This is a genomic window from Epilithonimonas sp. KH_059 (assembly GCF_057838485.1).
Genome location: NZ_CM174468.1, coordinates 1,900,108 through 1,957,778, shown reverse-complemented (window position 1 = coordinate 1,957,778; position 57,671 = coordinate 1,900,108). Strand labels below are relative to the sequence as shown.

Annotated in this window: 55 protein-coding genes, 1 tRNA gene and 2 pseudogenes (1 of these 58 running past the window's edge); 13 read left to right on the top strand and 45 right to left on the bottom strand. The window is 41.1% G+C overall.

Annotated features, from left to right (window positions below):
- Positions 1-256: 256 nt before the first annotated feature.
- From AC3IRX_RS09255 to lpdA, 8 genes are all read right to left on the bottom strand, one after another.
- Positions 257-838 carry an APC family permease gene (locus tag AC3IRX_RS09255; protein ID WP_489209908.1) on the bottom strand — a complete coding sequence of 194 codons (582 nt, stop codon included), beginning with the start codon at positions 836-838 and terminating at the stop codon, positions 257-259.
- Between the two features lie 118 nt (positions 839-956).
- Entirely contained in the window at positions 957-1,286 is a 330-nt protein-coding gene (locus tag AC3IRX_RS09250; protein WP_489209905.1) for an amino acid permease, read from the bottom strand.
- A gap of 260 nt (positions 1,287-1,546) precedes the next feature.
- Positions 1,547-2,227 carry a lipoprotein signal peptidase gene (locus AC3IRX_RS09245; RefSeq protein ID WP_489209904.1) on the bottom strand — a complete coding sequence of 227 codons (681 nt, stop codon included), beginning with the start codon at positions 2,225-2,227 and terminating at the stop codon, positions 1,547-1,549.
- Between the two features lie 157 nt (positions 2,228-2,384).
- Complete coding sequence (locus tag AC3IRX_RS09240; protein ID WP_489209902.1) at positions 2,385-3,176, bottom strand: cation efflux transmembrane domain-containing protein; 792 nt, start codon at positions 3,174-3,176, stop codon at positions 2,385-2,387.
- 316 nt (positions 3,177-3,492) lie between these two features.
- Positions 3,493-3,642, bottom strand: a complete 150-nt coding sequence (locus AC3IRX_RS09235) for a hypothetical protein (RefSeq protein ID WP_489209901.1) — start codon at positions 3,640-3,642, stop codon at positions 3,493-3,495.
- 50 nt (positions 3,643-3,692) lie between these two features.
- Positions 3,693-4,319, bottom strand: coding sequence for a cation efflux transmembrane domain-containing protein (locus AC3IRX_RS09230; protein WP_489209899.1), 627 nt, complete (start codon positions 4,317-4,319; stop codon positions 3,693-3,695).
- Between the two features lie 277 nt (positions 4,320-4,596).
- A complete protein-coding gene (locus tag AC3IRX_RS09225) occupies positions 4,597-5,712 on the bottom strand; it encodes a cytochrome P450 (protein WP_489209898.1) in 1,116 nt (371 codons plus the stop codon).
- Between the two features lie 118 nt (positions 5,713-5,830).
- On the bottom strand, positions 5,831-7,234 hold the full coding sequence (lpdA, locus tag AC3IRX_RS09220) for a dihydrolipoyl dehydrogenase (RefSeq protein WP_115169386.1): 1,404 nt from the start codon (positions 7,232-7,234) through the stop codon (positions 5,831-5,833).
- Between the two features lie 170 nt (positions 7,235-7,404).
- On the opposite strand from lpdA, the pseudogene AC3IRX_RS09215 reads away from it, so the two are divergent.
- Together AC3IRX_RS09215 and AC3IRX_RS09210 are read left to right on the top strand one after the other, a co-directional pair.
- Positions 7,405-8,780, top strand: a pseudogene (locus AC3IRX_RS09215) (IS3 family transposase).
- An 86-nt stretch (positions 8,781-8,866) separates the two neighbouring features.
- Positions 8,867-10,636 (top strand): annotated as a pseudogene (locus AC3IRX_RS09210) (helicase-related protein); the annotation flags it as partial.
- 69 nt (positions 10,637-10,705) lie between these two features.
- Here the strand turns inward: AC3IRX_RS09210 and AC3IRX_RS09205 are convergent.
- The 5 genes from AC3IRX_RS09205 to greA form a co-directional block, all read right to left on the bottom strand.
- A tRNA-Met gene (locus AC3IRX_RS09205) sits at positions 10,706-10,779 on the bottom strand.
- Positions 10,780-10,822: 43 nt separating this feature from the next.
- Positions 10,823-12,106, bottom strand: coding sequence for a peroxiredoxin family protein (locus AC3IRX_RS09200; RefSeq protein ID WP_489209895.1), 1,284 nt, complete (start codon positions 12,104-12,106; stop codon positions 10,823-10,825).
- Positions 12,107-12,187: 81 nt separating this feature from the next.
- Positions 12,188-13,393 carry an ATP-dependent Clp protease ATP-binding subunit ClpX gene (gene clpX / locus AC3IRX_RS09195; protein WP_489209893.1) on the bottom strand — a complete coding sequence of 402 codons (1,206 nt, stop codon included), beginning with the start codon at positions 13,391-13,393 and terminating at the stop codon, positions 12,188-12,190.
- A 204-nt stretch (positions 13,394-13,597) separates the two neighbouring features.
- On the bottom strand, positions 13,598-13,987 hold the full coding sequence (locus tag AC3IRX_RS09190; protein WP_489209891.1) for an HIT family protein: 390 nt from the start codon (positions 13,985-13,987) through the stop codon (positions 13,598-13,600).
- 40 nt (positions 13,988-14,027) lie between these two features.
- Positions 14,028-14,498 carry a transcription elongation factor GreA gene (greA, locus tag AC3IRX_RS09185; RefSeq protein ID WP_459084630.1) on the bottom strand — a complete coding sequence of 157 codons (471 nt, stop codon included), beginning with the start codon at positions 14,496-14,498 and terminating at the stop codon, positions 14,028-14,030.
- A gap of 88 nt (positions 14,499-14,586) precedes the next feature.
- Between greA and AC3IRX_RS09180 the strand changes: the two genes are divergently transcribed.
- Entirely contained in the window at positions 14,587-15,051 is a 465-nt protein-coding gene (locus AC3IRX_RS09180) for a hypothetical protein (protein ID WP_489209889.1), read from the top strand.
- An 8-nt stretch (positions 15,052-15,059) separates the two neighbouring features.
- The gene (gene dtd / locus AC3IRX_RS09175; RefSeq protein WP_489209888.1) at positions 15,060-15,509 is read left to right on the top strand and encodes a D-aminoacyl-tRNA deacylase; all 450 of its coding nucleotides are present in this window, start codon (positions 15,060-15,062) and stop codon (positions 15,507-15,509) included.
- Between the two features lie 63 nt (positions 15,510-15,572).
- On the opposite strand, the gene AC3IRX_RS09170 is transcribed toward dtd, so the two are convergent.
- The 15 genes from AC3IRX_RS09170 to AC3IRX_RS09100 all read right to left on the bottom strand — a co-directional run bounded on the left by AC3IRX_RS09170 (position 15,573) and on the right by AC3IRX_RS09100 (position 28,677).
- On the bottom strand, positions 15,573-16,079 hold the full coding sequence (locus tag AC3IRX_RS09170) for a hypothetical protein (RefSeq protein ID WP_489209887.1): 507 nt from the start codon (positions 16,077-16,079) through the stop codon (positions 15,573-15,575).
- Positions 16,080-16,173: 94 nt separating this feature from the next.
- Positions 16,174-16,719 (bottom strand): hypothetical protein, encoded by a 546-nt coding sequence (locus tag AC3IRX_RS09165; protein WP_489209885.1) that lies wholly within the window; start codon positions 16,717-16,719, stop codon positions 16,174-16,176.
- A gap of 264 nt (positions 16,720-16,983) precedes the next feature.
- Positions 16,984-17,757, bottom strand: a complete 774-nt coding sequence (locus tag AC3IRX_RS09160) for an enoyl-CoA hydratase/isomerase family protein (protein ID WP_489209883.1) — start codon at positions 17,755-17,757, stop codon at positions 16,984-16,986.
- A 4-nt stretch (positions 17,758-17,761) separates the two neighbouring features.
- Positions 17,762-19,012, bottom strand: a complete 1,251-nt coding sequence (locus tag AC3IRX_RS09155; RefSeq protein ID WP_489209881.1) for a glycoside hydrolase family 5 protein — start codon at positions 19,010-19,012, stop codon at positions 17,762-17,764.
- Between the two features lie 49 nt (positions 19,013-19,061).
- Entirely contained in the window at positions 19,062-21,569 is a 2,508-nt protein-coding gene (gene paaZ, locus AC3IRX_RS09150; RefSeq protein WP_489209880.1) for a phenylacetic acid degradation bifunctional protein PaaZ, read from the bottom strand.
- Positions 21,570-21,580: 11 nt separating this feature from the next.
- Complete coding sequence (locus AC3IRX_RS09145) at positions 21,581-21,997, bottom strand: PaaI family thioesterase (RefSeq protein ID WP_489209878.1); 417 nt, start codon at positions 21,995-21,997, stop codon at positions 21,581-21,583.
- Between the two features lie 21 nt (positions 21,998-22,018).
- Entirely contained in the window at positions 22,019-23,173 is a 1,155-nt protein-coding gene (locus tag AC3IRX_RS09140) for a 3-hydroxyacyl-CoA dehydrogenase NAD-binding domain-containing protein (RefSeq protein WP_489209876.1), read from the bottom strand.
- 9 nt (positions 23,174-23,182) lie between these two features.
- On the bottom strand, positions 23,183-23,983 hold the full coding sequence (locus tag AC3IRX_RS09135; protein WP_489209875.1) for an enoyl-CoA hydratase/isomerase family protein: 801 nt from the start codon (positions 23,981-23,983) through the stop codon (positions 23,183-23,185).
- 61 nt (positions 23,984-24,044) lie between these two features.
- Positions 24,045-24,536 carry a 1,2-phenylacetyl-CoA epoxidase subunit PaaD gene (gene paaD / locus AC3IRX_RS09130; RefSeq protein WP_489209873.1) on the bottom strand — a complete coding sequence of 164 codons (492 nt, stop codon included), beginning with the start codon at positions 24,534-24,536 and terminating at the stop codon, positions 24,045-24,047.
- 10 nt (positions 24,537-24,546) lie between these two features.
- The gene (paaC, locus tag AC3IRX_RS09125; protein WP_489209871.1) at positions 24,547-25,287 is read right to left on the bottom strand and encodes a 1,2-phenylacetyl-CoA epoxidase subunit PaaC; all 741 of its coding nucleotides are present in this window, start codon (positions 25,285-25,287) and stop codon (positions 24,547-24,549) included.
- A gap of 54 nt (positions 25,288-25,341) precedes the next feature.
- Positions 25,342-25,623, bottom strand: a complete 282-nt coding sequence (gene paaB / locus AC3IRX_RS09120; RefSeq protein ID WP_459084644.1) for a 1,2-phenylacetyl-CoA epoxidase subunit PaaB — start codon at positions 25,621-25,623, stop codon at positions 25,342-25,344.
- A 25-nt stretch (positions 25,624-25,648) separates the two neighbouring features.
- Positions 25,649-26,581: a 1,2-phenylacetyl-CoA epoxidase subunit PaaA gene (paaA, locus tag AC3IRX_RS09115; protein WP_489209869.1), complete on the bottom strand. Its 933-nt coding sequence runs from the start codon at positions 26,579-26,581 to the stop codon at positions 25,649-25,651.
- A gap of 15 nt (positions 26,582-26,596) precedes the next feature.
- A complete protein-coding gene (locus tag AC3IRX_RS09110; RefSeq protein WP_459084646.1) occupies positions 26,597-26,848 on the bottom strand; it encodes a hypothetical protein in 252 nt (83 codons plus the stop codon).
- A 28-nt stretch (positions 26,849-26,876) separates the two neighbouring features.
- Positions 26,877-27,965 carry a 2Fe-2S iron-sulfur cluster-binding protein gene (locus tag AC3IRX_RS09105; RefSeq protein WP_489209867.1) on the bottom strand — a complete coding sequence of 363 codons (1,089 nt, stop codon included), beginning with the start codon at positions 27,963-27,965 and terminating at the stop codon, positions 26,877-26,879.
- Positions 27,966-28,077: 112 nt separating this feature from the next.
- Complete coding sequence (locus AC3IRX_RS09100; RefSeq protein WP_489209866.1) at positions 28,078-28,677, bottom strand: TetR/AcrR family transcriptional regulator; 600 nt, start codon at positions 28,675-28,677, stop codon at positions 28,078-28,080.
- 180 nt (positions 28,678-28,857) lie between these two features.
- On the opposite strand from AC3IRX_RS09100, the gene clpB reads away from it, so the two are divergent.
- Entirely contained in the window at positions 28,858-31,452 is a 2,595-nt protein-coding gene (gene clpB / locus AC3IRX_RS09095) for an ATP-dependent chaperone ClpB (protein ID WP_489209864.1), read from the top strand.
- 57 nt (positions 31,453-31,509) lie between these two features.
- On the opposite strand, the gene AC3IRX_RS09090 is transcribed toward clpB, so the two are convergent.
- The 3 genes from AC3IRX_RS09090 to AC3IRX_RS09080 all read right to left on the bottom strand — a co-directional run bounded on the left by AC3IRX_RS09090 (position 31,510) and on the right by AC3IRX_RS09080 (position 34,560).
- A complete protein-coding gene (locus AC3IRX_RS09090) occupies positions 31,510-32,346 on the bottom strand; it encodes an endonuclease/exonuclease/phosphatase family protein (RefSeq protein WP_489209862.1) in 837 nt (278 codons plus the stop codon).
- A 53-nt stretch (positions 32,347-32,399) separates the two neighbouring features.
- A complete protein-coding gene (gene fabV / locus AC3IRX_RS09085; protein WP_489209860.1) occupies positions 32,400-33,605 on the bottom strand; it encodes an enoyl-ACP reductase FabV in 1,206 nt (401 codons plus the stop codon).
- A 76-nt stretch (positions 33,606-33,681) separates the two neighbouring features.
- The gene (locus AC3IRX_RS09080; protein ID WP_489209858.1) at positions 33,682-34,560 is read right to left on the bottom strand and encodes an SDR family oxidoreductase; all 879 of its coding nucleotides are present in this window, start codon (positions 34,558-34,560) and stop codon (positions 33,682-33,684) included.
- A 234-nt stretch (positions 34,561-34,794) separates the two neighbouring features.
- Between AC3IRX_RS09080 and AC3IRX_RS09075 the strand changes: the two genes are divergently transcribed.
- Complete coding sequence (locus tag AC3IRX_RS09075) at positions 34,795-36,816, top strand: M3 family metallopeptidase (protein WP_489209856.1); 2,022 nt, start codon at positions 34,795-34,797, stop codon at positions 36,814-36,816.
- Between the two features lie 26 nt (positions 36,817-36,842).
- Here the strand turns inward: AC3IRX_RS09075 and AC3IRX_RS09070 are convergent, their stop codons facing one another.
- Both AC3IRX_RS09070 and panD read right to left on the bottom strand, forming a co-directional pair.
- Positions 36,843-37,883, bottom strand: coding sequence for a lysylphosphatidylglycerol synthase transmembrane domain-containing protein (locus AC3IRX_RS09070; RefSeq protein WP_489209854.1), 1,041 nt, complete (start codon positions 37,881-37,883; stop codon positions 36,843-36,845).
- A gap of 13 nt (positions 37,884-37,896) precedes the next feature.
- A complete protein-coding gene (panD, locus tag AC3IRX_RS09065; RefSeq protein ID WP_489209852.1) occupies positions 37,897-38,247 on the bottom strand; it encodes an aspartate 1-decarboxylase in 351 nt (116 codons plus the stop codon).
- Between the two features lie 404 nt (positions 38,248-38,651).
- Between panD and AC3IRX_RS09060 the strand changes: the two genes are divergently transcribed.
- On the top strand, positions 38,652-38,942 hold the full coding sequence (locus AC3IRX_RS09060) for an HU family DNA-binding protein (RefSeq protein ID WP_459084656.1): 291 nt from the start codon (positions 38,652-38,654) through the stop codon (positions 38,940-38,942).
- A 75-nt stretch (positions 38,943-39,017) separates the two neighbouring features.
- Here AC3IRX_RS09060 and pdxH read toward each other — a convergent pair whose 3' ends face one another.
- Positions 39,018-39,662 (bottom strand): pyridoxamine 5'-phosphate oxidase, encoded by a 645-nt coding sequence (pdxH, locus tag AC3IRX_RS09055; RefSeq protein ID WP_489209850.1) that lies wholly within the window; start codon positions 39,660-39,662, stop codon positions 39,018-39,020.
- Positions 39,663-39,682: 20 nt separating this feature from the next.
- On the opposite strand from pdxH, the gene AC3IRX_RS09050 reads away from it, so the two are divergent.
- Entirely contained in the window at positions 39,683-40,234 is a 552-nt protein-coding gene (locus tag AC3IRX_RS09050) for a YqgE/AlgH family protein (protein WP_489209848.1), read from the top strand.
- Positions 40,235-40,462: 228 nt separating this feature from the next.
- Here AC3IRX_RS09050 and AC3IRX_RS09045 read toward each other — a convergent pair whose 3' ends face one another.
- The 9 genes from AC3IRX_RS09045 to AC3IRX_RS09005 all read right to left on the bottom strand — a co-directional run bounded on the left by AC3IRX_RS09045 (position 40,463) and on the right by AC3IRX_RS09005 (position 50,893).
- Positions 40,463-41,254, bottom strand: coding sequence for an aminotransferase class IV (locus tag AC3IRX_RS09045; protein WP_489211483.1), 792 nt, complete (start codon positions 41,252-41,254; stop codon positions 40,463-40,465).
- A gap of 146 nt (positions 41,255-41,400) precedes the next feature.
- Positions 41,401-41,787, bottom strand: coding sequence for an START-like domain-containing protein (locus tag AC3IRX_RS09040; protein WP_459084661.1), 387 nt, complete (start codon positions 41,785-41,787; stop codon positions 41,401-41,403).
- A 71-nt stretch (positions 41,788-41,858) separates the two neighbouring features.
- Positions 41,859-43,049: an aspartate aminotransferase family protein gene (locus AC3IRX_RS09035; protein WP_489209846.1), complete on the bottom strand. Its 1,191-nt coding sequence runs from the start codon at positions 43,047-43,049 to the stop codon at positions 41,859-41,861.
- 76 nt (positions 43,050-43,125) lie between these two features.
- On the bottom strand, positions 43,126-44,862 hold the full coding sequence (locus AC3IRX_RS09030) for an OstA-like protein (protein WP_489209844.1): 1,737 nt from the start codon (positions 44,860-44,862) through the stop codon (positions 43,126-43,128).
- A complete protein-coding gene (locus AC3IRX_RS09025) occupies positions 44,862-45,335 on the bottom strand; it encodes a Fur family transcriptional regulator (protein ID WP_459084664.1) in 474 nt (157 codons plus the stop codon). The genes AC3IRX_RS09030 and AC3IRX_RS09025 overlap by 1 nt, the downstream gene beginning before the upstream one ends.
- Positions 45,336-45,433: 98 nt before the next feature.
- Positions 45,434-47,419 (bottom strand): KUP/HAK/KT family potassium transporter, encoded by a 1,986-nt coding sequence (locus AC3IRX_RS09020; RefSeq protein WP_489209843.1) that lies wholly within the window; start codon positions 47,417-47,419, stop codon positions 45,434-45,436.
- Between the two features lie 94 nt (positions 47,420-47,513).
- A complete protein-coding gene (locus AC3IRX_RS09015; RefSeq protein ID WP_489209841.1) occupies positions 47,514-48,497 on the bottom strand; it encodes a pyruvate dehydrogenase complex E1 component subunit beta in 984 nt (327 codons plus the stop codon).
- Between the two features lie 208 nt (positions 48,498-48,705).
- Positions 48,706-49,125 carry a DUF2147 domain-containing protein gene (locus tag AC3IRX_RS09010; protein ID WP_489209839.1) on the bottom strand — a complete coding sequence of 140 codons (420 nt, stop codon included), beginning with the start codon at positions 49,123-49,125 and terminating at the stop codon, positions 48,706-48,708.
- A 142-nt stretch (positions 49,126-49,267) separates the two neighbouring features.
- Positions 49,268-50,893, bottom strand: a complete 1,626-nt coding sequence (locus tag AC3IRX_RS09005) for an ArnT family glycosyltransferase (protein ID WP_489209837.1) — start codon at positions 50,891-50,893, stop codon at positions 49,268-49,270.
- Positions 50,894-50,962: 69 nt separating this feature from the next.
- Between AC3IRX_RS09005 and AC3IRX_RS09000 the strand changes: the two genes are divergently transcribed.
- The 5 genes from AC3IRX_RS09000 to AC3IRX_RS08980 are packed head-to-tail and all read left to right on the top strand — an operon-like array spanning position 50,963 to position 54,879.
- Positions 50,963-51,910 (top strand): glycosyltransferase family 2 protein, encoded by a 948-nt coding sequence (locus tag AC3IRX_RS09000; RefSeq protein ID WP_489209836.1) that lies wholly within the window; start codon positions 50,963-50,965, stop codon positions 51,908-51,910.
- Entirely contained in the window at positions 51,897-52,760 is an 864-nt protein-coding gene (locus AC3IRX_RS08995) for a lysylphosphatidylglycerol synthase transmembrane domain-containing protein (protein ID WP_489209834.1), read from the top strand. Before AC3IRX_RS09000 ends, AC3IRX_RS08995 begins: the two co-directional genes overlap by 14 nt.
- Positions 52,757-53,467 carry a CDP-alcohol phosphatidyltransferase family protein gene (locus tag AC3IRX_RS08990; protein ID WP_489209832.1) on the top strand — a complete coding sequence of 237 codons (711 nt, stop codon included), beginning with the start codon at positions 52,757-52,759 and terminating at the stop codon, positions 53,465-53,467. Before AC3IRX_RS08995 ends, AC3IRX_RS08990 begins: the two co-directional genes overlap by 4 nt.
- A 30-nt stretch (positions 53,468-53,497) precedes the next feature.
- Positions 53,498-54,262 (top strand): exonuclease domain-containing protein, encoded by a 765-nt coding sequence (locus AC3IRX_RS08985; RefSeq protein ID WP_489209830.1) that lies wholly within the window; start codon positions 53,498-53,500, stop codon positions 54,260-54,262.
- 11 nt (positions 54,263-54,273) lie between these two features.
- The gene (locus tag AC3IRX_RS08980) at positions 54,274-54,879 is read left to right on the top strand and encodes a fumarylacetoacetate hydrolase family protein (protein WP_489209828.1); all 606 of its coding nucleotides are present in this window, start codon (positions 54,274-54,276) and stop codon (positions 54,877-54,879) included.
- A gap of 92 nt (positions 54,880-54,971) precedes the next feature.
- Here AC3IRX_RS08980 and AC3IRX_RS08975 read toward each other — a convergent pair whose 3' ends face one another.
- Positions 54,972-55,280, bottom strand: a complete 309-nt coding sequence (locus AC3IRX_RS08975; RefSeq protein WP_459084675.1) for a DUF3467 domain-containing protein — start codon at positions 55,278-55,280, stop codon at positions 54,972-54,974.
- Between the two features lie 90 nt (positions 55,281-55,370).
- Positions 55,371-57,671: the 3' portion of a DNA-directed RNA polymerase subunit beta' gene (gene rpoC / locus AC3IRX_RS08970; RefSeq protein WP_489209826.1), read on the bottom strand. It continues 1,965 nt past the right edge of the window; 2,301 of the gene's 4,266 nt are visible here — the last part of the coding sequence; its start codon lies off the right edge, out of view; the stop codon is at positions 55,371-55,373.

Below are 57,671 nucleotides of genomic sequence, written 5' to 3'. Positions count from 1 at the left end.
CCAATATGATTAGATAATCCCTGTTTTAGTCCCTGATTTTTTAAGTAGGGACTAATTTTGATTATTTGTAAAGTCAAAAATCAAATGCTTTAAAATTCCTATTTTGGGGTGATTGGTTACATGAGTATCGCCAAAATTGGCAGTATCGGCACTCTCCAAATAGCTAATGTGACTTTAAAAGGTCTTTCTTTATAGGGTGCTTTGAAACGAAATACGATAAGGGCAATATTCACGGCAACAAAAACAAGCAACGCGCCTAAGATGACATTCCTGCTACTATTTTAATATCTCCCAACAATAAAAATCCAGCAACTGCGGCCACAACCACAAGGGTAGTAACCCACGGAACCTTCTGTGCATTGGTTTTGGTCATAAATTTCGGAAGTTCACTCAGGTCTGCCATTCCAAAAAGTAACCTACTAATTGAAATAATTCCACTAAAGGCAGCATTTGCAGTAGCAAAAAGTGCTGCGATAGCCAAGGCAACAGGTAACCAACTGTTGAGACTGGATGCCGCAAGTGAAAGTGGTGAATCCACTTTGGCCAGTTCGGAAGGGTCAGCAATGTTGAGTACCGTAAAAGATATGAGCAAATAGATAACGGTTGTAAAAACCATTGTCAATAGAAAGGCACGAGGAATTGTCTTGCCAGGTTTTTTTACTTCTGAACCCAAAGCCGCCATATGTTCAAAGCCAGTATAAACAAAAAACAAGGTAGCCGTTGCCGCCAAAGTACCGGAAAAGGATTCAACTTTAAAAAATGCTGCTTTTGGTGGGCCTGTTTCCAAAAGTCCGAACGCTATAAGAAGGAACAATCCCAAGAGCTGAATACTAACCATAATGATATTAGCGATAGATGATTTCTTGATGCCCGTAAATGCTTATCAACGAGAGCATAACCAAAACACCATAACTGACAAGTAGGGAAGGAATACTAAAAAAAGTGTTGAAATAGCCTCAAAATGCCAGTAGCACCGCAGCGATGATGGCCGAACTGTGGAACGCAATCGTCCAGCCCGTGAGAAAAGACGGAATATCAATTTTAGGAAACGCCTTGCGTACAAAAATAAATTCCGCACCTGCATTCGGATAGGTTGAGGATAATTCAGCATAAGACATTGCCGAGACACTTGCCGCAATAGCCGCAAAAATGAAACTCAACCAAAGGTCTGTGCCCGCTTGTCCAGCGGCTGCGCCGCTTACCGTGTATATTCCTGCTCCCACAATAGTACCAACTCCATAAAAGGTAAGTCGAAGCGTTCCCAATGATTTTTTTAGTGCTGCCAAAATAATATAACTTTATAATTCATTTCTTCCCAAATTCCTTTTTTCTATCTTAGCCTTAACGATGCTACGCTCTAAAGTCTTTTCTTTTCAGCATTTGTTGTTCAAAGGGAAGTCCTTGCATATTTCAATGCTATTGCCCAAACACCTTCAAACAATACATCGAACCTCTTTTGGTAATCCTTGAACAATTTGTCTTCACCCCCAATGTGCTGTCCTAGCTGCTTATCCCAATACTACTACCCAAAGCCAAACGTTCATAACTAATCGTTGTTTATAATTGTTCTGTTACCTTCAGTATATTTCGACTTTTTCTTATCCGATATTTTCTGGTCTTTGCTTTGCTTGTTTTGAAAGATCAGGAGTAAAATAACTCCTGTGCTAATCCAAACATCTGCGGTATTGAATACAGGGTCGAAAAAAGTAAATTCATTACCTCCCCATAGTGGCAGCCATTCCGGAAGCCTTGTATCAATAATAGGAAAGAACCACATATCCACCACATTGCCATTTAAAAATCCAGCATAACCAGCGCCTGACGGGAATATTTCTGCAATATTGCGAAGTGCGGGATCACTTTTTTCAAAGATCAGTCCGTAAAATGCACCGTCAATCAAATTACCCAATGCACCTGCGTATATAAATGCTGCACAGATTATAAAGACCTTTGCATACCCCTTACGTATCATCTTTTTGATATAAAACGTCCCCCAAATAACGGCTACTAAGCGAAATAATATTAAAACAAATTTGTCCAGATAACCCTCGCCAAATTTAAAACCCCAGGCCATGCCCGGATTTTCCAAAAAATGTAAGCGAAACCAATCCAGGCCAAATACGTAGTACTCCTCGCCATAATAAAAATGGGTCTTCACATAAATCTTTATGGCCTGGTCTATTGCCAACAAAAGTAAAATCAATAATGCTACACTACTTTTATTCATAATTTCCTTATTGTTGCCAACGTCAGTTTGTCTAAAAACCTAAACCTAACCGCTGAGAATCGAATATACGCCAATTTTGTAAGATAGGTGTCCGTGTATGGAATAGTCATTTTGAGGTTATTAGACAGTTTGACGTTTTGTGCAACATATATTTGCATTATTTAGATAATTTTAAAATTCTTATGGCGCCCCGCATCACAAACGTGAAAACGATTCCGCCAATTACCAAATCGGGCCATTTGCTATTCAGAAAATAGACCAGTACCCCTGCTACTATAACACCACCGTTTACAATAATATCATTGGACGTAAAAATGGCACTTGCCTGCATATGCGCCTCCTTACTTTTGGCCTTGTTAATGAGCCAGAGCGATATCAGATTACCCACCAATGCGAAAATTGAAACGATAATCATCCATTGGAACAAGGGCGTTTCGGTATTGCTGAAAAATCTTCTAAAGACCTCTGCAAACCCAAGTGTCGCCAATGCGATCTGAAAGTATCCGCTGAATTTTGCGACCTTCTTTTTTCTTGAAATGGCACCACCTACCGCGAACAGGCTTAGCGCATAAACGATGGAATCTGCCAGCATATCCAAAGAATCTGCAATAAGGCCCATAGAAGAAGAGATCCACCCCGTGGTCATTTCGATAACGAAAAAGCCAAAATTGATGCCCAAGACCCACCAAAGGATTCTTTTTTGTTTGGATTGGTCTTCCATTACGGGAGGCTCCGCTTCTTCGGTCCCCTCAAAGAAATCCCCAAGTTTTAAGCTGGCTATTGATGTTTGAATATCTTCGATTCCATCCACGTGATATACTTCCAATTTCCTTTTGGGAATATCAAAATCCAAATGTTTGACTTGAGTATAAGACTCCAACTTCATCCGGATCATCTGCTCTTCCGAAGGACAATCCATTTTAGCTATCTTAAATGTTGTTTTCTCCATTATCTCTTTTTTTATTTTTAATCCTCGTTTTAAAAATTGTAATTTTTTTTCCGGCACAATTGCTACAAACTCCTTGTAACTGCAGGTTTACTTCCTCTGCCTGAAACTATTCCGGCAAAGGCACTTCCAGAATTTTATATTTAAGCAAGCATAAGGTTTCTTTGCAAATTTTTTAATAAAAATGCACATGCATATCTTCAGGTGCGCTTATACATCCATCTTCACACAAAGCATACTTTCTGGCTCCTGTTCCGTACTCTATGCTATGAACCAAGCCTTTTCTTTCAAAAGTCTTTAAGGTTCTATATAGGGCAACCTATCTGCTTTTTCGAAAGCTACTTCCAGATCCTGCAGACTTACTGCTGCTATTTACTTTTGCTTTCGCAGTGTTTCCAAAACCAGCAGGCGCATTGCCATTTGGGCTAATATTTTTTATTTTTAGTTTATTTTCAATATTTGAAAGCATAATTAAATCCTTTATAAAAATTGATGTATCCTCTGATAACCCCTTCTTTACTATAATTTTTTAGCTCTCCAACGCGCATCCCGTGCTTCCTTAAGAATTTCCCATCCTCCTTTTAGCACAATTCCCACGGTTATAAGGCTGATGATCAAATCCGGAAGAGGGGAATTAAACAGCATCACTGCGACACCGGATAATACAATCCCTAAATTAACAAGCATATCGTTGCTGGTAAATACCATAGAGGCCTTCATGTGTACGCCTCTTTCACCCTGAGATTTCAGCAAGCGCAAGGCAAGAAGGTTACTCGCCGCATTCACTATCGCCGTAATAATCATTGCCCAGCCAATTGGTTCAGTTTCTATTATGAAACGTCTGATGACTTCGCCAAGCAACACCAAACCTAATACCAACAATAGCACGCCGGAAAGTGTTGCTGCCCGTGATTGGGCAGCAACACCTTTGCCTACGGCATACAAACTGACAATGTAAACGGCTGAGTCAGCAAGATTGTCAAGCGCAGCACCTAACAGGCCAGTGGAACTTGCTATAAAACCAACAGTACCGGCCATTACAACCTGGAACATATTGATCCCCAGGACCTGTTTTAATGTTTTTCTTTCAGCTTTATTGGAGGCATCAAGCTGAATTTCGTCTTTTTCGTTGTTATTATCGCTCATGATTGTCTGTTATCTTAAATTGAATTATTTCACGAAACTGCCGCCGGAAATGTTTACTTTGCCGTCTTTCCATTTCTTTTACGCCTTTCTTAGCCTTCCAGGTACCAAAAGCATCCATAAACGATTCGTGGTTTTTAATTTTCGTATGGCAATGTTTTTATTTTACTTAATATAAAACCACTGCTTGGCAGCGTGGGCATACGGGATAAACTAAATGTCAAATCCTGATCGGGCACCTCATAAGTTATCCGGTTAATCAGAAAATCTACAGCTTGTTTCATCGATTCAATAGTGAGCCATTCACCCGCACACCGATGGCCGTGTAAATGTTCTCCTCACCCTGTGGGATTAAGGTAAAGGGATTACCGTCCCAGTTTATAAATCTCTCAGGATGAAATTCATGGGGGTCTTTCCATAATTCACGATCGTGAAGCATGCCATATATATCCAGCAACACCAACCTGCCACGCTTAAATGTATATTCCTTCCATTCAAATTCTTTTCGCACAATAGCGCCTACCATAGGGGTAAATGGATAAAACATTCGTACTTCCTGTACCAGCATTTCTGTCAGATTGTCTTTCCCTGTCTGTATTTCTTTTTTATATTGTGGATATTGATGTAAAGCAAGAGCAGTAAAAGTAATGTAGGTTGCTATGGCTACGGTGGGCCTTAATACATTTATCAGTTCTACTGCTGCAACCTTTGTGTCCAACAATTTGCCATCAAGCTCACGGTGGAAAGCAATTGTGTGGGCAGCAGTACCCTTTTCTACATGAATTTTACAGTTTCGGATTTCTTTAATAAGGTTACCAATCCACTTTTCAGCTCTTTTCCGAGCCTGCTTTCCCCGCCAATGCCGTGGACCAATGGCTCCAAAGGCATCTACCATAGCCCCAAGGTCCCTGGCCCTTTGTTGCACTTCTTCTTCCCGCAGCGGAACTCCCGACCATGTACAAACTGCACGACAGAGAATTTCCTGTACTTCGTTAAATAATATAATTTGCTCTTCTTTCTCCCATTTACTAATGTATGTTTCCCAGTAGCTTTTTTGAAATTCCAGGAACCTTCGAAGGCTATCCGGTTTCATCAAAGACATAAACATTTCTTTTCTTTGCCTGTGTGCTGAATTATCCAATGTCTGGACGCCCTTCTGGCCGAATAATGTTTTTTGCACCCTTTTAGGAGTAGCTCCTTTGCGTTGAAACTTTTCAGTATCATAGAAAACCTCCGCGGCGTCTTTTCCACTGATGCAAATTGCTTTCTTTAACCTTAAGCGGGTTCTAAAAATATCAGTCCCAAGCTTTTCACGCTTTTTCTGAATAAATTCATAGCCGTCACGAAGTAGTATCAAACTACTATCAAAGTTTTTGTCTTTCGGAATAGCTGTCATGTTCTTTACATCTTTAAAAAATAATCTTTCATTTTTTAGACCAGTAACTGATACTTAATACAATTTAAGTTATGTTGAATTACAGCTACTGCATCATTTAATACAAAGCCCTCCTATATTAAATATGCAATGCCCTGTCTTCGGTAGCTGCCAGACAGGCTTCTTTAAAGGTCTCGGAAAATGTGGGGTGCCCGTGCGACATCCGTGCAACATCTTCGGCAGATGCCCTAAACTCCATTGCCACCACCGCTTCGGTATAACTGTCTGCAATGCGGGGGCCTATCATATGCACGCCCAATATCTCATCGGTCTGTTTATCGGCTATAACCTTGATAAAGCCATCGGTATCCATACTTATTTTTGCCCTTGCATTGGCCTTGAATGGAAAAGATCCTGTTTTTATAGTTTTATTGGCCTTCTTCAATTCTTCCTCTGTCAATCCTACTCCTGCAACCTCTGGCTGGGTATACACGATATTTGGGATAAGCGAATAATTGATATGGGGTTTTTGGCCAACAATCCGTTCGGCTACAAAAACGCCTTCCTCACTGGCTTTATGGGCAAGCATTGCCCCTCGGATTACATCCCCAAGGGCATATACTCCCTTGACGTTGGTTTCGAGGTTTTCATCTACCTTTATCTGTCCATTCTCATTGGTTTCCACTCCTATATTTTCAAGCCCTAAATTGGCGGTATATGGTTTTCGGCCAATGGCCATAAGGCAGTAATCGCCTTCTAAATTCATTTCTTCTTTATTGGAAAGGTTTTCCGCATTTAACGCCACTTTGCCATTAGTTGCCGTTGCATTTGTCACCTTATGTTCCAAATAAAAATCAATTCCCTGTTTCCTTAGGGAACGGTGCAATTGATGTCCCAGTGCGCCATCCATAGTGGCAATAAGGCTATCAAAATATTCTACTATAGAAACCTTTGAACCCAAGCGGGCGAATACGGAACCTATCTCGACCCCGATAACGCCGCCGCCAACGACCATTAAATGCTTGGGGATGTCCCGTAGGGCAAGGGCTTCGGTGGAAGAGATTATCCTTTTTTTATCGATTTCAATATTGGGCAGTGAAGCGGGTTTGGATCCGGTGGCAATGATGATTTTATCGGTTTCTATGGTTTCCGTTTTATCTTCGCCCTTAATTTCAATAGTATTTTTATCCTTGATGATACCGTGGCCTTCATAAACGGTGACCTTGTTCTTTTTCATCAGATAATCAACGCCATTGATGATTTCCTGTACCACATCTTGAACCCTTTGGTTCATTTTCAGGATATCGACATTGGCCTCTTTAACATCAATCCCAAATTTTTCGAATTGATGCTTGAGTTTGTAGTAATGCTCAGAAGCTTCCAACCAAGCTTTTGACGGAATACAGCCCACGTTAAGACAGGTACCGCCCAACGTGCTGTACCTTTCAACAATGGCCACTTTTAATCCCAATTGGGCGCAACGGATGGCACTTACATACCCACCCGGGCCAGACCCTATAATAGTTACATCAAATTTTTCCATATTCGTATTTTTTTAAGTTAGTTAAGGTAGAAAAAACCTGAACCTGACCTTTGGTCACGAGAATTCAGTTTTCTGTAAATCGTCAGCAAAAAGTGTACTGATTTAGTTCAGAACTAAGATAGTGTTTTCATAATAAACAGAACAAAAAAAACCATTAAATTTGATTTATTATGACAGCCAAAAAACCAATCAGTAATCCTGAAAATTATTTAAAAGACATCCGCAGAAAAACCAGAAGGATTTTCACCGCGGAACAAAAGATCCTAATTGTGATGGAAGCCCTTCGGGCTGAAACCTCCATAGCCGAACTCTGTCGCAAGCACGCTATTCAGGAATCTACCTTCTACAAATGGAATAAGGAGTTCATTGAAGCCGGTAAAAAGCAACTCTCAGGAGATACTCTTCGCCAGGCAACCTCCGAAGAAGTCTCTCAGCTTCGGGAAGAGAACCGAAAACTCAAGGAGACGGTCGCCGACCTCGTTATCCGCTACGACATTGTAAAAAAAAGTTTGGAAATTCTGGAATAACCGAAAAATACAGAAAGTATATGAGGTTGTTACCTGAAGAAAAACTGGAAATCATCCAAATGGTTACCCGTAGTGAAATCGGCGTCAACAGGACGCTCAGGGAACTTGGCATTCACAAAAGCACCTTCTACAAGTGGTATAATCTGTACCTTGAGAAAGGTGAAGCGGGATTTCATTCTTCCCCTTCTTCTGGCAGAAGGCAGTGGAACAACATTCCTGAAGAAGAGAAAAATCTGGTGGTAGAAATCGCTTTGAATTATCCTGAACTCTCCAGCAGAGAACTGGCTCATAAAATCACCGATGAGAAGGGTGTATTTATCTCAGAATCCAGTGTTTACCGTATTTTAAAGAAAAGAGGACTGATAACGGCTCCATCGCACATCCTGATTTCTGCCTCGAATGAATTTAAGGATAAAACCAATTTTGTTCACGAAATGTGGCAGACGGATTTTACTTACTTTAAAATTCTGGGTTGGGGCTGGTACTATCTAAGCACGGTGATTGACGATTTTAGCCGCTATATCGTTCATTGGGAATTGTGCCGAAATATGAAGGTGAATGATGTTCAAAGAACCATTGACCGAGCTGTGAAGAAAGCAGGTTTAAGAAAAGGACAAGTTCCGAAACTTCTATCGGACAACGGTTCTTGCTATATTACCGAGGGATTAAAGGAGTATTTACACGATAATCACGGCATGAAGCAAATCCACGGAAAACCCGCTCATCCACAGACACAAGGCAAGATTGAACGCTACCACAGGACGATGAAAAATGTGGTGAAACTGCATCATTATTACAGTCCAGATGAATTGCAAGCCGCTTTGGAAGTGTTTGTAAACCGCTACAACAATGAGCGTTATCACGAATCTTTGAAGAATCTCACTCCAGCGGATGTGTATTTTGGAAGAGCCGACGAAGTCTTGAAGATAAGACAGCAGATAAAATCTGAAACTCTAAAAAGAAGAAAAAAGGAATATTACAAAAGAAAATTAATCGAAACCTATTTTTTTTCTTTTTAAAAGCAAAAAACTAAACTTTAAATTCTATATTTGAAACAGAAAACACTCTCTAAGAAAAAGTACACTTTCTTTTGAAGACATACAATGACGAAGTCCACAACGCGAACCATATCGTAGGAAAAGTAAGAATAGAAGACCGCCGATTTGCTTCAGACTTTAGAAATCAAAACCAGCAGACTTCAAAGTTGGGTATCAATACTTGGATGGCTGCGCAATACATCCAAGAAAAGAACGACGGTAGAAATGTTACCTTGCTTTCTGCAACGCCATTTACCAACAAACCACTGGAATATTATTCTATTCTCTCCTTGATTGCGAACAAGAGATTAGAAGAATCGGGCTACTTCAATGTGAATACCTTCTTTGAAACCTTTATGGAGGCAGACAACGACATGGAGATTGACGCAAAAGGTGATGTGAAATTCAAGGCGAATGTTCGACGTTTTAAAAACAATTCGCTGTTTCAGCAACTTTTATCTGAATTTATTGATATCAAAGGCGAAGAAGACAATCCCGAATTGGTGCGGCCCAACCGAATCAACAAGGAATATAAGATTGAGCAGAACTATTTAACGAGTGAGCAATACGAAATGCTCAATGAAAACTTTACCGAAACCCAAAAAGGGGCAATTCTTACGCATATCCTTAATGCCCGTTTGATTGCGATTTCACCATATCTTTCTCCCTATTATGAAGGAGAAGAACCGTCTTTAGAAGAGTTTATAGAGGATTCTCCGAAACTAAAACAAACGATGGATTTGATTCGGCAGAACAAAAACGACATTCCGGATTCGGGACAGATTATCTACTCTGAATTAGCTGTTTCGGAATTTCCGAAACTAAGGGAATATTTGGTACGGGAGGTCGGCTACAAACCGGAAGAAGTCGGAGTCATCACCGGAGCAACCAGCAAACCAAACCGTTTAAAGATTCAGGACGATTTCAATTCCGGAAAAATAAAGGTGGTCATCGGAAGCGAGGCGATTCAGGAAGGAATGAACCTTCAGGAAAATACGACGGATATTTACATGCTTTCTCTTCCGTACAACTTTACCTCTCTACGGCAAGTGGAAGGTCGTGCTTGGCGACAAGGAAATAGGAACGAAAATGTAAGAATCAACTTTATGTTGACCAATGACAGCATTGATGTCTTTATGCTTCAAAAATTGCAATCCAAACAGGCAAGATACTTGGAGGCAATGAAGAAGGGAGCCGATGTTTTAGATATTTCTGACATCAGCACGCAGGAACTGAAAACCGCCATCATCACGAATCCCGAAACCAGAGCGAATATAGAAATTGAACTGATGAAAAAGCAAATTGAAACCGAAAAAAATAAATTTTTGGCTGATTCTGCTTTTGTGCTTCGAAAATATGACAGTTTTATTAAAATTCAGGAAGAAGTAACTAAAGCGCAACATAACTACAACCGAATCTTAGGCTATTCCAAGGAAGAGGGCGACAATGCCGAATACTGGAAAAACCAGCTTCCATTTTATCAAAAAACGATTGATTTGACAAAGGAGAAAGTCCAAGAGGAAATTGATATTCTTTCTCAAAAAGGCGTGAATGTGACGGAGATTGAACAGCAGACAAAAATTACTGAAGATAAGATTGCTGAATTGGATAAAAGGTTGGAGGATTTGCCTAATGTTCGGGAGGGATTGGTTGAGAAGTATAGGGAGGAGAAGGAAATGCAGTTGAAAATTAATGAGACTGGAAATTATTTAGGGGAGCGAGCAATTGATAATGTGCTCTTATTTAATAAAAATAATTCCGAACGGATTAATATAGCTATAGAAAGACTGGATGTGCAAAAAGAAGCTGAAAAAGAATATTACAAAATAGGGCGATAAAAAACAGGGACTCAAAGTCCCTGTTTTAGTCCCTGTTATACGTAAATCACTGATTTACAGAATTGTTTGTAGCGAAGACGGGAATTGAACCCGTGACCTCAGGGTTATGAATCCTGCGCTCTAACCAACTGAGCTACCTCGCCATTTGAGTGGTGCAAATATAAACATAATTTGAAAAATCACAAACTAATTTAGACCTAAAAATGCAACAACATCCATCGCGTAGTCAGGCTTACCAATTATCTTATTGTTTTCGTCTAATACAAAGTAAGTTGGCGTTGCAGAAACATTGTATTTTTCCGCAAAACTACTGTACCATCCTCTTAATTCTGTATCATTTACCCATGGATATGCAGTGGCTCTTGACTGGTAGGCTTTGTCTTCCGTGTCAAGTGAGAGTCCAATGATTTCAAAATTATTCTCTTGGAACTTCTTATAATAAGGTATGAATTTAGGAAGATCGGTTTCGCAATGCTGGCAACTCGAGGACCAAAAGACAATCACTTTTCTTTTTGCTTTTAAATCGTGAATCGATTTTGCCTGGGTGTGCGTCGGTGAATTAAATTTATAATCTTCCATCACAGACCCAATCGCTGTATTTTGATTGATTTCAAGCGTAGAGGAAAGTCTTTCATTCAAAGTACATTTAAGATTTTTCGCCTTCGCCAAAAACACTTCTTTCATCTCTAGCATATTGTAGGCTCCAAAGATGTCAATCGCTTCGGATAGGACCGTCTGGCCTCTTGGACTTTCAATATCGAGTGCAGCTAATAAATCATCAATTGCTTTCTCTGCACCCTTTGCATCAAACAGATTCAAATAATTGACAAGCACAGGGCGCATTAAAGTGGAAGTTTCGAGCAGTTCATTTGAGTTGACAAAAAACTGAACAATTTGCTGCGCATCCGGTTTTCCTTCTTGAGGCGCATCGTCCACATACCGATCGTAGTTTTCTGAATAGTAATTTACGAATGGAAAATTCGTTACATCCGGTTTTCCTTTCGAAAGGGTAATAATTTCGCTATTAATGGCCTTATAAAAAGGTTCGTTCGAGGTGTAAAACCCTTGCATTTGAAGAAGAGCCGGCAAAATACTTTCGATCTTGCGCTGGTAATTAAGAATTTGACTCATCGCTTGGTTGGGAGCGTCCTCATAAACCACTTGGGGAAGGCGTCCTTTCGCGGGTTGCAAATTCATATTCACGTCCTTATTCTCAGAAATAAAATTCAAGGTGAAATTAATCTCTGGAAAATAGGCCTTCATCATTCCCACATAGTGGTTAGGATACTTCAGCATCCAGGTATTTCCGCTTCGTACAACTTTGGAAACGAGGACATCTTTTGAGCCATTGACCGTGTAAAAATAGGCCTCTTTAGGCGCAAAGTCTCCACTTGCACTTACTTTCACATTAAACTGCCCATAGGCTATCGAAGTCGCAAAAAAAGCAACGAGTAATCCAAATTGTTTCATGGGTTAAAAATACAAAAAAACTTACGGATTCCTCCGTAAGTTTACTAGGTAAGCTAAAAATAAATGGGCTTAGAAATTTCTCTAGGCTTTCTTTCGAGCTGGTTTTTCTTTAAGGATGTTGCTTTTGGTCAATTTGATTGTTTTTTGCTCGCCAATAGAGAACATATAATCTTCCAACACTTTTTCTGTCGTTCCACGAAGGCCTCTTGCTCCGAGTCCCTTCTCCATCGTTTCCTCCACGATGCGCTCGATGGCACCGTCTGTAAAGTCTAAAGCGATACCGTCCATTTTAAACAGTTCGACATATTGATTCACAATGGAACTCTTTGGCTCTTTCATGATTCGAATCATCGTTTCTTTGGTAAGTTTATCCAAATTCGTAATAATTGGGAATCTACCAAGAAGTTCAGGGATGAGGCCGAAACGTCTTAAATCTAGAGCAGTCAATTGACTTAAAATATATTCATCTTCCTCTGATTTGGACAGTTTATCTAGACTAAACCCGATCGCTTGCTTATTGAGTCGCCTTTCAATAATGTCTTTAATTCCGTCAAACGCACCCCCCGCAATAAACAGGATATTTTGAGTATTGATTTGGATGTATTTTTGATCCGGATGCTTTCTACCCCCTTGCGGCGGCACATTCACAATACTACCTTCTAATAACTTTAAAAGTCCCTGCTGTACACCTTCACCAGAAACATCTCGAGTGATGCTTGCATTGTCAGATTTTCTTGCAATTTTATCAATCTCATCGATAAACACAATTCCTTTCTCTGCTTTTTCTACATCGTAATCCGCTACCATTAGCAATCGAGATAGTATACTCTCGATGTCTTCTCCTACATATCCGGCTTCGGTAAGGATGGTGGCATCCACAATACAAAAAGGAACGTTTAGTTCTTTTGCAATGGTTTTTGCCAAAAGGGTCTTTCCAGTCCCTGTTTCGCCAACCATTATAATATTAGACTTCTCGATCTCAACCTCACGGTCCTTTTGCTCGGCATGGAGCAACCTTTTGTAATGGTTGTACACGGCAATGGAAAGCTGCTTTTTCGCTTGGTCTTGCCCAATGACGTATTGATCTAAAAATAGTTTGATTTCTTTTGGTTTCTTTAAGTCCTCGAGACTCGTCGTGGAAAAAGTCTCACCGCCATGAACCGACTCCTTTACAATAGAATGGGCCTGTTCAATACAGCTTTCACATATGTAACCATCTTGTCCTGCAATTAGCACTTGGACTTCACTTCGTTTTCTTCCACAGAATGAACATTGGTTCGGGTTCATTAATTTTATATCTATTTATGATTAGTTGAGTGAACTGCCTACCCCTTAAGTTTTTCAATGAGTGTGGCATCAAGGGTCCTAGACTCACTAAGCAACGCCTCGCCTTGTTTTTGTTTCTAGTCCGACTGCATTCCACAACCAGACTCGGTTCTCAAAACCTAATTTCGCTTGATTTACTAGAAATTAATCGTGAAGCGATTTGTATTAAGCTTCTTGTATTTGCTTTTGAATCTCTTTGTACTGCTCCGCAGACAATTGCAACCTTTCGTTCATGAAATTCAGATCGGACATTTGATTCAAAGGGACTAAATGTATATGCGCGTGGGGAACTTCAAGTCCAACCACGGCTACTCCTACTCGTACGCAGTCAATTGCCTTGCCTACTTTTTTGGCAACCCCTTGAGAAAAACTCCACAGAGCATTGTAACTCTCGCTGTCCAAATCAAAGATCAAATCGACTTCTTTTTTAGGAATGACTAAAGTATGACCTTCTACAAGAGGCATGGCATCTAAAAAAGCAATGTGATGCTCATCTTCTGCCACAATGTAGGCGGGGATTTCGCGGTTGATTATCTTGCTAAAAATGGAACTCATAAAATGATCTTAAGCCTGCAATTCGTTTTGAGGCTACAATTTACAAAGTAATTTCTAAAACTTCAAAAGAAAGTTCGTTGCCATTTGGCAATTGAATCAGTGCGCTTTCACCCACTTTCTTTCCTAAAAGTCCTTTGGCAATCGGAGTACTTACCGAAATACGACCTGTCTTTAGGTCACTTTCGTTATCCGGTACAAAGGTGAATTTTTGTTCTTTCTTCGTCGCTTTATTGAATAAGCGAACCGTCGTTAGAATGGAAACCTTTGAGGTATCTAATTGGGTCTCGTCAATAACTTTTGAACTAACGATAAGGTCTTTTAATTTTGAGATTTTCATCTCGAGCATACCTTGCGCCTCTTTTGCAGCATCGTATTCTGCATTTTCGGACAAATCTCCTTTATCACGCGCTTCCGCTATTTGTTGCGTAACACGTGGTCTTTCAACACTTTCTAACTGTTCCAGCTCTACCTTCATTTTATTCAAGCCTTCTTTTGTAACGTATGTTGCCATAATTTTATATTTTTGAAAATGATAAAAAAAAATTATCCGACCATCGAGCCCGGACAATATTTTTCATTCGTATTAAAGAACAAATATAATGTATTTTTTTCTAATTCCAAGAATCAAAATCAGATTTAAAGGGATCTCATTTCTGATTATCAGTTTATTACTTCTGCAGTCTTGTAGAGATTCGCAAAACGCAATCCCTTGCTTTCCGAGTGCGACCATTCAAGTCACCATTAGCCTAAACCACCCCAATTATCAAACGCTAAGAAATGTGGGAGGATGGGTATACGTTAGTGAACAGCAATCCGGAAGTAGTGGATTAATTGTTGTAAAAACGACCGAAGGATTTCGAGTTTATGACCGGAACCCGCCCCATATTTGTCCGGGGAACAACACCACGCTCGTGGTGGAAGACAATTCCAAATTGCTTTGTCCCGCAGACCGTGCGCAGTGGAATTTATTTTCAGCCGAACCCGTATCGGGAACCAGCGTATATCCTAAATTATACCGCTACCAATACAATTCAGACAACGAATCCTTAACCTTATTTAATTAAATCGAAAAATGAAAATCGTCATACAAAGAGTCTCCCATGCAGAAGTAAAAGTAAACGATCAAATTATTGGCGCCATTAAACAAGGACTTCTACTTTTGGTCGGTATTGATGAGTCTGACAATGAACAGGATGCGGATTATCTGGTCAACAAAATCAAAAATTTGAGGATCTTTTCGGATGACCAAGGCCTAATGAATCTCTCCATTTTACAAATCGAGGGTGAAATCCTGTGTGTGAGCCAATTCACACTCATTGCCGAATACAAAAAAGGCAATCGTCCTTCTTTTATAAATGCGGCGAAACCTCCACTTGCGAAACCCCTCTTTGCCTATTTCCAATCCGAGCTAAAGAAAACGGGACTCAAAATTGAAAGCGGAGAATTTGGTGCAGACATGAAGGTATCTCTGCTCAATGACGGCCCAGTCACGATTGTCATGGATTCGAAAACAAAACAATAATCTTTTAAAACGAAGCAGCCCCCAAAATTTGGGGGCTGCTTCTTTCGATTAACATCTAAAATCTTAGTTCGTTTCCGGAACACTACTAAAGGTAAGTGAGCTTTTCATGCTCAAATCACTTGTAGGACTGCTTTTCAGTACATAAACAATTCTCTGTTGAATAGTTCCTCCCGATTTCATAATCGCATCTAAATTCTTATTGACAATGTCAAGGCTTAAGGTCGTTCCAATATTGTCAGAGATCTGATCTCTTGAAGCTACTAAAACTTCCTTGTTGCCAGAAATTAAGTAAACGGACACGGATTTAAATACTCCCATCCCCTGATCACCTGCGGAGACGGAGACTTTAGCTGTATTGGCCCGAATGTCTCTTACATTCTGACTCACTCCCATGATTTGGTTCAGTCCTGTTCCTGCCCCTACTGCTGTCAACTGAGTTGCCACTGGAGACCCTTTAGAGACTGTGAAAGAAGAATTAAAAGGCAGCGTATTCTGCAGCACCGAGGAAACCGTTGAGCAACTCACCAAAGTTGCGCTGATTACAAATGCGGATATAATAGATGATTTCATAACAAAAAGGTTTTTAATATTAAATACAAAAATAAAGTAAAAAACGGCACGAATCTAAAAAATTAGGGCCACTCCTCTTTATAAATTTGAACTCCTAGGGAGTTTCTTTCTCCACGTGAATTGTAAAATTTCCTTGAGGTGAGCTTGAAGCCATATTGCTTTTTCCCACCATTAACCAAACTTCTCCTTCACTAGGAATTTCGAGCTCCGCTGTCCGTCCGAAAGGACCATCGAGGGTACCGTCGGGATACCGAACTTGATTGACTCGAATGTTCATGTCTTTAACTTTTGTCTGAATTTGAACTTTCAATTTGCCTTTAGGCATATTGGCGAGTTTTAAAACAAACTGTTGGTTGTCATTTTTAATTTCATCCCCTAACGTAAAAGGAAGCATTTTTGCACCCGCAGAACGAACTATTTGACGATCGGTTTCTTCTCTATTGACCCCCGTCGCAAGCACTCTCTGTACATCTTCTGCCTTGTTCACTATCGAATCGGGCAGTTTCAAAAGCGAATCCTCAACCTGAGCTGAGTCCGAAATGGAAACGGAATCTACCTCCATGGCCGACGTGCTTTCAATTTTTGATTCCTTGGTACAGGACCAAAGCAATATGGGAATTAATATCCAAATTTTCTTCATTCTCTCTATCGATTAGTTGACTAATTCTCCGTAAACAGCGCCCTTGAGAGGACACCGCAACAGGTCTTAAGTTAGATACAACTAAAATTGTTCCAATCTGATCCGCACGCATCAAATTCCGGCTTTCCCTTGCAATTTGGTTAGGGATGAAATTTTGATTTATAAAAAAAAGCCCACTTTAATCGCAATTAAAATGGGCTTTAAACTTTAGCGTGTATGCCTTCACTTCTTGTATATACAAGGATTGACCTATAGGATTAACGTCTATTTTCTTAAACGCAACTTAATCGCTTCAATACTTTGTTTGGCGCTGGGCTCAAGGATTAAAGAAGCGCTCATTTGAACGCGCTCAGGCGTTAAGTCTTTGAAATGCTCTGTATTTTCCCAGGAAACTTTCTTGATTAAAGAAAGTGCCTCTGGACTTCGAGAGTCTAGAGTTTCTAAAAACCCTTCTAAATGCGTATCCATTTGTTCGATCGTATCGAAAATCTTGTGGTAAACCCCATGGGAGAGTCCCCACTGCGCATCTCGAAATTCTGCATCAATCGCCATTGCAGCGAACTGGGACTTCCCTATTTTTCTTTCCACATAAGGTCCAATCACAAAAGGTCCAATTCCCAAATTGATTTCAGTCAGAGCAAAGCTTGCCTGCTTCGTGGCAAAACAATAATCCGCTCCACAAGCGATGCCTACGCCTCCACCTGTGGTTTTCCCTTGCACACGAACCACAGTGATTTTCCCGCAACTACGCATCGCATCAAGGACTTTGGCAAAACCTTCGAAGAACCGTTTTGAACTTTCTAAGTCCTCTACGGCAAGTAAGTCTTCAAAACTAGCTCCTGCACAAAATGCTTTCTCTCCCCCCGATTGAATCAATAGTGCTTTTACCTCCTTTTTGGACGCTGCTTCTAAAATTTCATCGGCTAAACGTTGCAGAATCTCTCCGGGTAAGGAGTTGCTTTTCTCAGTCGCAAATGTAATTGTGGCAATTGAATTTTTGATTTCAACCTCAACGGTTCCTCTTGGTTCTTGGTTCATGTTTTTAAGGTTTCATCCCGAGTGCTTTGGTATAGCCCTCAAGTTTTACGTTATTTTTAAATTTCATATTCTCGAGAAGTTCGTTAAGCGCTGCTTTTACCTTTTCTTGGTCAGGCCTTCCCTCACGAATTTTATCAAAGGAACTTTTATCTTTTTTCGTGTACTCTACGATCAAATCCCAATCTTTCGGTTTTGGAATGTACACCATCCCCGCTTTGGGCACCATCTTTTTATAAGGCCAAAACGTCCATCCTATATTGTTCTCTTCAAGTGTGATTCGAAACTTCTCTACCCATTCGTCTGTATTCTCTCCGGTCTCTCCCATAAACATGGGCAAGTTCACCTTCTCTCTGAAATCAAGAAAATCCTGAATGTCTTTCTTGTCGGTTCCACTCCAATAGCGATGGGGCGAATACACTAAATTGCGATCAAACTTCCAATCTTTAAAAACTGAAAAATTACTGTTCCACTGAGCGCCCCCAAGAATTAAAATATGGTTTTTATCCACTTTTCTAATTTCTGCAGCGGCTCTCTTGTATAGTGGTTCAAGCGCCGTGTTCAAGACTCCGTAATCCTTTTCGAAGTAATGGGCAATCGGTTCATTTAATAAATCATAGCCCAGAATGCTGGTCTCGTTTTGGTAGCGTGCGGCAATCTGCTTCCAGATGTCTACGAACTGATCTTGGTACGCTTTCTCTGTAAACAACCAAGGATACCCATAACTATCGTCTATATTATCTCCTGTTTGTCCCCCAGGGGCCACGTGCATATCTAAAATGACATAAAGATCATTTTGCTTGCACCATTGAATCACCTCATCCAAAATTTCAAAACCATCCTGCTTCCCCGTTAGTCCCAGATAGTCCTCGTCGGTAAATTGCTTATAATGGAAGGGCACACGAACGGTATTCATTCCCGTAGATTTAATGTATTTAATATCCTCCTTTGTGATGTAATTCTTCTTGAATTTGCGCCAAAATTCTTTCGTGAATTCAGGACCTACCATTTCACTAAATGCCTGATTAATTAAGCGGTAAGAAGACACTTGTTCAAAGAAAAACATATAGCCTTCTGGATTCAGCCAGTTCCCGACATTGGTTCCTTGAATTAGAAACTTCTGATGGTCTGGTGTATACAAGTTCTGCCCGTCTACGTAAATGTAGTTGGTTTTAAGCGAGGGTTTCTGCGCAGTTGCAAAACAAAAACACAAAAGGAAACTAACTAAGTAAGCTTTAAAAGGGATCGATTGAGTCATAAATAAATTAATTTAAGACGTAATATATAACTTATTTCTCAAAATGAGACTATAGAATTTCAATTTCAGGAATGAGTCCAAATTGAGAAAAATGATGAGTGAAATGCTTTTGGTGGAAAAGCTCCCACATTTCCTTATTAATGAGTCCAAATTTCGGATGTCCCATTTCCGCCTGAGGATTCTCTTTGAAATAAATTAGAAACGCTGTAAAAGCCTCCATCAATTTCTCTTTCGCCTGTTCTAGGTTTTTGTATTTCAATTCCGCAAGACCTTCTGGGGGAAGTCCTGGGTATTTAAGGCCTTTACGAATCGGACTAAATCGGTAAAGCCAATTTCTTAACTCCTCAATCATCTCCTCGGATTCTAAAGTATCTTCTGCTATAATTTCACCGGTTGACATCCTTAAAAATTCTTCAAGATGCTCTAGCATGTGCTGGGCTTTCATTTTTCCCCATAAAGGCTCACGCTCTGGAGAAAGACCCGATAGTAACTCTTTGATTGCATCTCGATTCAGAGAAATAAACGGCGACTTTTTGGCCACCAAAGTTAAAATTGTGGCTACACAAACCACTTCCTCTCTTTGATTCACGACTTCCACAAGCCATTTAACGACTCCTGACGGAACATTTCGGCCTTTAACGCCTCTGTTAATCTTTTCTTTAGCGGTCAAATACACCTGGATGGTATCGCCTGCGTACACCGGCTTAAAGAAACTTGCATTCTCAAGTCCATAATTGGCAATGACCGGCCCTTTTTTCCCTGATACGAACAGTCCTGCTGCCGCGGATAAAATAAAATACCCGTGCGCCACGGTTTGATCGAAGATCGTTCCGCTCAAACTTGTTTGATCCGTATGGGCATAAAAATGATCCCAAGATACGTTTGCAAAATTGACAATATCGGCCTGAGTCACAGTTCGGCCTTGAGTTTCTAAAGAGTCTCCAATCTGCACCTCTTCAAAATAGTTTTGAAAAGGATGCTTGTCGCTCATCCTTCGTTTTGCTCCTGGTGTATGGATTTTGGTGATCGCACGAAGCATATCCGGAGATCCTTGAATTGCCGTTTTTTGAAGGAAAAAATGAAGTCCATTCAAACCTCCTAGTTCTTCTCCTCCTCCTGCTCGGCCCGGTCCGCCGTGGTTTAGTGTGGGAAGCGGAGATCCGTGTCCAGTCGCCTCTTTTGCATTGTCCCGATCCAAAACATAGATTCGTCCATGGGACGAAGCCATTTTCACAGCCATCTCACTAACAAAGGATTCACTATGAGAGACCACGGAACCCACCAAACTACCTTTTCCCATTTTCGCTAGCGATACCGCCTCTTCGATATCCTTGTAAGGCATGAGAGTTGAAACCGGTCCAAAGGCTTCTACTTCATGCGAAATTGTATTTGTAAAAGGATCTACGTTCAGGAAAACTTTCGGGGTCATAAATGCACCCGACTCAAAATCAGCATCTAGCAAACTATGCTTTCCGTCGTAGATTAATTCTGTTTTTTCTTTTAGAAGTTCAATTCGAGATTCAACCTCACGCCTCTGTTCCTTTCCAACCAGGGCGCCCATTCTCGTTTCTCGGTTTAGTGGATTACCGATTTTGACTCGATCGAGAGACTGAGTAAGGGCTTGTTGAACGGATTCAAGTTGCTCCTCAGGAACTAAAATTCGTCTCACGGCCGTACATTTTTGACCTGCCTTGGTTGTCATTTCTCTTTGAACCTCTTTAATAAACAAGTCAAACTCTGGAGTTCCTACTTTTGCATCCATCCCAAGAACCGAACAATTTAAACTATCGGCCTCCATATTAAACCTTACCGCCTGTCTTGAGATACTCGGCAGAGTCTTTAAGTATTTCCCAGTTGAGGCTGAACCCGTAAAGAGAACACTGTCACCGTCTTGAACATGCTTTAAAATGTCGCCCGGTTCTCCACAAACGAGCTGCAAGGCTCCTTTAGGGAGGACTCCACTTTCAATTATATCTGAGAAAACTGCATGGGTTAAATAACAACCCGGCGTTGCAGGTTTCACTACACTCGGAACCCCTGCTAAAAGAGAAGTTGAGAGTTTCTCCAGCATTCCCCAAACAGGGAAATTGTAGGCATTGATTTGAACCGAAACCCCTTCACTTGGAGTTAAAATATGGGTTCCCAAATGAGTCCCATTGGCAGAAGTCTTTTGCACTTCCCCGTCTACCCAAAAAGGTGTATTGGGCAGCATTCTCTTTGCAAGCCCGGAATAGGTGAAAAAGGTTCCAATACCGCCTTCAATGTCTACCCAAGAATCCGCGTGGGTGGCTCCTGTCTTGTAGGACAGTTCATAGTACTTTTTCTTGCGATCCAAAAGATAGATTGCAATCTTTTTCAGCATTTCTCCTCTTTGGTAAAAACTTAATCGAGACAAATTTTGGTATCCGGCATGGCGTGAAAACTCCAAGGCCTCTTCAAAATCAATCCCATACGTATCGGAAATTGCGATTAATTCACCATCCACAGCACTAAGAAGTTCAATACCTTCGCCTGCGCCCTCAACCCATTGGTCTTTGATATAATTTTTTAATTTCATTTTTTCTCTTCTTATAATTCTGAAACTTTCTTTCCAATTTTATACACGGTTCCCCGAAAACTCGCCACGAGTACTTGGTTTTGGTTTTTCACTTCAATTTCATAGATCCCCGTCTTTCTTGTATCGTGAATTTGCCTACTTTCTGCTCGAAGAACATCGCCTAGCTTTACTTGCTTCGTGAAATTAATGTGGCAACTAAGCGCAACGCTTGCCTCGTCCAAATTGTTCGACGAAAGCGCTAGGGCACTGTCAGCAAGAGAAAAAGTCACGCCTCCATGCACGGTACGAAGTCCATTAATCATCTCGCTTCGAATGGGCATTTCAAGTAGGCAATAATGATCTCGCACTTCAAGGAGTTCAATCCCCAACCATTGGGAAAAGAAATCTTGAGCGAGCATTTTCGTGGCATTTTCTAATGAACTTGACATAGTGAAAAATATAAGGAAGTGTTAGTGTAATTTTGCAAGATCTTGAAACAAGGGGCTCGAACGGTAACGCTCTTCTTGATACCGAATGTACAATTGATTAAGAGTTTCGTGCAAAGTTTGATACCCAATTTCTTTTCCCCAAGCGAGCAGTCCTTTGGGATAGTTCACGCCGCGAAGCATGGCCAATTCCAAATCTTCATCGCTTGCGACTTGAAGACGCTTGGCTTCAAGGGCTTCATTAACGAGCATGGACAAAATGCGAAGAAAAATAGCCTCTGCCTTCGAATCCTCAAGACATATGGCCGCTGAAGCTTCTTCTCTTGGATACGAATAAAAGCCTCTTCCTGTTTTGCGTCCTAAGCGCTTGGCTTCACTCATGCGCTGTTGCAAGAGTGAGGGCTTGTATTTTGGATCGTAAAAAAAATCCTGATAAACACTTTGCGTCACCGCAAAATTCACATCGATCCCGATTAAATCCATCAGTTCAAAAGGTCCCATGCGAAACCCTCCTTTGGACTTCATAACAAAGTCGATTTCCTCTGGCGTTGCGAGATTTTCCTCCACAAGGCGAAGGGCCTCTCCGTAAAAAGGTCTTGCAATTCGGTTCACAATGAAACCCGGAAGATCTTTTGCAACCACAGGCTCTTTCCCCCAACTTCTTAAAGTCTCTACGAGCTCATCCGCTAGGGTGGGCTCGGTTACTAAACCCGGTATAATTTCCACGAGTGGCATTAATGGAGCAGGGTTGAAAAAATGGATCCCTACAAACCGCTCCGGATATTGCAAATCCGAACTTAAAGAGGTAATGGAAATTGAGGAGGTATTGCTTGCGAGTATGCAGGTGGAATCTACCTCACGTTCCAGTACTTTAAAAACTTCTTTTTTGATCTGCGCATTCTCCACAATTGCTTCGATGACTAGGTCACAAGATTTTAATTCAGACAATTCAGATACTTGCTGAAGTCTTTGGAGCATTTGCTTTTTACTTTCTTCTTCGAGCTTTCCTTTTTCGAGCATACGGCCTAGTTGGCGATCCAAGCCTTCTATGGATTTTTTCATTTGTTCGGAGCTCGTGTCGTACAAAAGAACTTCACTCCCTGCGGCAAGAGCTACTTGTACAATTCCAATTCCCATGGCCCCTGCGCCCACGACGCCCACTTTTTCAAATTTCCTCATTCTTACCTTTTACCTTCCTTTAAAATCAGGTTCTCTTTTGTTTATAAATGCGTGGACGCCTTCACTAAAATCCTCGGACTCGGCCGCGACTTGTTGCAAAATGCCCTCCACGTCTAATTGTTCTTTTAATTTATTCTCAAAGGATTCATGGAATGCCTTTTTTGTCAGCCCAATGGCTTTGGTGGGAAGATTGCAAAGGGACTCTAAAATTTCCATGGATTTTATTTCAAACTCGTCCTCTTCAAAAACTTCTTGAGTGAGTCCTAAGCTTAGTGCGTGATCTGCATCTATTTTCTTACCTGTAAAGGCTAAATAACTAGCCATCTGTGGACCTACGAGTTTGGGCAAATAATAGGTGGCTGCTGTATCGGGTATGAGCCCGATCTTCACAAAAGCAAAGGAAAAATAGGCCGCTTTGCTAGAAAGTGAAAAATCACAAAGAATAGACAAACTAGCCCCTGCCCCTACGGCAGCACCGTGCACCAAGGCCACAATCGGCTTTTTGCACTGCGCGATTTCTTTCACAAGTGGATTGTAATATTCAATTATAAAGCGCTGAACGCTTCTTTCGTTTTTTATGTCACCAAAACTTAATGCTTCTTTTAAGTTTTGCCCAGCACAAAATGCTTTTCCCTCTCCCTTGATGGCAATGCAACGAACCCGATCGCTTTTGCTGGCTTCTTGGACCGCATGCTTAAGCTCTTGAAGCATTTGCATGGTAAGACTGTTATAGCTCTGCGGCTGGTCCAAGACCAAAAGCAAAAGCTTCCCGTCAAAATGAGTCTCGGTTCTAATTTGTGAAAATGTCATAGTAATGAAATTTAATATTTGTAGCTCAACTTAAAGGAATCTTATCCTATACAAAGTCTCGCTAATGGCATTTAAAATAATCAAATGGCTCTAAGCAATCTAAACATTGATAGGTTGCTTTGCACAAGGTCGATCCATATCGACTGAGTTGCTCGGTATTTTTTGAAGAGCACCTAGGACAAGGTTTACTCGTATGCAAATGGGATAATTTGGCTCCTTTTTCAGGTGGAAGAATTCCATATTCTAATAATTTTTCTCGTCCTCGATCGCTAATCCAATCCGTAGTCCATGCAGGAGAGATTACATTTTTCACCTCCGCTAAGATCCCATGACTCTTAAACAAAGCCTCGATATCCTCCTTAATGGTAAACATAGCAGGACAGGCGGAATAGGTAGGGGTAATCTCTATTTCTACGTGCGTGTCTGAGGAAATTGAAACGCGACGAACGATTCCCAAATCGACAATACTAATTACTGGAATTTCTGGATCGGGAATTTCCTCAAGTAGAGTCGTAATATGCTTAGGCGTCATCTCCATGGATTCAAACTTCATTTTAAGAGGATTACCATTCACAACCCGGATAGGCTCTTTGCATGTATTGGAGTTCACATAAGATATAGCCGAAATGCTCCGTATGGACCCCTTTCCGACTTCCTTTTTGCATAAATTCATTCTCTGGAACCTCCAGTCCCAATGCACCGAAATCCTTAGCAAGTGCAAGTGACCAATTGGATTTCAATTTGTGGCTATCGGCCGCTAAGTTCAATTCAGCAAGATTTCGTTCCCCTTGCGTCTCATCAAATAGTCCTCCCGTATATTCCCAGAGATTCTCTAGCGCCTGAGTCAATCGTTCCTTACTTTCTGAGGTTCCCTGTTGCATAATCTCGAGCCACATCCGGGCGTGAGTATAATGGTAGCGGACTTCTTTCAGAGATTTCTCAGCGATTCCAGCTAAGCTAGCGTCTTCACTTGACAAAAGAGCCGTATAGAGTTCTTTCTGATACAGAGCGAAAAAATAAACTTTCAAAATCGTTTGAGCGTAGTCTCCATTGGGAAGCTCTACGAACTGAGCGTTTAGATACTGGTTTTCATATCTCAAAAAAGCAAGGTCATCCGGAGTCTTTCCGTTTCCACTGAGTTCCGAAGCGTACGAGTAAAGATGATTGCTTTGCCCTAAGTAGTCAAGGGCAATATTGGTAAGGGCAATGTCCTCTTCCAAATAGGGACCCTTCCCACACCATTCGGCGAGTCTTTGTCCCATGATAAGGGTATCGTCTGCAAGCTTTAATAAATAGTTCTTCATTGTTTTCATTTAGCGTAAGAATTCGAAGGATTAGCCCCCTTCCTTCTTACGTAATTACATGTTTTTTACGTCGTTCGGGATTTGATAAAAGGTCGGATGACGGTATAATTTATCATCTGCAGGATCGAAAAAGGATTCTTTGTCGACGCCTTCACTGGTAAAAACATATTTACTTGGAACCACCCATAGGGAAGTCCCTTCTTTTCTTCTTGTATATACATCGCGCGCATTCTGCAATGCCATTTCCACGCTTGCTGCTTGTACAGTGCCGGCGTGTTTATGTGAAAGACCGGGCTTGGTTTGAATAAACACTTCCCATACATCTAACTGACTCATCGTAAACTTTTTTTCTTTATTGATATTACTTGCTGTTCTGCTTTTTTGAAAACTCGCTCGCGGCTTCTCGCAGCCAAGCATTTTCATTCCATGCTTTTTGTTTGGTTTCTAGGCGCTTTTTGTTGCACGGTCCATTGCCCATTAAGACTTCGGTAAATTCATCCCAAGGCAATTCCGAAAATTCATAATGCCCCGTTTCTTCGTTTAGGGAAAGGGACGGATCCGGAATCACGAGACCTAAGAATTCAGCCTGAGGCACTGTGACATCGACAAAACGCTGTCTTAAATCATCGTTGCTTTCGCGTTTCACGCGGTAATTCATTGATTTTTGTGAATTTGTAGAATCCTTATCGTTTGGACCAAACATCATGAGCGCGGGCCACCAAAAGCGATTCAGCGCCTCTTGGGCCATTTGCTTTTGCTCCTTGGTTCCTCGGCAAAGGGTCATTAAGATTTCATAGCCTTGTCTTTGGTGAAAGGATTCCTCCTTACAAATCCTGACCATGGCTCTTGCGTAGGGTCCATAGGAATTCCCCATCAGCATGACTTGATTCATGATGGCTGCACCATCCACCAGCCAACCAATGGCACCTATGTCCGCCCAACTTAAGGTCGGATAGTTAAAAATACTCGAGTATTTTGCTTTGCCACTAAGCATGTCTAAATAAGTAGAATCCCGGTCTGCTCGAAGGGAGCCATCGTTTAGGGTCTCGCTTGCGGCATAAAGATAAAGTCCATGACCTGCCTCGTCTTGAATTTTGGCCAAAAGTGCCATCTTTCGTCGTAAGCTAGGCGCCCGGGATATCCAATTGGCCTCTGGCAGCATGCCCACCACTTCCGAATGCGCATGTTGTGAAATTTGCCGCACGAGTAATTTGCGATAATCTTCCGGCATTACATCCTTGGGTTCCACTTTATTTTCTTCCTGTACATACTGTACAAATCGTTCTAAATCCATCTTCGTTTCTTTTTATTACGCGATACTCCAATCGTCCTTCACGTACAAACCCAATTTGCCGTCGACAAACTCGCCCACGACAAAGGTGATGGTTTTGTAATCTCCTCGTATCTCGTATTCATTAAAAAAGTAAGGCTGCCCTTCGGTAGGACCCCAAACTTCAATTTTTCTATCGGTGCAATGCCAATAATGGTTCCAAATATTCAAACCCTCGACTTTGTATTCTTTATCCACTTCGATTAGGGATGCAAATTTCCACTCGCTCATGATTAGACTTCTTTTATCGTTAAACTTACTAAACGTCGTAATTTAACATCACAACGTTTGTGACGGGATGCGCTTGACAGGTCAAAACAAACCCGTTTTCCACCTCTTGTTCGGTAAGGGCGAAATTCTTTTCCATAAAGACTTCCCCTTCCAATACCTGGGCTTTGCAAGTGCAACAAACGCCCCCTTTGCACGCGAACGGCACGGGCAGTTGATCTTTTAAAGCCTGGTCTAAGATACTGTTTTTCTTTGAATTAAGATGAAAGGAGTACTCATCGTCATCTATAATAACGGTGACCATACTCTCAATATTAGCAATAGCTTTGAATTCCTCACTCATCTCGGAACTCCCTTCTTCGTCAGGAGGTGTATAGTATTCATAAAGCACTTGCAAGGAAGGGACTTTCTTCTCCGTTTTTAAATAGGAAGAAATGTCTTTGATCATTTCACTAGGTCCACAAAGGAAGTAGGTACTCTCAGAAATTGGAATCTCCGTGTATTTCTCGAGTAGCGCTTCTAATTTTGGGGAAGTGATTCGACCCTCGAACAATTCGCCCTCCAGGTGACGGTCTCGGGACAAAAGATAAACTACTTTTAGTCGACCTTCAAACTGCTTTTCTAGTTGCTCAAGTTGTTCTTTAAATAAAATATGATCATAGCTTCTGTTGCTAAAAAACAGGAATGCATGCGATTCAGGCTCTTGATAAAGGGCTTCTTTCAAATTGGAAAGCACCGGAGAGATTCCACTTCCCGCAGCAATCCCTATATAATACTTCTGGTTGCTAGGATGATAATGGGTGTAAAAATGCCCTAAAGGAGGCATAACATCCAAAAAGTCCCCTACTTTTAGCTGCGTATTCAAATACCCAGAGACTCTCCCCTCATCTAAATGTTTGATTAGAACTTCGAGCTCCGAGTTGTTTTCAGACGGTGCATTGACAATCGAATAGGATCGACGAAGATCCTCCCCGTCTTGAAAAATTCGAAGGGTCAGGTACTGACCTTGTTTGAATCGATAAAGAGGCGCAAGTGAACTTGGCACTTCAAGCGATAGGTGAATGCAGTCGTTTGCCTGCCGTGACACTTGGGTCACTTTTAGAGAATGAAAATGATGCATAATAGGTAAATTCAGTTCCTTTGGGAAACTAAACAAATATAAAAAAAAAACCTAATCTGCCCGTTTCAAAACAACCGCCTTACACTCAGCTTTTTATACGATATAAAGATTTCTACTTTGCTCCCGCTTCCTCAAGCGACGGCCATAGAAAACAGACGGTCAATCGACTCTGAATGTCTTCAATCACGAGCTCGAGCTGCGGATTCTCTGCATCCATGTAATGTGGAATGCTATTTAAAAAATTGGCCAAAATCTTAAGCGATCCTTTGGGTCCTAGAAATGCTTTTTGCTTGAGCAGAGGAAATGCTCGATCCATAATTCCTAAAATCATCTGGTGGTACTTAAGTTCCATTTGATTGTATTTATCGAACTGCTGAGGATCGACCAAATGGCGGTATTTCTTATACACTTGAAACGATTCAAAATTCGTGGTCACCACCTCAAGATGGCGACGCACATAATTTTTAAACCGATCGATATCGGATCCTTCAAAGTTCTTTATAAGTAGTTCCCCTTCCACCATAACCTCGTACATTTCATCGCAAATATGGGTTAAGATATCCACCTTAGACTTAAAATGCGAGTAAAGAGAGGCCGCTTTGATTTCATGGTGCAGAGCTAAATCTCGCATGGAGGTTTCTACATACCCATTTTGGCAAAACAGGGTGGTGGCAGTGGAGAGAATCTCACGCTGCTTGCGGGTTAATTTCATATTGTGGTTTTGGCTAATTTAAAAAAAAATCTTGTAACCACTCGCAAAAGAATTGCAAGTAAATTTTCGGTAAAAATGGCCTGAAATCTTGCAAATCAATTTTAAAATACGGTAAAAATGACCACATTCTTTAATTTGAACGCTTTTTGATGGAGTGTTTGCAAACAACACCAATACCAAATGAATTTAAACCAATTTACCGTCAAATCCCAAGAAGCGATTCAAAAGGCGCAGCAGATCGCGATGGAATTTGGACACCAAAGTATAGAGCCTCAGCATTTGCTTGAGGGCATTTTGCAAATCGAGGACTCCATTTCTTCTTTTCTTTTGAAAAAATCAGAAGTGGAATTAACTCTTCTGAAGCAAAGAAATAGAGAAAGTTTAGAATCGATTGCGAAAGTAGAAGGAGGCAGTCAATACCTTTCTAATACCACGACAAAAATCTTAATGGAGGCGGCCAACCTTGCCAAAAAAATGGGAGACGAATTTGCAACCCTTGAGCATTTATGGTTAGCCCTTTTGGAGGTCAATTCAAGCGTCTCTACTCTTCTAAAAGACATGGGCGTTCGAAAATCTCTTCTCGAAGGTGCCATCAAAGAATTAAGAAAAGGCACCACGGCCAATTCCGCAAGTGCGGAAGACTCCTACCAAAGCCTAAGCAAATATGCGAAAAATTTGAACCAGCTTGCCAGCGAAGGCAAACTAGATCCCGTCATTGGACGAGACGAAGAAATAAGACGAGTGCTTCAAATTCTTTCGCGAAGAACCAAAAACAACCCGATTCTAATTGGGGAACCCGGCGTGGGTAAAACAGCCATTGCCGAAGGGATTGCCCACCGAATCATCAACGGCGATGTGCCCGAAAACTTGATGGACAAAACCCTATTCTCTCTGGATATGGGCGCGTTAATCGCGGGTGCAAAATACAAAGGAGAATTTGAAGAAAGGCTCAAAAACGTGGTTAACGAAGTCACTAAGTCTGAGGGACAGATCATTCTGTTTATCGATGAGATTCACACACTTGTTGGCGCAGGGGGCGGCGAAGGCGCTATGGACGCCGCCAATATACTAAAGCCTGCACTGGCAAGAGGGGAATTAAGAGCTGTGGGAGCCACCACCCTAAACGAGTACCAAAAGCACTTTGAAAAAGACAAAGCATTAGAGAGGAGGTTTCAAAAAGTTATTGTTCAAGAACCGGACACCGAGTCGGCGATCTCCATTTTGAGAGGGATTAAAGACAAATACGAAGCCCATCACAAGGTTCGAATTAAAGACGAAGCGATTATTGCCGCCGTCGAACAATCTCAGCGCTATATTTCGGATCGATTTCTGCCGGACAAGGCCATCGATTTAATTGATGAAGCTTCTGCGAAGCTGCGAATGGAAATCAATTCAAAACCTGAGCAGTTAGATGTCTTAGACAGAAAACTAATGCAAATGGAAATTGAACTAGCCGCCATTTCGAGAGAGAGCAATGAGATCCAAATTCAACACTTGAAAGAGGACATTGCTAAGTTAAGCGATGAGCGTAACGAAATCAATGCAAAATGGCTGGCAGAAAAACAAAAATCTGAAGATCTCACAGGTATCAAGAAAGAAATTGAATCCCTGAAATTAGAAGCCGAACGTGCGGCCCGGGTTGGAGACTACGGAAAAGTCGCGGAGATCCAATACGGTCAATTGCGAGAAAAAGAAGAGGACCTTAAAACCTTGGAGCTGGAAATGCAAAACCACCAAAACGAACTCATTAAAGAGGAAGTGACGGCCGAAAACATCTCCGAGGTGATTTCCAAGTGGACTGGCATTCCTATAACCAAACTAGTGCAAAGCGAACGAGAAAAACTTTTGCACCTAGAAGACGAACTGCACAAGCGTGTCGTAGGACAACACGAAGCCATTGAGGCCGTTGCGGATGCCATCCGTAGAAACAGAGCAGGACTTAACGATGAAAAAAGACCGATTGGAAGTTTTCTTTTCTTAGGTTCTACCGGAGTGGGGAAAACCGAATTAGCCAAAGCGTTGGCCGAATTACTCTTTGATGACGAAAGCAACTTGACAAGAATTGACATGAGTGAGTACCAAGAGCGCCATTCGGTGTCAAGACTCGTGGGAGCGCCTCCAGGCTACGTGGGCTACGACGAAGGCGGTCAGCTCACAGAGGCTGTGAGAAGAAGACCCTACTCCGTCGTACTGCTTGACGAGATTGAAAAAGCGCACCCTGACGTCTTTAATACCCTTTTGCAAGTACTTGATGATGGAAGACTTACCGACAACAAAGGAAGGGTGGTCAACTTTAAAAACGCGATTATCATCATGACTTCGAATTTAGGTTCGCCACTCATTCAAGAAAACTTTGCCATCCTAGAGGAACAAAACCATGAGCAAGTGCTTGAGAAAACCAAAGACGAAGTCTTTAGCCTTTTAAAACAAACACTAAGGCCTGAATTCTTGAACCGGATTGACGAGATCGTTCTTTTCCAACCGCTAAACCGAAAAGAAATTGGAAAAATTGTTCAGTACCAACTTAGAGGGCTGAATGAAATTTTGGAGCGAAAAGGTATTTACCTTACGGCTACGGAGGATGCAGTGGATTATATCTTAAACAAAGGGTACGATCCTGCGTTTGGTGCAAGACCCCTAAAACGAGTATTGCAGCAAGAAGTCTTAAATCGACTTTCCAAAGAACTCCTTGCAGGCACCATTCAGGACGGGGAGAGAATCACGCTCGATTATTTTGAAGAAAGTGGTCTTATCTTTCGACCAACCGAACAGTAATACAACTTGCTTACTAACAAAAAACGCTCGAGTAATTTCGAGCGTTTTTTAATGGATTTATTTTCCTGAAAAATGAAGTGTGCTTACCACTGGAAAATGGTCGGAGGGATATAAGAAATTTTCTCTTCGATCCTCAATCACTCGGTAGTTTAAAGTTTTAAATCCTCGCGAGAAGATATAATCGATTCTCACTTTTGCAGGCTCCTTTGTCTCAAAACCTGTAAAGGTTCCTTTCGGACCGTACGGCTTTTTCTCAGTGTGAACGAAAGAATCGCTGAGTTCTTTTGAAAGTAGTGCAATGGGAGCCGTATCACTTTCCAGATTAAAATCGCCGGTTAAAACCACAGGATATCCCTTCGTATTTAGTTGACGTATTTTTTCAAGAATCAATTTTGCCGATTCCTCACGAGCGGTATTTCCGACATGATCAAAATGGACATTAAAGGCCCAAAACGACTTGCCGTGCTCTTTAGATGTAAAGAGTCCGTAGGAACAAATTCTTGGATACGCCGCATCCCATCCTTTGGAGGGAACCTTTGGTGTGGGCGACAGCCAAAACGTACCGCTTTGCAAAAGCTTAAATTTGGAGGCATCGTAAAAGAGGGCTGAAAATTCTCCTTTTCTCTTTCCATCGTCACGACCCACACCCACATAGCCATAGGAAGGGAGGCCTTTTTGGATGTAATCCATTTGTTCAGGCAAAGCTTCTTGCACGCCTAGAATGTCCGGCTCATAATAATTCAATAGATCCACAAGCTCGGCTGCACGTTTTGACCATGCATTTTCTTCATCTGCCTCTGTCGAAAGCCGAATGTTATACGTCATGACTTCTAGTTCTTGCGCCCACGCTAGATTCGCCACCAAAAGAAAAGTCCATAAAAATCTGTATCTCATAAGTTTTGCCTTAAGAAAAAACTTCTCCGCTAGGGAGAAGTTTTTGGGTTATTTTAAGCTTCCGATATGCTTGGAATCGGAACATTTTCGTTCGTGTCTTGCTCGTAATCTATGCCGGGCACTTCAAAGCCAAACAAGTTGAAAAAATCAGTTCGGTATCCTTCAATGTCGCTAATCTCACTTAGGTTTTCGGTGCTAACCTCTGCCCAACGTTTTGCGACCTCTTCTTGGATATCACTTGCCATTTCTAAATCATCGATTCGAATGCGGCCCTCAGGATCTAAAGGCACCACGCCGTCCTTTGTATAAAGTCTTTCGGCAAATAACCTTTGAATTTGCTCAATGGTTCCCTCATGTACCCCTTTCTCCTTCATCGCTTTGAAGAGCAATGAAATGTAAAGTGGCACCACAGGAATTGCAGAACTAGACTGCGTAACTAACGCTTTGTTCACAGAAACATAAGAACTACCGTTAAGATCCTTCAAAAGTTCGTTAAGATCCTCAACGCTTGCTTCTAAATCGTTTTTCGCTTGTCCAATGGTTCCGTTGCGGTAAATTGGATACGTAAGTTCAGGACCTATATAAGAATAAGCAACCGTTTTCACCCCTGGGGCCAAAACGCCTGCCGCTTTTAAATCTTCCATCCAGAATTTCCAATCTTCTCCTCCCATGACCGCAACTGTATTGTCAATGTCTACTGGGTCTTCCACGGGTGCAATGGTAATATCGGTGACGACTCCCGTATGAAAATCAACCGTTTTATTGGTGAAAGGAGCTCCGATGGGCTTAAGTACGGAGGAGTAACTTACTCCTGACTTGGGATGGGTACGTCTTGGAGAGGCTAGACTATAGACCACCAAATCGACCTGCCCTAAATCCTCCTTAATCAGATCAATGGTTTGTTTTTTGATTTCATCGGAAAAGGCATCGCCGTTAATACTCTTGGCGTAAAGACCTGCCTTTTTCGCTTCGTGTTCAAAGGCGGCTGTATTGTACCAACCTGCTGTTCCTAACTTTCCTTCGGAGGCAGGTTTTTCAAAGAACACACCAATGGTCGCTGCATCTGAGCCGAATGCGGCCGTTACGCGTGAGGCAATTCCAAATCCAGTGGAAGCCCCAATGACCAAAACTTTTTTGGGTCCCCCATCAATTTTACCCTTCGACTTCACGTACTTAATCTGATTCTTAAGCGTTTCCAAAGCTCCCTCTGGATGCGCAGTCAGACAAATAAACCCTCTTGTTCTTGGTTGAATTATCATAGTTTTAATGTTATTTATCGCATTACAAATTAAGTGAATTTTGCCGAATTTCACCAAACCCTTATCCTAGAAATCCTTATCCGTTCTTTTTCGCCTTAACCATCGCTTCTAACATGTCCCACATTTCCGTAGGCAATTGTTCGAGCATGTTGAACTGTCCTGCTCCTTGCAGCCATTCTCCTCCGTCCAAGGTGACCACTTCACCATTCATATAGGCTGAATAATCGGAAACCAAATAAGCCGCTAAATTAGCAAGCTCTTGATGTTCTCCTACTCTTCGAAGCGGAACTTTTTTACGCATATCAAATTTATCTGCTAAATCTCCAGGAAGTAGCCTTTCCCAAGCCCCTTGGGTCGGGAAAGGACCCGGTGCAATTGCATTAAAGCGAATTTGGTATTTTGCCCATTCCACCGCTAGGCTTCGAGTCATCGCAAGAACGCCTGCTTTCGCGCACGCCGAAGGCACGACATAGGCCGATCCTGTCCATGCATAGGTGGTCACAATATTTAATACGGTTCCTGCGATCTTATTCTCAATCCAATACTTTCCAACCGATAAGGTGCAGTTTTTGGTTCCCTTAAGTACGATATCTAATATCGAATCAAATGCGCTGTGGGTAAGGCGCTCCGTAGGAGAAATAAAGTTACCCGCGGCATTGTTGACCAGGACATCGATTTGTCCAAAGCCATTCACCGCGTCCTGCTGCATTTTCTCCACTTCGTCGTAATTTCGGACATCGCATTTTAAGGCAAGAACGTTTCCACCCGTTTCCTGCTCAAGTTCAAGGGCTGTTTTCTCCAGTTTTTCTAGGTTACGAGAGGTAATGACTACCTTCGCTCCCAAGGTCAGGAAATACCGACTCATCGCCTTTCCAAGGCCACTGCCCCCTCCTGTCACAAGAATTACTTTTCCTTTTAGTGCCTCTTTTTGAAGCATTCCTTCTGTATATTTCATCGTTTTCACTTTAGGTTTGAACTTGTGAATTTAACCAATTTTGTACAAACCCTGCCAACAGATTGTATTCAGCGAATAACGTTCGATTTTTGCTTAGGTTCGATGGGTTCATTTTTTTCCGGGATCTTTCCCTCCTTACCTTGCTCCTCGCCCTACTAAAATTTGAATTTGGATTTCCAATCGGAAGGATTCCTATCAATATTTTCTTAAATTTGATCCAAATGAATCGAACTTATGACAAATCCTTTACTAGAAGAATTCAAAACCCCATATGAGACCGCACCTTTTGATTTAATTAAAACTAGTGATTTCTTACCTGCTTTTCAAGCCGAGGTAAAAATTGCAGAAAAAGAAATTGATCAAATTGCGCAAAACCCAGAACCTCCTACGTTTTCCAATACCCTCGAGGCGCTTAGCTTCAGTGGGGAAAAACTAGAGGTGATCTCCTCAATCTTTTTTAATTTAAACTCCGCTCAAACCTCTGAAGAACTGCAGAAGACTGCTCAGAGCGTCTCAGTCCTACTCACAGAGTTTTCTGCTAAAATATCACACAACGAAACGTTGTTTAAGCGTATCCAAACTGTCTACAACGCAAAGGAATCGCTTACGCTTGACCCCGAACAAACCACACTCTTGGAAAAGACCTATAAGGACTTTGTTCGCGGGGGAGCGCTCTTATCCCACACAGACAAAAAGAAACTAGAAAGCATCAACAAAGAACTCGGGCAAAAGTCCCTAAAATTTGGGGAAAATCTTTTGGCCTCAACCCATGCGTACTCAAAGAACCTTCAGGAAGCATCTGCGCTTGAAGGCTTGTCGAAAAGTCAAATCGAGCCCTATGCGATTGAAGCGCAGGAACGAGAAGAAACGGGCTATACGATCACCCTGCAGTACCCAAGTTACGTGCCTGCCATGACTTACCTAAAAGACCGGGAGTTAAGAAAAGAACTCTATTTTGCCAACTCGGCCAAATCTTTCGACTTGGGAATTTACGACAACCAAAGTTTAATTAAGGAAATCACTTCCTTACGAGAAGACAAAGCAAAACTCTTAGGGTATGATTCGTTTGCCCAATACGTTCTTGAAGAACGTATGGCGAAAAGCCCAAAAGAAGTTTCAAGCTTTTTGCACGAGCTGCTTACCAAGGCAACGCCGTTTGCTGAAAAGGAAATTGAAATTTTAAAATCGTATGCGAAAGAGGATGGAATTGAGCTTTTGGAAGCGTGGGATCATGCCTATTATGCCGAGAAAAGAAGACAAAAGGAATTGAAAATAAACGAAGAAGAGCTTCGTGATTACTTCCCTTTGCAAAGTTCGCTTGAGGCCGTATTTGATCTGGCTCATCGTCTGTTTGGGCTTAAATTTGAACTCATAAAGGACATTCCGCTCTACCATGCCGATGTTCAAACGTACCTAGTTAGCGAAAACGGAAAAGAAAAAGCAATCCTTTATACCGATTTTCACCCTCGCAAGGAAAAGCGCTCTGGCGCTTGGATGACGAGTTACAAGAGTCAATTTAAAAAGGGAGAGAGAGAGCAAAGGCCACACATTTCTGTGGTTTGCAATTTCACGAAACCTACACAAACGACTCCTAGCTTACTTACCTTTCAAGAACTCACCACTCTTTTCCATGAATTTGGGCATGCGATTCACGGCATTCTGGCCGATACCCATTACCCTAATTTATCGGGAACCTCAGTCAAATGGGACTTTGTAGAACTTCCCTCTCAATTCTTGGAAAACTATTGTTATGAACCGGAATTCCTCCAATCGTTTTCGAAACATTATAAAACAGGGGAGCCACTTCCTTTAGAGCAAATCCAGAAGCTAAGCAAAAGCAAAAGTTTTATGGAAGGCTATCAAACTTTGCGACAAGTAGGATTTGGACTTTTAGACCTTGCCTACCATTCGATTTCGAGTCCCGTAGACGATGTCAAAACATTTGAAACCAATGCAACACTAGGTACAAATCTGTACCCATCGCACGAGAAAACGGCTATGAGCCCTGGATTTGCCCATATTTTCCAAGGCGGATATGCCGCAGGGTACTATTCTTACAAGTGGGCAGAAGTTCTCGAAGCGGACGCCTTTGATCTCTTCAAAGAAAAAGGATTGTTTGACCCAGAAACGGCCGCAAAATACAAGAAACTCCTTTCTGCAGGAGGCTCCATTGACCCGATGGTCTTATACAAACGATTTCGTGGTCGCGAACCTCAAGTGGAAAGTTTACTGAAAAGAGCATTTGGAACGAACTAGAACGAATGTCCAGCAGGAGTAGAATACTATTTTGCTAGAGCTGGACTTTTGCTTCTCGCTTTTGCGAGCAAAGGAATGGAAATGAATCCCATTACTGCCATAATCACGAGTTGTAGGGTATGGGAGATAAACGCATACGCCAATCCAATTTCTGCACCTTTCTCAAAGGAGCCTCCAGCACTTACAAACAAGGCTCCAATACCCAATTTTACGGCGAGGTGAAAAGCTCCAATACCACCACTGGCAGGAACAATCATCCCAAGAGTTCCTATGACGATAATAAAGAGTCCGTCAGCGGGCGAAAACCCTGCCGTTTCTGGTAAAGCAAAACAGACGATGTACGCAGCGAGATAATAGCAAATCCAAATTGCAAGAGAATAAAGAAGAAAGAGTCCCGGTCTTTTCAGGCGAAAAATACTTGTCATACCCTCAACCAGTCCGTCCACGATCCCATACAATTTGCTGAAAAATGCAATTTTTTGCAATTTACTACGAAGACTGAAAAACAAAACCGCTCCAGAAACTAGGATCAAGCCGATAATGAGGATCCAGTAGCCGCTTGAGCTAGATTCTGCTCCTTGCTGGCTAAATGCATAGTTGAAAAACGATTGAATTGCGTCGTATTTTAAGATCAGGGCTAAACACAAGAAAAGCATCATGCAAAGCAGATCGATTACCCGCTCTAGGATAATGGTACCAAAGGACTGGTCCACGGGTACCTTTTCTACTCCGTACAGTGCGGTGGAACGTGCCAGTTCTCCACTTCTAGGCACCGTAAGGTTCATTAAATAGCCAAAGGAAATTGTCCACAAGGCATTGGAATTGGAGATTTTATACCCCATTGGCTCAAGGAGAAGATTCCAACGGATGGCTCGAATCCAATACGCCAACAGTCCAAACACGGCGGCAAACAAAACCCACAAATAATTAGCTTCGGCAAAATACCCTTGAATCGCATGAATATCAAGACCTCGAAAGGCAAGCCAAAGAAAAAAAACAGCGACTGCCACAGAGATACCGATGGTCACTAAGGTTTTTAATAGCGGGGTTTTTCTTTTCGTTTCCAACTCGTCTTCTCGTTTAGGTTAACAAATTGGTCTGTTCGTTTGGAAAAATAATCTTCGGCTGAAAAGTCTTTGCTTCCTCCGGTGTCATTTGCGCATAGGCAATGATGATCACGATATCGTTCTTCTGTACTTTTCTGGCTGCAGGACCGTTGAGACAAATCTCCCCGGAATTCCTTTTTCCTTTGATCACATAGGTATCAAAGCGCTCCCCGTTGTTTACATTTACAATATAGACTCGTTCTCCAACTAGGATACCCGAAGCTTCCAAAAGAGCTTCGTCTATCGTAATACTCCCAATATAATCGAGATCGGAGGCCGTAACCCTCACGCGGTGAATTTTCGATTTAAATAGTTCAATTAACATAGCCGCAAATTTATTAATTTAATTCTAAAAACCTTTTAAAAATAACCAATTGAATACAAGGCAAATAAGAGAAGTTAACATTAACCATCCCGCATTAATTGGCTTCTTTTGTTGTGATTATCACAAGTTTTAGGAAAGATCGCCCCATAGCAAGCCCTATATTTAATAATTCGCAATTCAAATATCCAATCTAAATTAAAATTGAAAACACTGAACAATAGGGTCTTTGGCATAATTTTAGCACCATACAACACGCATTTCGTAGGGAGATTTGAATTATCAAGTTTCAATCTTTACCATGCGAAAAATACAATTTTGATGAAATTTTTCAAAAAAATTTGCACAATATGAAAATTGTATTATATTTGCTCTAGTAACAACTAACTTTAAAACAAAATATCGTTATGAACAAGTCTGAACTAATCGACGCGATGGCAAAAGATGCCGGAATTACAAAAGTGTCTGCGAAAGCAGCCTTAGAATCATTCATGTCTAATGTACAATCTACCCTTAAGAAAAAGGATGGGAAAGTTTCCCTAGTAGGTTTCGGTACATTTTCTGTAGCGGAAAGAGCTGCAAGACAAGGAATCAACCCTGCAACAAAAAAACCAATCAAAATTGCAGCAAAAAAAGTAGCAAAATTCAAAGCAGGAGCGGATTTAGCCACTGCGGTTTCTGGTCAAAAGAAGAAATAATCAATTTCGATTTAAAACAAAGAAGCGAACTCTTTTGGGGTTCGCTTCTTTTTGCTTTAAATCTGTAAGAGGAATTTAGGGGGCTAATCGTTCTTGTACCCAATCGTTATGCTCATCTAGCCGGTAAAGAATACGATCATGCAATCGGTTCGGACGTCCTTGCCAGAATTCCATTTCATACGGTTTTGCTAAATACCCACCCCAATAGCTAGGTCTTTCCACTTGCTTTCCTTCATACTGCTGTTCCAACTTGTGCATTTGGTTCTCCAAGTAATCCCGATCGGGAATAACGGAGCTCTGATTCGATACCAACGTCCCCAATTGACTTCCTTTAGGTCTTTGAGAGAAATAGCCATCACTTTGACTTTCCGCTACTTTTTCTGCCCTTGCACTAATTAGCACTTGCCTTTCCATTGCCGGCCAGAAAAAATGAAGACTTATTTGAGGATGCTCTTCTATGGCGTGGCCTTTCCTACTGTTGTAGTTCGTGTAGAATACAAATCCCTCCCATGTATATTCTTTGAGTAAGACCATTCGAGTCCTAAGGGTCCCATCCGATTCAAGACTCGATACAGCCATAGCATTAGTCTCCGAAAGATTCTCAAGGCTCTGAGCTTCCAAAAACCAAGTTTTGAATTGCTGCATAGGGTTCTTTTCTATTTGAGTCTCCAACAGCTCGGATTTTTTATAATTCTGACGCCAATCGTGTAGATTTTCCATATTATTTTTTACATTTGACTATGAGTTATTCCTACAAAGGTAAAATATTAATTTCCACGCCCGATCTAAGCGGGGATGTTTTTTCCCGATCTTTGGTCCTCTTGCTAGAACATACCTCTGACGGGGCATTTGGCCTAATTTTAAACAAGAAAAAAGACGAGTCGTTTTCCATAACGGATTCCTCAGAGGTTACGAAAAATTCAGTCTGGTACGAAGGGGGTCCTGTGGAACCGGATCGGAAATTCTTTATCATTAAAGGACAAACAGAACAGGAGGACAGTATTTGGATTAACGAGAACTACTATGCCACTGAAAACTGGAAATCCATTATTAAAGGAGTGCTCGATGAAGAAATCGACTTACTTAACATCAAATTCTTCGCAGGGTATTCCGGATGGTTCGCTGGACAACTCGAATCGGAAATTGCTCGCAAAGCATGGACTCCTGTCGATATACCGAATTTAGATTACACCACCAGGTACGACGATAATTTGTGGAAAAAATTGATGCAAAAGCTAGGAGGAGATTACCTTTTGTGGGCCAATGCACCTGAGGACATCTCCATGAATTAACCTCCTAAAATTTAACATTATTTTAGCAATCCTATTGGGACTTTTTAAGAGAAAATATGGCTTACTTTGTAGTACAAAATCAGAGTAAGTATCCGTTTTGAAACTTCTTTGAGAGACTTTTTAAATAAAGTTTAAAAACCCGGCAAATGACTTATTAAATGGTTGTTTGTTGGGTTTGTCAATTAAAGACAAACTCAAAGTATTGCCGTGAAATAAAACGTGAATCCTTTAGTCAAGCATCGATTGTTTCCATTTTTCAATCCACTCTTTAAAACGCACATTTGAAAACTCCTTGTTTCGAATTTTGCCTACGCTGAAAAGTCCTTTTTCTTCTGAAATCATAAGAATTTCTTCTGCTTTCTGACTTTCAAAAGCAACAAGTTCCGCCTGTTCAATTTGAGCGAGATTGTTTTTATGGATAAAGGTTACAAAAGCCTCCATTAAAGGAGAGATATACGCCCCCTCAGTCTGTTTAGGCACCCGAATCACCTCGCCATTCAATAGCAATAGATTGCCTAAAGTAGAGCGTGCAATGCGTTTGTTGGGATTCAACAAAATCACATCGTCCAGGTCATTCTCAAGAGCGTAAATCTGCCCGTAAATGTTTTCACTGGAATGCACACGAATGTTGCTTAAGAGATTTGTATTTACATTAATCTCTTTAATCAGATCCATTTCAAGGGGTTGTTGAAGCGAGATCAGTTCCGGAAGTGGTGAAAAGCCAAACCAGTATTTTACCCCTGCCTTTTCAAGGGCTCCATCAGTCGTTTCACGATAGACCATAAAATGAATAATGCCTTCTTTAGAATCTTCCTTGAGCAATTCGTTTTGAAAGAGTTCTTGGAAAAATTCAAGCGTATAACTTAAAGGAATTCTCATTCGCATTTTTCGCATCGAGGCCATCAGAAAAAAATAACTCTCTTCTGCAAAGACCAGTTTTGAATTTCGAACAAAAAAAGAAACACTTACTGCATCTCCGTATAGAAAAGCACGCGAAGGCGTGGACGAAGAAAGAACCATATCATTCATATCTATCTCAATAAAGCGAACAAAATTAAGCATTTTAAAGAGGTTTACCGAAAAAACAGACCAAAAAAAAATGAACGATTTACTCGTTCATCTCGTTTCTTAATTCCTTAGTTACTCACTGAAGGACAAATATATTTTTAAGCAGCTCCTAATTTAATCTGCAAATTTTCGATTAAGTTTTCCCAATACAAGCGGTTTTCATCCTCGTCTCCTTTCTCGCAAAAATCCGTGATATTCAAAGCCAAATCTTCCGTGATCTCGTCAATGACAATGGTCATCTCGAAATAGTTTTTTGTATCCTCATCTTCTTCCCAACGGAAACGTACGAAACTCTCTGGTTTGTATCTTATTAGTGTGGCCTTCTCCGCAGGACCGCCACCCCAACTAAAATAAAAATCATCCCCTCTTTCAATCACCTCATCTGCAAACCACTCGGAAAGCCCTTCAGCGCTCGCAAGGTATTCGTACAAAATTTCGGAAAGACAGTGCATTGGATATTCATACTGCACTTTCTGCTTGGCCATATTCTATATTTTCTAATGTGCCGCAATATATAAATTAATTTCTTATTTACACAATAGAAAAAAGATGATTTTTATAGGGTTGAATCTGGCGCTTGATCAAGAGCTTGCAGTAAGATCTTACAGCCCTCTCTAATTTCACTTTCTGAAATCGTTAAGGGAGGAGAAATCCTAAGGTACTCATTGCGATACAATTGCCAAAAAACAATAAGCCCAAGTTCCATACAAGTTTTCGCAACACGTAGGGTAAAGTCGGGATCTTGTAAATTGACAGCCAGCATAAGTCCACGTCCGTTTACATTTTTAATTTTTGGATGCACAAGCAGACTTCGAAACAGCGATTCTTTTGAGTCCACTTCCTCCATCAGTCCACTGCTGAGAACTTCGCTTAACGTGGCATGGCATGCCGCCGCAATTAGCGGATTTCCTCCAAAGGTGGTAATGTGTCCAAGTTTCGGAGAATGCGTAAGAGACTTCATGATTTCTTTTGAACTCATAAAGGCCCCAACCGGTACTCCTCCCCCCATTCCTTTGCCCATCGCAAGGATATCTGGGACAATTCCATAATGTTCAAAACTAAAGAGTTTCCCTGTTCGCCCGAATCCAGGCTGGATCTCATCCAGGATCAAAAGGGCACCCACCTCTTCACAGCGCTCTTTCAATTGTTGCAAATACGCTGGGTCTGGCAGCAAAAATCCCGCAGCCCCTTGAATCGTTTCAAGTAAAACACAAGCGGTTTTTTTCGTGATTTTAGCGAGATCTTCAAGACGGTTAAATTCAATAAACTGCACGAGTGGGAGTAAGGGTCTAAACTCTCGTTTGTGATATTCATTCCCAGAAACAGAAAGTGCTCCATGGGTGTTGCCATGATATGAATTTTTGAAAGAAATAATTTCTTCTCTTCCCGTGTAGCGTTTGGCTAGTTTTAAGCTACCTTCTATCGCTTCGGCTCCAGAGTTGACCAAATAGGTCACTTCGAGAGGTTCAGGCGTGGACTGCGCAAGGAGTTCGCACAGTTGAACCGGCATTTGCTGCGCATATTCCCCATACACCATGACATGCAAATATTTATCCGCTTGCGTTTTAATAGCCTGGACAATTTTGGGATGGGAATGTCCTAAAGTATTGGCAGATACACCTGCCACAAAATCAAGGTATTTGTTTTTGTTCGTGTCGTAAATATAGGAACCTTCGGCGCGCTCCACCTCAAAGCCAGAGGCAAATGGAGTGGTCTGCGCTTGGTACTTGAAAAATTCTTTTTGCATGGTGCAAATTTCGGAAATATTGGTCTAAAAACGACTATGAAAATTCTGAAATAAGGATACGGATCAATTAGCAGACTTATTTACGAGTTCGCTTTTCCACCTTGGGTTGGTTTTTCGCATTTTCATCTCTTCGGCGTAGTTGTGCCTGCTCATAGAGAGAATCATCCGATTCGTATTGGATAGTCTCGTAGTTCGGAGAATCCACAAAGATATCTTTCCACGTCTTTAATCGATCTTTTGTGTTCCAATTAAAATCAGGGAAAAACCGTTTCTCCTTTGAGATAAAGGACATGGGATAGGTATCCGATCTCGCTCCTACATTGCAGGAGATCACCTGAACTTGTCTATCGGCGAACAATACTTCAATCGTTCCACACGTAGAAAGCACAACGCCTAGACGTTCCATTTCTTTGGTCTTCTCGTCCTCGGAATCCGCATACGTAATGGCTTGGGCATTGCCTAGCGCTTGGGCCAGTTTCACCTCATTATTTTCGTAATAAACCGTAAGAATCCGTCCTTTAATCTGGTTGAACTCATCTTTTAGATTCAAAGAATCAGCTTTGCTAATGGCAAACCCATTTCCAAGGACTTTTATGGAGTCAATTTCTTCGCTTTGAGTATTGAAATAAGCCTCAATCTTATCTCCCGTCACCTGTTTAGCCCCACTCCATAGGATTGGACTTCCATTTAGATGAAGGACTCCGTCCGTTTCATCAAAAGAGATCGAGTCCGCTCTTGCCTGCGCATTCGACTTAAACATTCGGCCTTTATGGAATGCACGTAAATAACTTTTTTTAATTCCGGTGGAATCTAATTTTTGATAAGCTAAGATTCGATCAGCAGAGAAGTACATAGAATCCTTTTTTAAAATCTTAACCGCGTAAGGGCTTTCCGTAACCATTGCCGAGTCCTTCTTTTCGTAGATCTCTCCATACCCTCCTTTGATATAGCGATTTTCCCGCGGATCGTCCAGCGTTACATTGTCTTTCGCACGTCCAAAACCTGTCAATTGGTTAAAATACATGGTGTCCCCAGTAAGGACCTTTCCATTGTAATGGATTCTCGAATTTTTATTTAAATAAACTTCCTTGCTGTTCATTAAATACCTCCCCTGCTCCGTGTACACATAATTAGAAGGATTTTCCTTATTAATCACTCGGGTAGGTCCAAAAAACTCAGCCGTATTGGTGTTTTGATATTGTTTTATATTGCTTCCCTCTACGGTATACTCAGGATTGTCAATTTTCACATTCCCAGTGAAATCAATGATTTTCGTAGATACATCGTAGGTGGCTGCATTGGTATACATGACACTTTGGTCACTAATAATCGTTCCTCCGGTATTAAAATAGGCCTGGTTAATTCGACGATCGTAATAAAGAGTTTCCGTCTTGATCGTTTGTTTCGGATCCGTCAAAACTACATTCTTTCTTGCGATTCCTCTCTCCGTATTCCCATCGTACTCCATTTCCTTAGCGGTAATCACGGATCCGTCTGCATTCTCAAGACGAACATTTCCAATGGCTTTTACGAAATTTTCGTCCTGATACAGGATGACCTCATCCGCCGTCAGAATAGATCCTTTGTGGGAAAACTTAACATTCCCTGTAAAAAAAGGATTGCCCTCAAATTTCTTTTGGTCCACCTGAAAACGATCCGAATGCACAAGCTGCACATTCTCGGTACTCACCGTTTGCTGCGAAGGTTTGTTAAAAAAAAGGTCTTTCACCAAAGGAGTCTTTGGCTGAGTCGTAATCTGCGCGGAAAAGAACTGGGCACAGATAAGTAAAATAAGAAGGAGGCCTTTTTGCATTATTCTTTTTTCCTGCCGTAGAAATAAAGAGAATGAGAGTCAATGGCAACTCCAAAAGCTTCTTCAATGGCCTCTTTAATCCCCTGAATTCGTGGGTCACAAAACTCGATTATTTCTGCAATTTCGCGGTCAGAATTCTGTTTGTAAATGACAAGATGGTCATGTTGTTTGTCAAAATAAGATTTCTCATAGGAAGAAGACGTTAAGGTCTTCTCTCCAAACTGATGCTTACGTATAAGTCCGGCGTCTAAAAAGATTTCAATGGTATTGTAAATTGTAGCCTTGGACACATGGTACTTTTTCTGCATCATAAGCAAATACAAATCATCCACATTAAAGTGGTGATCCATATTGTAAATCTCCTCTAAGATCGTATAACGTTCCGGCGTATTTCGAAACCCTTTATCTTGAAGATATTGTTTTAAAACTTCTTTGATAACTTGTTTGTTCGAGTCTGTTTGCTTTGCGTCCATTAATAATAATTGTCTACAAATCTATTAAATTAAATTGAGATTAGCTCTAAGGAGCCGGCTTCAAAACCGACTAAAAAGTTTAGACTCTTGTCCCTGTTTTAAAGATTTTTTGAATCGATTTGGCTTATTTTTTTGATTCGTACCATTTGATTCAAAAGTGGCGCAGACTCGACTACGGCGTTGTGTGGAGAGACTCCCCACGCTTTGAAATCATCACTCCCAATGGACTTTACAAAATTATAAATATTGAGAGTAATCTTCTCCTTCACGGTAAGTAGGGTATCGTTGATATAGGTATTATCGATAATCACATACCGTAGATCTGGGGGAATATTATGACTTCGAAGGGAAGGATGCGCACTTCTCGAAGGGATCATGCCCTGTTCCATCAAATCCGCCAGAACACTATCAAAATAATCATTGATACGGCGCTCAATCTTAAACCCTAAATAAAAATTCACACGATAAATGGTTCCGGGAACCACCTCTTCTACCGCATACTTGAATGTAAAGGGATTTTCCTGGTTAATAATATTCAGGAAAAAATAATGGTCTGCTCTTTTCGGCTGCTTGTGAAGGATCGAATAGATGATTTTAGATTCAATTTCATCTGCTCTTTTTGCTCGACTCAGAAAGGCTAAATTGGTTGCGTATTTAGGAATCGTTTCGTCCAACTTCAAATCCTTAATGACAGGGGCATATTCTCCTAGCTTCACAAATTTGATAAACTTATTTTTAATCTGTCTTCCATTGTACCATGCGTACATTCCAACTCCAATTAATCCTCCTAATACAACAGTGAGCCAACCTCCGTCGAAAAACTTAATCACGTTCGCATAGAAGAACCCAAGCTCAATGGAAAGGTAGACTGCAGCAAACAACACAATTAAAATTTTGCTGATTCGATTGCGGCGTAACCAAAATAGCAAAAGACAGGTGGTCATGAGCATCGTGATGGTAATGGTAAGACCATAGGCCGCCTCCATCTTACTGGATTCTTTAAAGAATAGCACAACGACGATACACATCAATAAAAGAGTCCAATTGATCTTTGGAATGTACATTTGGCCTTTCACACCGGAGGGGTACTCAATCTTCTGATTTGGCCAAAAGTTAATGGACATGGCTTCCGAAAACATGGTGAATGAACCTGTAATCACCGCCTGACTTGCAATCACAGCAGCTGCGGTAGCTAAAATAACCCCAGGAAGCACAAGATAAGAAGGCATAATTCCAAAGAAAGGATTCATACTGGAATGAGCCTCATGCAGATTGTCTAAAATCCAAGCACCTTGACCTAGGTAATTTAAGATTAGCATGATTTTTACAAAAACCCAGCTTATTTGAATGTTTTTCTTTCCGCAATGGCCTAAGTCCGAATACAAAGCCTCGGCCCCCGTCGTACATAAGAACACCGCGCCCATAATCACAATCGCACTTGGCGAATGCGTGATGAGTTGATAGGCATAATACGGATTAAATGCTTTTAAAATTTCTATATGATCAAAGAGATGCAGTAGTCCAAACCCGCCGAGTGCTAAGAACCAAACGACCATAATAGGACCGAAAAACTTCCCAATAAGACTCGTTCCAAACTGCTGCATTAAAAAAACGACTAGCAAAATCACACAAGTGATCAGAACTACGGGCGTATTTACATTGTATATTTTAAGACCTTCAACCGCTGACATAATGGTTAACGAGGGTGTAATCACACTGTCTGCTACCAGGGTGGCAGCTCCAATTAAGGCTATTATATAAAGCCAAGGTTTCTTAAGTCTTTTCACAAGGGAATAGAGAGCTAGAATCCCTCCCTCTCCTTTGTTGTCAGCTCTTAGGGCAATGATCACATACTTGATCGTGGTTTGCAGGGTAAGGGTCCAAATAATGCACGAAAGAGCCCCTTCAATGTATTCATCTAAGGGCAAGGCCGAATCGGCAAATTGAAAAGCATTTACAATCGCCTTCATCACGTACAATGGCGAGGTACCAATATCCCCGAACACAATACCCAGTGAGACAATCACCCCTAAAAAGGACAATTTCTTTATATCAAACGATTGACTGGTAGTATTTTGTAACATTTTGAAAAAATTTCGGCAAAGGTAAACTATTTCCGAAGGCAAAAAATATCATTGTATAAATGAAAAAACTCTCTTTCGAGAGTTTTTATCTATTTTATGCTTTAATGTACATTGCTTTTTTAAGCTCTTCTTTTACAGTTTCTAGTTTCGGGAACCATTCGGAGAAAAGAGCTGCGGAGTAAGGCGCAGGTGCGTCAGGAGTCGTGATACGTTTCACGGGAGCATCAAGGTAATCAAACGCTTTCTGTTGTACCATATAGGTAATTTCGGAAGCGACGGAACCAAATGGCCATGCTTCTTCTAAAACAACCAAACGATTGGTTTTCTTTACAGAAGCTAAAATGGTATCGTAGTCAAGTGGACGTACAGTTCGAAGATCGATTACTTCTACTGAAATTCCTTCTTTCGCTAAATCTTCTGCGGCTTGCATGGCAAGTTTCATGATTTTACCAAAAGAAACAAGGGTTACATCCGTTCCTTCTCTTTTTATATCCGCCTTCCCAATAGGCAAGTAGTACTCTTCTTCTGGAACTTCCATTTTGTCTCCATACATCTGTTCTGATTCCATGAAGATCACGGGATCGTTGTCTTGAATGGCCGTTTTCAAAAGTCCCTTTGCATCGTACGGATTCGAAGGCACAACGACTTTAAGTCCTGGACAGTTTGCATACCAGCTTTCAAAAGCCTGAGAGTGGGTTGCTCCTAATTGACCAGCCGAAGCAGTAGGTCCTCTAAAAACGATTGGACAGTTCCACTGACCCCCGCTCATTTGTCTGATTTTTGCAGCATTGTTTATAATTTGATCAATCCCTACCAAAGAGAAGTTGAAGGTCATAAATTCCACAATGGGACGATTTCCGTTCATTGCAGCCCCTACGGAAATACCTGTAAATCCAAGTTCTGCAATCGGCGTATCAATAATTCGTTTTTCTCCGAATTCCTCAAGCATTCCTTTGGAAGCTTTGTAAGCTCCGTTGTATTCTGCCACCTCTTCACCCATTAAGTAAATGGATTCATCCTTACGCATTTCTTCGCTCATTGCCTGCGCAATCACTTCTCTAAAAGTATATTCTGCCATGTCTCGTATTGTTTTTCTGCCGACAAATTTAGTGAATTAAATTATATAAACGGCCAACACGCCTCCATTTTGAATGAGGTTCATCCTTTCATAAGTCCAACCGCACTAGAACCAATAAAAGGAAGCTTTTGGCTGTTCAATTTAAACCCTAAAAAACAAAAATGCGCTCTTAGAAAAGGGCGCATTTTTGTTTAACTAATAAGATCGCTTACTTCACCTTGTGCCAAGTTTGCGTACGTCCGATGAGAGAGAATCCGATATACCCTCTTACGTTCAACTTATCACCGTCTCTTGTAATTGTACATTTGTACGTTTTCCCTGTTTTAGGATCCGTGATTGTACCTCCTGTGAATTCAGAACCTGACTTCTTAAGTCCACGAATAATTTCTAGTCCTTCTAACGGCTTATTTTTACGATCGTCACTGCATTTCACGCAGTTTTCATTTTCAACTTTGGCCAGTAGTTGAGAAATTTTCCCGTAGTACTGCCCGTTGGATTTCTTGTAAATTTCAACGACAGACTTCGCCACACCGGTTTCGTCGTCTATTGTTTTCCATTTCCCCTCAATTTGAGCGAATGATAAAGTGGCAAAAAACAAAGCTATAAAAGCAAAAAACATTTTTTTCATGACAATATTAATAATTTGTTAAGGTTTGTATAAGTTTGATAAAAGTAATTAAAAAAAGTTAAACTCCAACTATTTTCTTATTCACCCCATAAGGTCTTTTCTATCAGAAATGGAATTTCAAAAGATCCATGAATGGATTTCGCTACTGAATCCGTACTAAGTACATTTTTGAAAGTTTTTGAGCCCTCGTTTTGGAGGAAAGAAACTTCATATTTAGTCTTGTAATTCGGTAATCTTTTTCTGTTTTTAGGACTTGGTACGGCCTGTTGAACCCATCTAAAGATTTCTGATCAATGATAAGTAGATCTCCTGTTTTCAATTCTTCGCTTTCGATACGCTTTGTGTTTTGTTTTGTGTAAAAATCAAACGCCCAATATTCACTCCCCTCTAACATAAAAACTTTCTTGGAGTCGAACTCACTTTGATTCACATACTTGGCGAGCGTATAACTCCCTTGGTATTTCGTGAGGACAGGGTAAAACTGACCGTTTAAATACACATTTAGTGCGATAGAAAAAAGCAAAGAGCAATACAGATACTTTTTGAATAGAGGTTGAGCCGAAAAGATTCGAAAGAGCAATAGTGCAAACAGAATGGCTCCTACAATCCATAAAACCGTATTTTCTATCCCCGTAAATTCAATTGAAAGCCATGAAACAAGAAGAATAGAAAAGAAGATAATCACTAACTGAATCGACCAAAGAACTCGAATTCTTTTGTCCTTGGGATTCAAAGAAAGCCGACTTAGATAGGAGGCCGTCAAAATGGCAAGGATAGGAATTAACCCATTTAGGTAATGAGGAAGTTTGAATTTTGAAAAGCTAAAAACGAGCATCACGAGCCAAAACCCACCTAAGGTTAGAAATTCCACTCCTTCTTTCTTTCTGAATTTTTCTTTTATCATTTCTTTGGTCCGTTCAAAAACACCAAAATAAAATGCGAGAGAAAAGGGCAAAAATACCCACAGTAGCGTATGGAAAAAGAAAATATAATCAGAATTATTCGGTGCAAAACCGTCCCCAGTCATGCGAGAAACACTTTGTCCTAATAGGATAAATTCAATTCCTTCTCGACCAAATTGATGGTAGTACGCATAGAGGATGGGGCTTAAGCCAAGAAAAAAAGCTAAGGCAGCTAAAATCAATTTAGGCGTAAAAAACCGTCTCCATTCTCTGCTATAGAGAAGGTAGGCGAACACACAGAAGGAAATGATGACTAGGGTCATTAGACCTTTGGATGAGAAAGCAATGGCGGCTCCAAATCCCGCCAAAAGATAACCGCTCAGAGTCTGGGATCGGAGGGCTACTACAAACTGCCAAATGGAAAAGACGACAAAACCGGTGAGTACTGCATCGGTACGCACATCGTGAGCAGAGAGAATAATACCCTGCGCAGAGAGAAAAATCAACGCGGCCCAGTGTCCTACTTGAGGGGAACTATACAGGAGTTCTGCTAATTTCTTAGTTGAATAGGCCCCTAGGACCAAACAGAGCAAGGCAGGAATTCGATACGCTATTTCACTAATTCCAAAAAGCTTCATGGAAGCTGCTGCCAGCCAAAAATGCATGTGCGGTTTGTCCAAGTAAGGAAGCTCTCCTTTGTAGATATTTAGGTAGTCTCCATTAAGTACCATTTTCATAGCCATAGAGGCATGCTGCGCGGAATCGTTTTGCATCAAGGGCACAAATAGACCCAAAATATACACCAGTGCAAATCCCAAATAGAGAATCGTAAGTTGAGCTTGGCTTAGTTGAACGTTTGAATTCATAGAACTACTAGTTTTTTAGTATTTTTGTGCTTCTTTAGACCTACAAATTTAATCAATCAAAATCAAACCATGAATCCAGCGCTACTATACTCACTCGTTATTCCCATGTACAACGAAAAGGGCAATGCAGGTCTACTTATAGACAAAATTAGAGAAGCGATGGGTGCTTATCGTTACGAACTCATTCTAATTGATGATTTCTCTACCGACCAGACCGTGAAAGAAATTAAGGACAAGAAGGATCCAAACGTAGTTTTAATTGAACTCAGAAAGAATTATGGCCAAAGTTCTGCAATGATGGCCGGATTCGATTTCGCCTCTGGAGATTACATCATTACGCTTGACGGAGATTTACAAAACGACCCAAGCGATATACCCGCTATGATTGAGCTCTTAGAAAGTGGGGATTATGACCTAGTGGTCGGGAAAAGACAAAAGAGAAAGGATTCTTCAGTGCGCACAATTCCCTCCAAAATCGCGAATTTCATTATCAAGAATACAACGAAACTGGCCATTTCAGACCAAGGATGTGCTCTAAAAGTTTTTACAAAAGAAACCGCAAAAGAATTAAACCTATACGGTGAAAACCATCGTTTTATTAGTTTGATGGCGCACCTAAACGGAGCAAAAATAGCGGAAATGCCGGTGAAACATCACCCGCGAATTCATGGCGAATCGAAATACGGAATGAATCGTACGTTCAAGGTCATTAACGATCTACTTCTCGTGCTTTTCAATCAAAAATACCTATCCAAACCAATCTATCTATTTGGAAACATTGGACTTCTTGCCTTTACTCTGGGAATGCTCATCAACCTTTATCTTGTAATTCTTAAAATTCTCGGCAATGAAATCGGGACAAGGCCTTTGCTTATTTTAGGAGTTTTATTGGTGTTTATTGGGATCCAGTTTTTCACCACAGGAATCGTGGTGGATATGCTAATGAAGACCTACTATGAGTCGCAAAGAAAACGTCCTTTTAACATTCGCAAAATCACACAGTTTGAGGGCCATTAAAATCAACAAGAAGGTAAGTACGGCCTTAAAGCTGATAATAAGCCTCGGTCTACTCTTTTTAGTACTCAGAAAAATTCCACTTCACGAGCTACTTTCCTTGTGGACACAAATTGAATATGAGTACCTTTTCTTAGGCGCACTTTTGTTTTTAGCTTCTCAAATTTTATCCGCCAAACGACTCGATTATTACTTTAAAGCCCATGGCTTTTCCCTTTCTTTCAGAAGCAACCTCGAGCTCTATTTCCTCGGCATGTTCTATAATTTTTTCATCCCGGGTGGAATCGGTGGCGATGCCTATAAGGTTTATCTTTTAAATAAAAAGTTCCAATGGAATTTGAAAAAACTCACCTTTAGCGTGTTAAACGATCGCATTAGTGGACTCGTCGCACTTCTAGGACTTGGTATTTTCATTGCCCTACTGCTCTTCAATTCGTATTGGGTCTTCCTCTTCTTACTGCTAATGGTAGGGCTTTTGGTTTACTATTTTATTTTAAAACAGTTCTTCCCTGCCTTTCAAACTCTCTTTGCAAAAGGACTTCTTTTTTCACTTGGCATCCAAACCTTGCAGGCAATTAGTTTCGTTCTACTGCTTAAGTGTCTGGGAGTCACTACAAACTTTTTACCCTATGCGCTCCTATTTTTAGCGAGCTCTGTCCTTAGTCTGATTTCGTTTGCAGGAATTGGAATTCGTGAGATGCTCTTTTTAAAGGCTTCCACTTATTTTCATTTGGATGCGACACAAAGTGTCTCGGCCTCTTTATTATTTACTGTGGTCACCGCTTTTTTTGCTTTAATTGGAATCGTTTTTCAGCTAAGAAGCTTAAATTTGAAAACCAACTCATCACTATGAATTTCCTCAAAAATAATTTAGCCAATGGCTTCACTTTAGCCAATCTTTTCTCAGGTTGTATTGGAATTGTGCACTTGTTTCAAGGTCAGTACGAGATTACAGCAATCTGCATCTTGTTTTCTTTGCTATTTGATTTTTTCGATGGCTTTGTCGCAAGGCTTCTAAAGGCAAATTCCGAATTAGGAGTACAACTTGATTCCCTTGCAGACATGGTAAGCTTTGGCTTTTTACCTGGGGTTGCGATGTATAAATTGTTGGAAGGATATACCCTTACGCTAGGAAGTGACTTTGTTTTTGAGCTTTCCTATTTAGGGTTTTTCATCACCTTAATGTCCTGTCTACGGCTTGCGATTTTTAATTTGGACGATTCCCAAAGCTATCATTTCGTAGGCTTAAACACCCCGACAAATACCCTCTTGATATTTGGACTTTACTATACCTTGCAAACTCAGAATTCTTTTCTGGATGCGCTGAACACGCCTTGGATCTTGGTAGGACTAACCGCCCTTAGTTCCTATTTGCTTGTTAGCCCTATCAAAATGTTTGCTTTAAAATTTAAATCATTTACTCTAGCGGACAATCTCCCTAAACTACTACTGCTATTGGGAAGCATTGTCTTACTTCTACTTTTTAAGACCATAGGAATTCCACTGATTGTGGTTTACTATATTGTCTTATCGCTAGCCTTTCAGAAAACCATGAACTAGGTACTGCCTATTCCAATTAAAAAACAATTTATGAATCTAAAACTCCATAAACCTCTATGCATCTTTGATCTAGAAACCACCGGAATCAACATTAGTAAAGACCGGATTGTCGAAATCTGCATCTTAAAAGTGAATCCGGATGGGTCCAGAGAATCAAAAACCTGGCTTGTCAACCCTCAAATGCCAATTCCAAAAGAAGCCACCGAAGTGCATGGCATCTCAGACGAAAGGGTAAAGGATTCACCGACATTCAAAGAACTTGCCCCAGCCATTGCAGAGATGATCTCTGGCTGCGATCTTGGAGGTTTTAATTCGAATCGTTTTGATGTTCCCCTACTAATGGAGGAGCTTCTCCGGTGCGAAATGGATGTAGATTTGACCAAAATGAGACTCGTGGATGCCCAAACTATTTTCCATAAGATGGAACCACGCAATCTAGCGGCCGCCTATAAATTTTACTGTGGGAAAACCTTAGAAAACGCACACTCGGCAGAAGCGGATACGCTTGCGACTTTTGAAATTTTAGACGCCCAAGTCGCAAAATACGATGAGCTTTCTAATGAAATCGCAGCCATAAGCGAATTCTCATCCTATCATAAGTTTGCAGACTTGGCGGGATTTATTGCATACGACAAGGATGAACAAGAGATCTTTACCTTTGGTAAATACAAAGGACAGCGCGTAAAAGAAGTATTCCAGAGGGATATTGGGTATTACGGTTGGATCCAAAATGCGGATTTTCCACTTTACACAAAAAAGACTTTAACCGCAATTCAATTAAAAGCTAAATTCTAAAACCAATTCAAATGAAAATAATCTGTGTTGGAAGAAATTACAAAAACCACGCAAAAGAGCTTGGAAATGAAGTGCCTACGCAGCCTGTCTTATTCCTTAAACCAGACACTGCACTCTTAAAAGGGAATGAATTTTACATTCCGGAGTTCACAAAGGATCTTCACTACGAACTAGAAGTGGTTGTAAAAATTTCAAAAGTGGGTAAATACATTCAAAAGGAGAATGCACATAAACACTATGAAGAAATTGGACTTGGAATTGATTTTACGGCCAGAGACCTTCAAAGTGAATTAAAAGCCAAAGGACTGCCCTGGGAAATCTCCAAAGGTTTCGACGGTTCGGCGGTGGTCAGCTCCTTCTTTAAAAAAGAAAACTTCGCACTATCTGATTTAAATTTTTCACTTCAGAAAAACGGACAGCAAGTTCAAAAGGGAAATACAAGCTCGATGCTTTTTGAAGTAGATGAACTGATCGCATACGCCTCAAAGTATTTCACTTTACGCGTCGGAGATTTACTCTTTACAGGTACGCCAGAGGGCGTGGGTCCTGTAATCGAAAACGATTGTTTAGAAGGATTTCTTGAATCCGAAAAGCTTTTGGATTTAAGAATATCCTAAGAAGCGACCGCTACTTTTCTTCGCCATTTTAAAAATAAAATGCCTGCAAATAGTTTGCAGGCATTCTAAGTATTCGGATAAGAGAAAGTCTCTTATGCTTGTACGTTGTTGTTTTGTCCAACTACGAAAGGCTCTACTTCTTTGATCTCACCGTATTGTTGTTCGTAGCTAGTGATATTCTGTTGCAAAGCAGCAAGAACTCTTTTTGCATGCAAAGGAGCAAGAATTACTCTTGATCTTACGTTTGCTTGTTGAACTCCTGGCATTAATTGAATAAAATCAAGAACAAACTCCGATGGAGAATGGTTTACAAGCGCTAGGTTACAATATACACCTTGTGCTACCATCTCGTTCAGTTGAATGTTTACATTTCCGTCTTGTGGATTTTGATTGTTGTCCATTTTCTATTTTTTGTTAAGTTTAAATTTCAAAGTTTCAGGTTTACAAAGTTAACATTTAACCCGAAACCTGAAACCTGAAACTTATTAAATTTAATTTAAATCTTCGAATTCTTTCTTAGAACCGACAATCACATTTTGATACTCTTTAAGTCCGGTACCTGCAGGGATTCTATGCCCTACAATTACGTTTTCTTTAAGACCATTTAATGCGTCGACCTTACCAGAAACTGCCGCTTCGTTAAGTACTTTGGTCGTTTCCTGGAAGGAAGCTGCCGACATGAAGGATTTCGTTTGCAATGCCGCTCTCGTAATCCCCTGAAGAACAGGAGTTGCGGTCGCAGGAAGTGCTTCTCTCACTTCAACAAGTCCAAGATCTTCACGTTTTAGTTTCGAATTCTCGTCTCTTAATTCTCTTGCGGTAATCATCTGACCTGGCTTAAATTCTTTTGAATCTCCTGCTTCCGTCACGACTTTCATACCAAAGATACGGTTGTTCTCTTCTAAGAAATCAAATTTATGTTCTAAAGCACCTTCTAGGAATTGAGTGTCTCCACCATCCACGATCGATACTTTGGTCATCATTTGTCTCACGATAATCTCGAAATGTTTGTCGTCGATCTTCACCCCTTGCAGACGATATACTTCTTGAATTTCATTCACTAAGTACTCTTGAACTGCGGTTGGGCCTTTGATCTTAAGGATATCGTCTGGTGTCACCGATCCGTCGGAAAGTGGTGAACCTGCACGTACAAAGTCATTCTCCTGCACCAAGATCTGGTTGGAAAGTTTCACTAAGTAAATTCTACGTTCTCCTGTTTTCGCTTCCACGATCAGTTCTCGGTTCCCTCTTTTGATCTTACCATAAGAAACAACCCCGTCGATTTCCGTTACTACGGCTGGATTCGATGGATTTCTTGCTTCAAATAGTTCGGTCACCCTTGGTAAACCACCGGTAATATCCCCAGATTTCGCTGATTTTCTAGGAATCTTGATTAAGACTTTACCCGCTTTAATCTTCTCACCGTCGTTCACCATAAGGTGGGCTCCTGCAGGAAGGTTATACGCTTTAAGTTCTTCTCCTTTCGTATCTACTACTCGAAGGGTTGGTACTGCCTTTTTATTTCTCGATTCTGAAATTACTTTTTCTTCGAATCCGGTTTGTTCGTCAATTTCAAGTTGGAATGAAATACCTTGAATAATATCTTCATACTCTACTTTCCCTGCAGATTCTGCAATGATTACCGCATTATACGGATCCCACTTGGCTAGAACATCTCCTTTTTTCACTTTCGCACCTGGCGTTACCGTTAAAGAAGCACCGTAAGGAAGGTTCGCGACCATTAATGGCGTACGAACCGCACTGTCAGCAACCAAACGCAGTTCCGTAGAACGCGATACCACCACTTCGTGCTTTTCTCCAAATTCATTTTCAGAAGTAACTGTTCTTACTTCGTCCATTTCTACGATACCGTCTCTTTTCGCAACGATGGAAGGATTTTCGGACACGTTCCCTGCAGTTCCCCCCTGGTGGAAAGTTCTTAAGGTCAACTGTGTACCCGGTTCCCCAATGGATTGTGCTGCGATAACTCCCACGGCTTCTCCCATATGAATGGCTTTACCAGTGGCAAGATTTCGTCCGTAACATTTCGCACAGATTCCTCTTTTTGCTTCACAAGTTAATGGAGAACGTACCTCAACGGCATCGATCCCTGCGGCTTCGATTCCTTTTGCGATCGGTTCAGTAATAATTTCATCCGCATTGGCAATCAGTTCGTCTGTTTCTGGATGGTAAACATCGTGTAGAGATACTCTACCTAAAACACGCTCTGAAATACGTTCTACGATCTCGTCGTTCTTTTTCAATGCAGAAACTTCTGTTCCTCTTAATGTACCACAATCAACCTCAGTAACAATTACGTCCTGCGCAACGTCCACTAGTCTTCTTGTTAAGTACCCAGCATCCGCCGTTTTTAGTGCGGTATCCGCAAGACCCTTACGAGCCCCGTGAGTAGAGATAAAGTATTCTAGAATCGAAAGTCCTTCTTTAAAGTTGGCTACAATCGGGTTTTCAATAATTTCCGCTCCTGTAGATCCTGCTTTTTGAGGTTTCGCCATAAGTCCTCTCATTCCTGAAAGCTGACGAATCTGTTCTTTCGATCCCCTCGCACCGGAGTCAAGCATCATGTACACGGAATTGAATCCGCCTTGATCGCTCTTCATTCGGCTCATGATCATTTCTGTAAGTCCCGCATTTGTATTGGTCCATACGTCAATCACCTGGTTGTAACGTTCTGTATCCGTAATAAGACCCATGTTATAGTTGGCCTTAATTTCATCCACGTTCTCCACGGCTTGCGCAATCATGGTTTTCTTTTCCTCTGGAATTACGAT

Coding starts and splice junctions, on each gene's coding strand:
- AC3IRX_RS09255 (WP_489209908.1), bottom strand. CDS start 838: ATGGTTAGTATTCAGCTCTTGGGATTGTTCCTTCTTATAGCGTTCGGA.
- AC3IRX_RS09245 (WP_489209904.1), bottom strand. CDS start 2,227: ATGAATAAAAGTAGTGTAGCATTATTGATTTTACTTTTGTTGGCAATA.
- AC3IRX_RS09240 (WP_489209902.1), bottom strand. CDS start 3,176: ATGGAGAAAACAACATTTAAGATAGCTAAAATGGATTGTCCTTCGGAA.
- AC3IRX_RS09235 (WP_489209901.1), bottom strand. CDS start 3,642: ATGCTTTCAAATATTGAAAATAAACTAAAAATAAAAAATATTAGCCCA.
- AC3IRX_RS09230 (WP_489209899.1), bottom strand. CDS start 4,319: ATGAGCGATAATAACAACGAAAAAGACGAAATTCAGCTTGATGCCTCC.
- AC3IRX_RS09225 (WP_489209898.1), bottom strand. CDS start 5,712: ATGACAGCTATTCCGAAAGACAAAAACTTTGATAGTAGTTTGATACTA.
- lpdA (WP_115169386.1), bottom strand. CDS start 7,234: ATGGAAAAATTTGATGTAACTATTATAGGGTCTGGCCCGGGTGGGTAT.
- AC3IRX_RS09200 (WP_489209895.1), bottom strand. CDS start 12,106: ATGAAACAATTTGGATTACTCGTTGCTTTTTTTGCGACTTCGATAGCC.
- clpX (WP_489209893.1), bottom strand. CDS start 13,393: ATGAACCCGAACCAATGTTCATTCTGTGGAAGAAAACGAAGTGAAGTC.
- AC3IRX_RS09190 (WP_489209891.1), bottom strand. CDS start 13,987: ATGAGTTCCATTTTTAGCAAGATAATCAACCGCGAAATCCCCGCCTAC.
- greA (WP_459084630.1), bottom strand. CDS start 14,498: ATGGCAACATACGTTACAAAAGAAGGCTTGAATAAAATGAAGGTAGAG.
- AC3IRX_RS09180 (WP_489209889.1), top strand. CDS start 14,587: ATGTATTTTTTTCTAATTCCAAGAATCAAAATCAGATTTAAAGGGATC.
- dtd (WP_489209888.1), top strand. CDS start 15,060: ATGAAAATCGTCATACAAAGAGTCTCCCATGCAGAAGTAAAAGTAAAC.
- AC3IRX_RS09170 (WP_489209887.1), bottom strand. CDS start 16,079: ATGAAATCATCTATTATATCCGCATTTGTAATCAGCGCAACTTTGGTG.
- AC3IRX_RS09165 (WP_489209885.1), bottom strand. CDS start 16,719: ATGAAGAAAATTTGGATATTAATTCCCATATTGCTTTGGTCCTGTACC.
- AC3IRX_RS09160 (WP_489209883.1), bottom strand. CDS start 17,757: ATGAACCAAGAACCAAGAGGAACCGTTGAGGTTGAAATCAAAAATTCA.
- AC3IRX_RS09155 (WP_489209881.1), bottom strand. CDS start 19,012: ATGACTCAATCGATCCCTTTTAAAGCTTACTTAGTTAGTTTCCTTTTG.
- paaZ (WP_489209880.1), bottom strand. CDS start 21,569: ATGAAATTAAAAAATTATATCAAAGACCAATGGGTTGAGGGCGCAGGC.
- AC3IRX_RS09145 (WP_489209878.1), bottom strand. CDS start 21,997: ATGTCAAGTTCATTAGAAAATGCCACGAAAATGCTCGCTCAAGATTTC.
- AC3IRX_RS09140 (WP_489209876.1), bottom strand. CDS start 23,173: ATGAGGAAATTTGAAAAAGTGGGCGTCGTGGGCGCAGGGGCCATGGGA.
- AC3IRX_RS09135 (WP_489209875.1), bottom strand. CDS start 23,983: ATGACATTTTCACAAATTAGAACCGAGACTCATTTTGACGGGAAGCTT.
- paaD (WP_489209873.1), bottom strand. CDS start 24,536: ATGAAGTTTGAATCCATGGAGATGACGCCTAAGCATATTACGACTCTA.
- paaC (WP_489209871.1), bottom strand. CDS start 25,287: ATGAAGAACTATTTATTAAAGCTTGCAGACGATACCCTTATCATGGGA.
- paaB (WP_459084644.1), bottom strand. CDS start 25,623: ATGAGTCAGTTAGATGTATGGGAAGTGTTTATTCAAACCAAGCCCGGT.
- paaA (WP_489209869.1), bottom strand. CDS start 26,581: ATGGATTTAGAACGATTTGTACAGTATGTACAGGAAGAAAATAAAGTG.
- AC3IRX_RS09110 (WP_459084646.1), bottom strand. CDS start 26,848: ATGAGCGAGTGGAAATTTGCATCCCTAATCGAAGTGGATAAAGAATAC.
- AC3IRX_RS09105 (WP_489209867.1), bottom strand. CDS start 27,965: ATGCATCATTTTCATTCTCTAAAAGTGACCCAAGTGTCACGGCAGGCA.
- AC3IRX_RS09100 (WP_489209866.1), bottom strand. CDS start 28,677: ATGAAATTAACCCGCAAGCAGCGTGAGATTCTCTCCACTGCCACCACC.
- clpB (WP_489209864.1), top strand. CDS start 28,858: ATGAATTTAAACCAATTTACCGTCAAATCCCAAGAAGCGATTCAAAAG.
- AC3IRX_RS09090 (WP_489209862.1), bottom strand. CDS start 32,346: ATGAGATACAGATTTTTATGGACTTTTCTTTTGGTGGCGAATCTAGCG.
- fabV (WP_489209860.1), bottom strand. CDS start 33,605: ATGATAATTCAACCAAGAACAAGAGGGTTTATTTGTCTGACTGCGCAT.
- AC3IRX_RS09080 (WP_489209858.1), bottom strand. CDS start 34,560: ATGAAATATACAGAAGGAATGCTTCAAAAAGAGGCACTAAAAGGAAAA.
- AC3IRX_RS09075 (WP_489209856.1), top strand. CDS start 34,795: ATGACAAATCCTTTACTAGAAGAATTCAAAACCCCATATGAGACCGCA.
- panD (WP_489209852.1), bottom strand. CDS start 38,247: ATGTTAATTGAACTATTTAAATCGAAAATTCACCGCGTGAGGGTTACG.
- AC3IRX_RS09060 (WP_459084656.1), top strand. CDS start 38,652: ATGAACAAGTCTGAACTAATCGACGCGATGGCAAAAGATGCCGGAATT.
- pdxH (WP_489209850.1), bottom strand. CDS start 39,662: ATGGAAAATCTACACGATTGGCGTCAGAATTATAAAAAATCCGAGCTG.
- AC3IRX_RS09050 (WP_489209848.1), top strand. CDS start 39,683: ATGAGTTATTCCTACAAAGGTAAAATATTAATTTCCACGCCCGATCTA.
- AC3IRX_RS09045 (WP_489211483.1), bottom strand. CDS start 41,254: ATGGTTCTTTCTTCGTCCACGCCTTCGCGTGCTTTTCTATACGGAGAT.
- AC3IRX_RS09040 (WP_459084661.1), bottom strand. CDS start 41,787: ATGGCCAAGCAGAAAGTGCAGTATGAATATCCAATGCACTGTCTTTCC.
- AC3IRX_RS09035 (WP_489209846.1), bottom strand. CDS start 43,049: ATGCAAAAAGAATTTTTCAAGTACCAAGCGCAGACCACTCCATTTGCC.
- AC3IRX_RS09030 (WP_489209844.1), bottom strand. CDS start 44,862: ATGCAAAAAGGCCTCCTTCTTATTTTACTTATCTGTGCCCAGTTCTTT.
- AC3IRX_RS09025 (WP_459084664.1), bottom strand. CDS start 45,335: ATGGACGCAAAGCAAACAGACTCGAACAAACAAGTTATCAAAGAAGTT.
- AC3IRX_RS09020 (WP_489209843.1), bottom strand. CDS start 47,419: ATGTTACAAAATACTACCAGTCAATCGTTTGATATAAAGAAATTGTCC.
- AC3IRX_RS09015 (WP_489209841.1), bottom strand. CDS start 48,497: ATGGCAGAATATACTTTTAGAGAAGTGATTGCGCAGGCAATGAGCGAA.
- AC3IRX_RS09010 (WP_489209839.1), bottom strand. CDS start 49,125: ATGAAAAAAATGTTTTTTGCTTTTATAGCTTTGTTTTTTGCCACTTTA.
- AC3IRX_RS09005 (WP_489209837.1), bottom strand. CDS start 50,893: ATGAATTCAAACGTTCAACTAAGCCAAGCTCAACTTACGATTCTCTAT.
- AC3IRX_RS09000 (WP_489209836.1), top strand. CDS start 50,963: ATGAATCCAGCGCTACTATACTCACTCGTTATTCCCATGTACAACGAA.
- AC3IRX_RS08990 (WP_489209832.1), top strand. CDS start 52,757: ATGAATTTCCTCAAAAATAATTTAGCCAATGGCTTCACTTTAGCCAAT.
- AC3IRX_RS08985 (WP_489209830.1), top strand. CDS start 53,498: ATGAATCTAAAACTCCATAAACCTCTATGCATCTTTGATCTAGAAACC.
- AC3IRX_RS08980 (WP_489209828.1), top strand. CDS start 54,274: ATGAAAATAATCTGTGTTGGAAGAAATTACAAAAACCACGCAAAAGAG.
- AC3IRX_RS08975 (WP_459084675.1), bottom strand. CDS start 55,280: ATGGACAACAATCAAAATCCACAAGACGGAAATGTAAACATTCAACTG.